54 protein-coding genes and 2 tRNA genes (1 of these 56 cut by a window edge) are annotated in these 56,245 nt (G+C 59.2%); 23 read left to right on the forward strand and 33 right to left on the reverse strand.

Annotated elements, in window-relative coordinates:
* The 7 genes from HNQ50_RS20880 to HNQ50_RS20910 form a co-directional block, all read left to right on the forward strand.
* Window positions 1–279 (forward strand): ExbD/TolR family protein (locus HNQ50_RS20880; RefSeq protein ID WP_184097844.1); only part of this gene is annotated, 279 nt, incomplete at its 5' end.
* A 283-nt stretch (window positions 280–562) separates the two neighbouring features.
* Window positions 563–2,350: an ABC transporter substrate-binding protein gene (locus tag HNQ50_RS20885; RefSeq protein WP_184103221.1), complete on the forward strand. Its 1,788-nt coding sequence runs from the start codon at window positions 563–565 to the stop codon at window positions 2,348–2,350.
* A 12-nt stretch (window positions 2,351–2,362) separates the two neighbouring features.
* Complete coding sequence (locus HNQ50_RS20890; protein WP_184103223.1) at window positions 2,363–3,301, forward strand: ABC transporter permease; 939 nt, start codon at window positions 2,363–2,365, stop codon at window positions 3,299–3,301.
* 13 nt (window positions 3,302–3,314) lie between these two features.
* Window positions 3,315–4,385: an ABC transporter permease gene (locus HNQ50_RS20895; RefSeq protein ID WP_184103225.1), complete on the forward strand. Its 1,071-nt coding sequence runs from the start codon at window positions 3,315–3,317 to the stop codon at window positions 4,383–4,385.
* Between the two features lie 140 nt (window positions 4,386–4,525).
* Window positions 4,526–6,241 carry an ABC transporter ATP-binding protein gene (locus tag HNQ50_RS20900; RefSeq protein WP_184103227.1) on the forward strand — a complete coding sequence of 572 codons (1,716 nt, stop codon included), beginning with the start codon at window positions 4,526–4,528 and terminating at the stop codon, window positions 6,239–6,241.
* 309 nt (window positions 6,242–6,550) lie between these two features.
* A complete protein-coding gene (locus tag HNQ50_RS20905; protein ID WP_184103229.1) occupies window positions 6,551–7,417 on the forward strand; it encodes a GNAT family N-acetyltransferase in 867 nt (288 codons plus the stop codon).
* On the forward strand, window positions 7,411–7,944 hold the full coding sequence (locus HNQ50_RS20910) for a GNAT family N-acetyltransferase (protein ID WP_184103231.1): 534 nt from the start codon (window positions 7,411–7,413) through the stop codon (window positions 7,942–7,944). Before HNQ50_RS20905 ends, HNQ50_RS20910 begins: the two co-directional genes overlap by 7 nt.
* Here HNQ50_RS20910 and HNQ50_RS20915 read toward each other — a convergent pair.
* The 10 genes from HNQ50_RS20915 to HNQ50_RS20960 form a co-directional block, all read right to left on the reverse strand.
* The gene (locus HNQ50_RS20915) at window positions 7,911–8,966 is read right to left on the reverse strand and encodes an acyltransferase family protein (RefSeq protein WP_184103233.1); all 1,056 of its coding nucleotides are present in this window, start codon (window positions 8,964–8,966) and stop codon (window positions 7,911–7,913) included. The genes HNQ50_RS20910 and HNQ50_RS20915 overlap by 34 nt on opposite strands.
* Window positions 8,967–8,993: 27 nt before the next feature.
* On the reverse strand, window positions 8,994–10,706 hold the full coding sequence (locus tag HNQ50_RS20920) for a hypothetical protein (RefSeq protein ID WP_184103235.1): 1,713 nt from the start codon (window positions 10,704–10,706) through the stop codon (window positions 8,994–8,996).
* Window positions 10,707–10,843: 137 nt separating this feature from the next.
* A complete protein-coding gene (locus HNQ50_RS20925) occupies window positions 10,844–11,431 on the reverse strand; it encodes a DUF2889 domain-containing protein (RefSeq protein WP_184103237.1) in 588 nt (195 codons plus the stop codon).
* 106 nt (window positions 11,432–11,537) lie between these two features.
* On the reverse strand, window positions 11,538–13,412 hold the full coding sequence (locus HNQ50_RS20930) for a beta strand repeat-containing protein (RefSeq protein ID WP_184103239.1): 1,875 nt from the start codon (window positions 13,410–13,412) through the stop codon (window positions 11,538–11,540).
* Between the two features lie 8 nt (window positions 13,413–13,420).
* A complete protein-coding gene (locus HNQ50_RS20935; protein ID WP_184103241.1) occupies window positions 13,421–14,179 on the reverse strand; it encodes a PilW family protein in 759 nt (252 codons plus the stop codon).
* Window positions 14,176–14,613 (reverse strand): PulJ/GspJ family protein, encoded by a 438-nt coding sequence (locus tag HNQ50_RS20940; protein ID WP_308419192.1) that lies wholly within the window; start codon window positions 14,611–14,613, stop codon window positions 14,176–14,178. Before HNQ50_RS20940 ends, HNQ50_RS20935 begins: the two co-directional genes overlap by 4 nt.
* Window positions 14,594–15,112 (reverse strand): pilus assembly FimT family protein, encoded by a 519-nt coding sequence (locus tag HNQ50_RS20945; RefSeq protein WP_184103245.1) that lies wholly within the window; start codon window positions 15,110–15,112, stop codon window positions 14,594–14,596. Before HNQ50_RS20945 ends, HNQ50_RS20940 begins: the two co-directional genes overlap by 20 nt.
* A gap of 22 nt (window positions 15,113–15,134) precedes the next feature.
* A complete protein-coding gene (locus HNQ50_RS20950) occupies window positions 15,135–15,596 on the reverse strand; it encodes a type IV pilin protein (RefSeq protein ID WP_184103247.1) in 462 nt (153 codons plus the stop codon).
* 337 nt (window positions 15,597–15,933) lie between these two features.
* Window positions 15,934–16,140 carry a hypothetical protein gene (locus HNQ50_RS20955; protein WP_184103249.1) on the reverse strand — a complete coding sequence of 69 codons (207 nt, stop codon included), beginning with the start codon at window positions 16,138–16,140 and terminating at the stop codon, window positions 15,934–15,936.
* Complete coding sequence (locus HNQ50_RS20960; protein ID WP_184103251.1) at window positions 16,137–16,628, reverse strand: PTS sugar transporter subunit IIA; 492 nt, start codon at window positions 16,626–16,628, stop codon at window positions 16,137–16,139. The genes HNQ50_RS20955 and HNQ50_RS20960 overlap by 4 nt, the downstream gene beginning before the upstream one ends.
* 210 nt (window positions 16,629–16,838) lie before the next feature.
* Between HNQ50_RS20960 and ahr the strand changes: the two genes are divergently transcribed.
* Entirely contained in the window at window positions 16,839–17,855 is a 1,017-nt protein-coding gene (ahr, locus tag HNQ50_RS20965; RefSeq protein WP_184103253.1) for an NADPH-dependent aldehyde reductase Ahr, read from the forward strand.
* Window positions 17,856–18,085: 230 nt separating this feature from the next.
* On the opposite strand, the gene gorA is transcribed toward ahr, so the two are convergent.
* Entirely contained in the window at window positions 18,086–19,438 is a 1,353-nt protein-coding gene (gorA, locus tag HNQ50_RS20970) for a glutathione-disulfide reductase (RefSeq protein WP_184103255.1), read from the reverse strand.
* A gap of 141 nt (window positions 19,439–19,579) precedes the next feature.
* On the opposite strand from gorA, the gene HNQ50_RS20975 reads away from it, so the two are divergent.
* Window positions 19,580–20,167, forward strand: coding sequence for a TMEM175 family protein (locus HNQ50_RS20975; RefSeq protein ID WP_184103257.1), 588 nt, complete (start codon window positions 19,580–19,582; stop codon window positions 20,165–20,167).
* A gap of 69 nt (window positions 20,168–20,236) precedes the next feature.
* Here the strand turns inward: HNQ50_RS20975 and HNQ50_RS20980 are convergent, their stop codons facing one another.
* Together HNQ50_RS20980 and HNQ50_RS20985 are read right to left on the reverse strand one after the other, a co-directional pair.
* A complete protein-coding gene (locus HNQ50_RS20980; RefSeq protein ID WP_184103259.1) occupies window positions 20,237–21,253 on the reverse strand; it encodes an LLM class flavin-dependent oxidoreductase in 1,017 nt (338 codons plus the stop codon).
* A gap of 76 nt (window positions 21,254–21,329) precedes the next feature.
* Complete coding sequence (locus HNQ50_RS20985; protein ID WP_184103261.1) at window positions 21,330–21,935, reverse strand: LysE/ArgO family amino acid transporter; 606 nt, start codon at window positions 21,933–21,935, stop codon at window positions 21,330–21,332.
* 115 nt (window positions 21,936–22,050) lie between these two features.
* Here HNQ50_RS20985 and HNQ50_RS20990 point away from each other — a divergent pair, with 115 nt between their 5' ends.
* Entirely contained in the window at window positions 22,051–22,959 is a 909-nt protein-coding gene (locus tag HNQ50_RS20990) for a LysR family transcriptional regulator ArgP (RefSeq protein ID WP_308419193.1), read from the forward strand.
* Window positions 22,960–24,029: 1,070 nt separating this feature from the next.
* On the opposite strand, the gene metG is transcribed toward HNQ50_RS20990, so the two are convergent.
* On the reverse strand, window positions 24,030–26,084 hold the full coding sequence (gene metG / locus HNQ50_RS20995) for a methionine--tRNA ligase (RefSeq protein WP_184103265.1): 2,055 nt from the start codon (window positions 26,082–26,084) through the stop codon (window positions 24,030–24,032).
* 89 nt (window positions 26,085–26,173) lie between these two features.
* Window positions 26,174–27,292 (reverse strand): acyltransferase family protein, encoded by a 1,119-nt coding sequence (locus HNQ50_RS21000; RefSeq protein WP_184103267.1) that lies wholly within the window; start codon window positions 27,290–27,292, stop codon window positions 26,174–26,176.
* Between the two features lie 195 nt (window positions 27,293–27,487).
* Between HNQ50_RS21000 and HNQ50_RS21005 the strand changes: the two genes are divergently transcribed.
* The 4 genes from HNQ50_RS21005 (at window position 27,488) to HNQ50_RS21020 (ending at window position 31,691) form a co-directional block, all read left to right on the forward strand.
* The gene (locus HNQ50_RS21005) at window positions 27,488–28,108 is read left to right on the forward strand and encodes a trimeric intracellular cation channel family protein (RefSeq protein WP_184103269.1); all 621 of its coding nucleotides are present in this window, start codon (window positions 27,488–27,490) and stop codon (window positions 28,106–28,108) included.
* Entirely contained in the window at window positions 28,105–28,740 is a 636-nt protein-coding gene (locus HNQ50_RS21010; RefSeq protein WP_184103271.1) for a CoA pyrophosphatase, read from the forward strand. Before HNQ50_RS21005 ends, HNQ50_RS21010 begins: the two co-directional genes overlap by 4 nt.
* Before the next feature lie 165 nt (window positions 28,741–28,905).
* Window positions 28,906–30,723, forward strand: coding sequence for a translational GTPase TypA (gene typA / locus HNQ50_RS21015; RefSeq protein WP_184103273.1), 1,818 nt, complete (start codon window positions 28,906–28,908; stop codon window positions 30,721–30,723).
* 209 nt (window positions 30,724–30,932) lie between these two features.
* Complete coding sequence (locus tag HNQ50_RS21020) at window positions 30,933–31,691, forward strand: IclR family transcriptional regulator (RefSeq protein WP_281386232.1); 759 nt, start codon at window positions 30,933–30,935, stop codon at window positions 31,689–31,691.
* 83 nt (window positions 31,692–31,774) lie between these two features.
* On the opposite strand, the gene HNQ50_RS22435 is transcribed toward HNQ50_RS21020, so the two are convergent.
* The 7 genes from HNQ50_RS22435 to yiaK form a co-directional block, all read right to left on the reverse strand.
* Window positions 31,775–31,930: a class II aldolase/adducin head domain-containing protein gene (locus HNQ50_RS22435; protein WP_281386233.1), complete on the reverse strand. Its 156-nt coding sequence runs from the start codon at window positions 31,928–31,930 to the stop codon at window positions 31,775–31,777.
* Window positions 31,931–31,942: 12 nt separating this feature from the next.
* Window positions 31,943–32,467: an L-ribulose-5-phosphate 4-epimerase AraD gene (araD, locus tag HNQ50_RS21025; RefSeq protein ID WP_281386234.1), complete on the reverse strand. Its 525-nt coding sequence runs from the start codon at window positions 32,465–32,467 to the stop codon at window positions 31,943–31,945.
* Window positions 32,460–33,320 (reverse strand): L-ribulose-5-phosphate 3-epimerase, encoded by an 861-nt coding sequence (locus HNQ50_RS21030; RefSeq protein ID WP_184103277.1) that lies wholly within the window; start codon window positions 33,318–33,320, stop codon window positions 32,460–32,462. Before HNQ50_RS21030 ends, araD begins: the two co-directional genes overlap by 8 nt.
* Before the next feature lies 1 nt (window position 33,321).
* The gene (gene ulaD, locus HNQ50_RS21035; RefSeq protein WP_184103279.1) at window positions 33,322–33,975 is read right to left on the reverse strand and encodes a 3-keto-L-gulonate-6-phosphate decarboxylase UlaD; all 654 of its coding nucleotides are present in this window, start codon (window positions 33,973–33,975) and stop codon (window positions 33,322–33,324) included.
* Window positions 33,972–35,501 carry an FGGY-family carbohydrate kinase gene (locus HNQ50_RS21040; protein ID WP_184103281.1) on the reverse strand — a complete coding sequence of 510 codons (1,530 nt, stop codon included), beginning with the start codon at window positions 35,499–35,501 and terminating at the stop codon, window positions 33,972–33,974. Before HNQ50_RS21040 ends, ulaD begins: the two co-directional genes overlap by 4 nt.
* A gap of 65 nt (window positions 35,502–35,566) precedes the next feature.
* Window positions 35,567–36,877, reverse strand: coding sequence for an MFS transporter (locus HNQ50_RS21045; protein WP_221303303.1), 1,311 nt, complete (start codon window positions 36,875–36,877; stop codon window positions 35,567–35,569).
* 146 nt (window positions 36,878–37,023) lie between these two features.
* Entirely contained in the window at window positions 37,024–38,022 is a 999-nt protein-coding gene (gene yiaK, locus HNQ50_RS21050) for a 3-dehydro-L-gulonate 2-dehydrogenase (RefSeq protein WP_184103285.1), read from the reverse strand.
* Window positions 38,023–38,243: 221 nt separating this feature from the next.
* Here yiaK and HNQ50_RS21055 point away from each other — a divergent pair, with 221 nt between their 5' ends.
* On the forward strand, window positions 38,244–38,750 hold the full coding sequence (locus tag HNQ50_RS21055; RefSeq protein ID WP_184103287.1) for a NanQ anomerase/TabA/YiaL family protein: 507 nt from the start codon (window positions 38,244–38,246) through the stop codon (window positions 38,748–38,750).
* A 22-nt stretch (window positions 38,751–38,772) separates the two neighbouring features.
* On the forward strand, window positions 38,773–39,747 hold the full coding sequence (locus tag HNQ50_RS21060) for a DUF4862 family protein (RefSeq protein ID WP_184103289.1): 975 nt from the start codon (window positions 38,773–38,775) through the stop codon (window positions 39,745–39,747).
* Between the two features lie 77 nt (window positions 39,748–39,824).
* On the opposite strand, the gene HNQ50_RS21065 is transcribed toward HNQ50_RS21060, so the two are convergent.
* The 4 genes from HNQ50_RS21065 to HNQ50_RS21080 form a co-directional block, all read right to left on the reverse strand.
* Window positions 39,825–40,076 carry a GlsB/YeaQ/YmgE family stress response membrane protein gene (locus HNQ50_RS21065; RefSeq protein WP_221303304.1) on the reverse strand — a complete coding sequence of 84 codons (252 nt, stop codon included), beginning with the start codon at window positions 40,074–40,076 and terminating at the stop codon, window positions 39,825–39,827.
* Window positions 40,077–40,196: 120 nt separating this feature from the next.
* Window positions 40,197–40,451 carry a GlsB/YeaQ/YmgE family stress response membrane protein gene (locus tag HNQ50_RS21070; RefSeq protein ID WP_221303305.1) on the reverse strand — a complete coding sequence of 85 codons (255 nt, stop codon included), beginning with the start codon at window positions 40,449–40,451 and terminating at the stop codon, window positions 40,197–40,199.
* A 411-nt stretch (window positions 40,452–40,862) separates the two neighbouring features.
* Window positions 40,863–40,949 (reverse strand) — tRNA-Leu (locus HNQ50_RS21075).
* 268 nt (window positions 40,950–41,217) lie between these two features.
* Window positions 41,218–41,304 (reverse strand) — tRNA-Leu (locus HNQ50_RS21080).
* Window positions 41,305–41,369: 65 nt separating this feature from the next.
* On the opposite strand from HNQ50_RS21080, the gene rnr reads away from it, so the two are divergent.
* The 4 genes from rnr to HNQ50_RS21100 all read left to right on the forward strand — a co-directional run bounded on the left by rnr (window position 41,370) and on the right by HNQ50_RS21100 (window position 46,158).
* Entirely contained in the window at window positions 41,370–44,405 is a 3,036-nt protein-coding gene (rnr, locus tag HNQ50_RS21085; RefSeq protein WP_184103291.1) for a ribonuclease R, read from the forward strand.
* A 150-nt stretch (window positions 44,406–44,555) separates the two neighbouring features.
* Window positions 44,556–44,915, forward strand: coding sequence for a hypothetical protein (locus HNQ50_RS21090; RefSeq protein WP_184103293.1), 360 nt, complete (start codon window positions 44,556–44,558; stop codon window positions 44,913–44,915).
* A 36-nt stretch (window positions 44,916–44,951) separates the two neighbouring features.
* The gene (locus HNQ50_RS21095) at window positions 44,952–45,662 is read left to right on the forward strand and encodes an SIMPL domain-containing protein (RefSeq protein WP_184103296.1); all 711 of its coding nucleotides are present in this window, start codon (window positions 44,952–44,954) and stop codon (window positions 45,660–45,662) included.
* 4 nt (window positions 45,663–45,666) lie between these two features.
* Window positions 45,667–46,158 (forward strand): protein YgfX, encoded by a 492-nt coding sequence (locus tag HNQ50_RS21100; protein WP_184103298.1) that lies wholly within the window; start codon window positions 45,667–45,669, stop codon window positions 46,156–46,158.
* Here HNQ50_RS21100 and HNQ50_RS21105 read toward each other — a convergent pair.
* The 3 genes from HNQ50_RS21105 to HNQ50_RS21115 all read right to left on the reverse strand — a co-directional run bounded on the left by HNQ50_RS21105 (window position 46,089) and on the right by HNQ50_RS21115 (window position 48,923).
* Window positions 46,089–46,874, reverse strand: coding sequence for a heme ABC transporter ATP-binding protein (locus tag HNQ50_RS21105; RefSeq protein ID WP_184103300.1), 786 nt, complete (start codon window positions 46,872–46,874; stop codon window positions 46,089–46,091). The genes HNQ50_RS21100 and HNQ50_RS21105 overlap by 70 nt on opposite strands.
* Window positions 46,871–47,902, reverse strand: coding sequence for a FecCD family ABC transporter permease (locus HNQ50_RS21110; protein ID WP_184103302.1), 1,032 nt, complete (start codon window positions 47,900–47,902; stop codon window positions 46,871–46,873). The genes HNQ50_RS21105 and HNQ50_RS21110 overlap by 4 nt, the downstream gene beginning before the upstream one ends.
* Before the next feature lie 136 nt (window positions 47,903–48,038).
* Window positions 48,039–48,923, reverse strand: coding sequence for a transporter substrate-binding domain-containing protein (locus HNQ50_RS21115; protein WP_184103304.1), 885 nt, complete (start codon window positions 48,921–48,923; stop codon window positions 48,039–48,041).
* 279 nt (window positions 48,924–49,202) lie between these two features.
* Between HNQ50_RS21115 and HNQ50_RS21120 the strand changes: the two genes are divergently transcribed.
* On the forward strand, window positions 49,203–49,805 hold the full coding sequence (locus HNQ50_RS21120) for a peroxiredoxin (protein WP_184103306.1): 603 nt from the start codon (window positions 49,203–49,205) through the stop codon (window positions 49,803–49,805).
* A 398-nt stretch (window positions 49,806–50,203) separates the two neighbouring features.
* Here HNQ50_RS21120 and HNQ50_RS21125 read toward each other — a convergent pair whose 3' ends face one another.
* Both HNQ50_RS21125 and HNQ50_RS21130 read right to left on the reverse strand, forming a co-directional pair.
* Window positions 50,204–51,487 carry a cytochrome-c peroxidase gene (locus tag HNQ50_RS21125; protein ID WP_184103308.1) on the reverse strand — a complete coding sequence of 428 codons (1,284 nt, stop codon included), beginning with the start codon at window positions 51,485–51,487 and terminating at the stop codon, window positions 50,204–50,206.
* Between the two features lie 66 nt (window positions 51,488–51,553).
* Window positions 51,554–52,843, reverse strand: coding sequence for an alkaline phosphatase family protein (locus HNQ50_RS21130; RefSeq protein ID WP_184103310.1), 1,290 nt, complete (start codon window positions 52,841–52,843; stop codon window positions 51,554–51,556).
* 251 nt (window positions 52,844–53,094) lie between these two features.
* Between HNQ50_RS21130 and HNQ50_RS21135 the strand changes: the two genes are divergently transcribed.
* Window positions 53,095–53,691 carry a TetR/AcrR family transcriptional regulator gene (locus tag HNQ50_RS21135; RefSeq protein WP_184103312.1) on the forward strand — a complete coding sequence of 199 codons (597 nt, stop codon included), beginning with the start codon at window positions 53,095–53,097 and terminating at the stop codon, window positions 53,689–53,691.
* A gap of 3 nt (window positions 53,692–53,694) precedes the next feature.
* Here HNQ50_RS21135 and HNQ50_RS21140 read toward each other — a convergent pair whose 3' ends face one another.
* Together HNQ50_RS21140 and HNQ50_RS21145 are read right to left on the reverse strand one after the other, a co-directional pair.
* Window positions 53,695–54,417 (reverse strand): DUF3025 domain-containing protein, encoded by a 723-nt coding sequence (locus HNQ50_RS21140; RefSeq protein WP_184103314.1) that lies wholly within the window; start codon window positions 54,415–54,417, stop codon window positions 53,695–53,697.
* Between the two features lie 71 nt (window positions 54,418–54,488).
* Entirely contained in the window at window positions 54,489–54,968 is a 480-nt protein-coding gene (locus tag HNQ50_RS21145; protein ID WP_184103316.1) for a hypothetical protein, read from the reverse strand.
* Between the two features lie 130 nt (window positions 54,969–55,098).
* On the opposite strand from HNQ50_RS21145, the gene zapE reads away from it, so the two are divergent.
* Window positions 55,099–56,245: the 5' portion of a cell division protein ZapE gene (zapE, locus tag HNQ50_RS21150; RefSeq protein ID WP_184103318.1), read on the forward strand. 5 nt of this gene lie beyond the right edge of the window; 1,147 of the gene's 1,152 nt are visible here — the first part of the coding sequence; the start codon lies at window positions 55,099–55,101; the stop codon falls past the right edge of the window.

The raw sequence follows: 56,245 nt of genomic DNA on the forward strand, positions 1-56,245 counted from the left end.
ACCAACAACAACCAGCCGAACAACGCCGAGAAACCGGTGGTGGTTCAGCTGGACATCCTGCCGAACAACGAGATCCACTGGAACGGTGAAGTGGTCAACGGCCGTGCAGACCTGGAAAGCCGTCTGGGCACGGTTGCCAAGGCCAATCCGCAGCCGGAATTCCACATCCGCCCGGACAAGGACGCATCTTACGCGCCCGTGGCCGAGGTGCTGGCTGAATCCCAGCGCATTGGGGTGAAGAAGATCGGCATTGTGGGTGGTGAGCAGTTCTTGCAGTGACGGAGCATGCCGCACGTTGCACAAGCGCTCGCAGAAACAGACAGATCGCGGACAACGTGTGTTGATTGAATGCCTGGGGGGATCACCCCTCAGGCATTTTTCTTGGGCAAGACACTGGTTTTGCAAGTGATAAAAGACTTGCACCGCTGACGTTCGATGTAGCCTCAGCTACATATAACCAAGACCTTCTGATCAGAAAGGGAGCTTCTGACGGGGGGAGGGCGAACGGACAGTTCTGCTTACGGGCGATCCCCGTAACGGCTTGATGAGGGAAGGGGGAAAGATGAGACTGAGAGCGCTGGCCCTGATGGCCATGCTGACTGCTGCCTGCGCCGCTAGCGCGCTGGCTGCGCCCGATCCGGACAAAGTACTGCATAGCTCGTTCAATGCGCCGGAAACCGGGTATGACCCGGCCAAGACGTCGGACGTGTATTCGCACGGTGTGATGGAAAACATCTTTGAGCCGCTGCTGACGTATGACTACGTTGCCCGCCCGGCCAAGCTGATTCCGCTGATTGCGACGAGCATGCCCGAGATCAGCGCTGATCGTCTCACTTATACCTTCCATATCCAGAAGGGCATCTATTTTGCAGATGACCCTGTCTTCAAAGGCAAGAAGCGTGAGTTGACCGCTGCTGACGTGGTCTACGGGCTCAAGCGTCTGGCTGACCCGGCCACTGGTTCACCCTCCAATTACCTGGTTTTGGGCCATTTTGTCGGTGTCGATGAACTGGCCGAGAAAGCCAAAAACGGCAAGTTTGACTACGACGCCCCGTGCGAAGGCATCAAGGCGCTCGATCGCTACACGCTCCAGCTCAAGCTCAAAACGCTATATCCGGCCTTGTTGTATGTGCTGGCCATGCCGCATACCTCTCCCGTGTCCCGCGAAGTCATGGAAGCCTACGGCCAGAACTCGCTGGCCCATCCGGTCGGGACCGGCCCGTACATCCTCAAGGAATGGAAACCTGGCGTGAAAACCACGCTGGTCTACAACCCCAATTTCCGTCATGTCGTGTTTGACTTCCACCCCACACCGGGCGACAAGGCTGGTGAAGAAGTGGCGCGGGAAATGAACGGCAAGACCATGCCGCAGATTGGCCGCATTGAGGTGCAGATTTTTACGGAAGAACAGCCCATGTGGCTGGCCTTCAAGAGCGGGCAACTGGATGAGTTGTACTCGATTCCGCAGCCGCTGCTGCGCGGGGTGCTCAATATGGACCCGAAGAACCCGCGTCGCGCCGCGCTCAAGGCTGAGTACCGCAAAGCGGGTTTGAAGATCAGCCGCGTGCTTGATCCGGAAATGACCTACTGGGACTTCAACATGCAAGACCCGGTGCTGGGCGGCTTTTCCAAAGAAAAGATTGCGCTGCGCCGTGCCATTGCCATGTCGTTTGATACCGACCAGACCATTCGCGATATCCGCCGCAACAACGCCGTCCGTATGCTGTACACCATTCCGGAAGGCGTCGTGGGGCACAACCCGAATTTCCGTTACCAGTACGAGTACAACCGCGCGTTGTCCAATGCACTGCTGGACCAGTTTGGTTACAAGATTGGCCCGGATGGCTATCGCACCACGCCGGATGGCAAGCCCATTTCCATCGATTTTGTGAGCGATGCGTCCGCCGTGGGCCGGCAGTGGAACGAGTACTGGCAAGAAGCACTCGATTCCATCCATCTGCGCGTTACATTCCGCCCGGTGACCTTCAACGATCTGCTCAAGGCCATGCGCTCTTGCACTTATGGCATGGTCGGTGCGGCCTGGATTGCCGACTACCCGGACGGCGAAAACTTTGTGATGCTCAATTACAGCAAGAATATCGGCGCCGAAAACACGGCGTGCTACGACTCGCCGCGCTACGACAAGCTGTATCTGGAATCGCAAAAGCTGCAAGACAGCCCGGAACGCAATCACCTGTATGACGAAATGAACAAGGTGATGATGGAAGACACCCCATGGTTACCCGGTGAAACCCGTTTCCGTAACCGCATGATGCAACCCCGCGTGCTGGGCGATGAGGTTCACCCCATCTTCCAGGTGTCCTGGCGTTTCATGGATATCCAGAAGTAAGGAGCCGGCAACATGTTCGCTTATATCGTCCGTCGCGTATTGCAGATGATCCCGACTTTGTTCGGGGTGATGCTGCTGGTGTTTGTCCTTTTTAACGTGTTTGGCGGTGATCCGTCTCTGGTCCTGGCCGGCAAGCATCTTACGGCCGAATCGCTGGCCAATATCCGCGCCCAGTTGGGGCTGGATAAAAGCCAGTCCGCCCAGTTCCTGATCTTTGTGAAACAGGTGCTGACGCTGGATTTCGGCACGTCCTGGTCTACCCAGCAACCGGTGTCGGACATCATTGGTTCGCGCATTGGCCCCTCATTGTTGTTGACGGGTTCCATGCTGGTGGTTGATCTGTTGATCGCCATCCCGCTGGCCGCTACCGTGGCGTATTTCCGCCGTGGCCTGACCGACCGCATTGTCACCATTTGTTGCACCATCGCCATGTCGGTGTCGGCATTGGTGTACATCATTGCCGGTCAGTACTGGCTGGCCTACAAGTTTGGCTGGTTCCCGGTCTCGGGCTGGAGTGCTTCGGCCTGGCACAATCTGTGGTACTACGTGCCACTGCCCATGTTGATGGGTCTGATGGTGTCACTTGGCCCGGATATCCGCTTCTATCGCTCGTTCTTCATCGAGGAACTGGGTAACGACTATGTGCGTACCGCCCGCGCCAAAGGGTTGTCCGAGCGTGTGGTCATGCTCAAGCACGTGCTGCGCAACGCGCTGATTCCGGTCGTGACGACTGTGATGATGTCGCTGCCGTATCTGTTGATCGGCGCACTGGTGCTGGAAACCTTTTTCAGTATTCCGGGTATGGGTAACGCGGTGGTGCTCGCTGTCAACAACAGTGACTTCCCGATCATCAAGGCTATTACGGTGTACATCGCCCTGGCCACCATGGTCTTTAACCTGCTGGCCGATCTGATCTACAAGCTGATCGACCCACGCGTGCAACTGACGTAACCGGAGAGACAACATGACAAGTACTGTACAGGCTGCTCCGGCCATGACTGGCACGCCGGAAGTGCATCGTGGTTTCTGGGCGCTGGGCTGGCGCCGGCTCAAACGTGACAAAGTGGCGATGATTTCGCTGGTGGTGGTGGGGGCGTTCCTGGCGCTGGCCGTCGCCGGTTGGTTCAATATTATTGGGGATGGCTGGCGCAAAGAAGTGGCCATTCCCTACGCGGCGCCTTCCTGGCTGATGCAAAGCGCAGAAGAAACCCTGCCACCGGCAGAAGAAGACACGACCAGCGCCAAAAGCAGCGCGCCGATTGTGACCATGACACAGGCTGAAGACCCCATTGGCAAGGAAGTGGCGCTGGCCCGTCAGAACATGGGCAAGTATGCCTCGGTAGAAACCCCGCTGCGCGAAACGCTGCCCTTTGGGGCTGACCTGCGCGGCCGGGATGTGATCGTCAAGACCATCAAGGGCACGTCCACCTCGGTGTTTGTCGGTATCTTTGGTGCCTTGTTCACCCTCTTGCTGGGCACCGTGCTGGGGGCGATCTCCGGCTACTTTGGTGGCAAGGTCGATGACTTTTTGAACTGGTTCTACAGCGTGTTCACCAGCGTGCCGGACATGTTGTTGCTGCTGTCGTTTGCGGCGGTGGCCGGTCGCGGGATCAAGACCATTATTATCGTGATGGCACTGACCAGCTGGACGGGCACTTACCGGCTGGTGCGGGCGGAATACCTCAAACTCAAGAACCGGGAGTTCGTACAGGCCGCCAGCGCCATTGGCGCCAGCGATGCCCGCCGGATCTTTGTGCATATCCTGCCCAATATCTCGCACTTGCTGCTGGTGCAGTTCTCGCTGCTGACGGTATCGCTGATCAAGTACGAGGCCATTCTCTCGTTCCTGGGTTTTGGTGTGGGCGTCACGCAAGTGAGTCTGGGTTCCATGCTGGCTGAAGCGCCGGCAGAACTGGTGCAAGGGGTGTGGTGGCAAATGGTGGCGGTGACCATCGCCATGTCTCTGTTGGTGACGGCGTTCAGCTTGCTGATAGATGGACTGCGCGATGCCTTTGATCCCAAAGCCAACAAGTAGTAGCCCTACTGCGAAGCCGTGATCGGGGATCATGTGCTGCTCGCAATCCTCATGGACCCCATGTCCATTCCGGTTGCTGTGCTGCGCTTCACCCCGCTGACGCCTTCTCGCTACGGGCCAAGGGCCCAGAGGAGAACACCATGAACCAACAAGTGCAACAAGATACCCTCCTGTCGATCCGCAACCTCAACGTGCGTTTCAAACAGGAAGACGCCGAGCCGTTTCACGCGCTCAAGAGTATCAATCTGGATATCCCCAAAAACGCCACAGTGGCGCTGGTGGGGGAGTCCGGCTCGGGCAAGTCGGTGACGTCCATGGCGATCATGCAATTGCTGCCGCAAATGCAGACGCTGATCGATCCGGCCAGCCAGATCCTGTTTGAAGGCCGCAATTTGCTGGACGTGCACGGCGCAGAGCTGCGCCGCCTGCGCGGCAAAGACATTGCCATGATTTTCCAGGAGCCGATGAGCTCGCTCAACCCGGTGTTTACCGTGGGTGACCAGATTGTCGAAACCCTGATGCTGCACGCGAAGCTCTCGCGCTCTGCCGCTGCCAAGCGCGCGCTGGAACTGTTGATTGAGGTTGGCCTGCCGGACCCTGAGAAAAAGATCAAAGCCTATCCGCATGAACTCTCGGGCGGACAGCAGCAACGGGTGATGATTGCCATCGCCATTGCGTGCGAACCCAAACTCTTGATTGCGGATGAGCCCACCACAGCGCTGGACGTCACCATCCAGAAACAGATTCTGGAACTGATTGCCAAACTGCAGGCCAAGCGCGGGATGTCGGTCTTGTTCATCACCCATGATCTGGGTCTGGTGGGCGAGTTTGCCGACAAGGTGGTGGTGATGCGTCACGGCGAAATCCGTGAAGCGGGTGACGTGCAGCAGATTTTTGAAAACCCGCAAAATGCGTATACCAAGGCGCTGCTGGCTTGCCGCCCGCAACTGGAGCAACGCCCGCTGCGCCTGCCGGTGATTGATGACTTCATGAAACCGGGCGGTTTTGTCTCGGCCGGTGAGCGCCAGCGCGGTTATCAGGCGGATGACGAGATCGTGCTGGATGTGCAAGGCCTGGCGAAGTCGTTTGATATCCGCCAGGGCTTGTTTGGCAAAAAGCAATTCCACGCCGTGAAAGATGTGTCGTTCAAGCTGGCGCGCGGCAAAACGCTGGGGATTGTCGGTGAGTCTGGCTCTGGCAAAACCACGGTGGGCCTGACGCTGGTGCGGCTGCATCAGGCCACGGGTGGCAAGGCGCTGTTTGAAGGCAAAGACTTGCTGGCCATGTCTCCCAAAGAGTTTCACGCCTACAAGCGCCGTATCCAGATTATTTTCCAGAACCCGTATGCATCGCTCAATCCGCGTTTTACGGTAGAGCAGATTCTGGCCGAACCCATGATGTTGCACGGTATTGGCAACAACGCGGCCGAACGTCAGAAAATGGCGCAGGAACTGCTGGATCGGGTGGGCTTGCCGGCACGCTCGCTGGTCAAGTACCCGCATGAATTCTCCGGCGGTCAGCGTCAGCGTATTGCCATTGCCCGCTGCCTGACTATGAAGCCGGAAGTGTTGATTTGTGATGAATCGGTGTCTGCGCTGGATGTCTCTGTACAAGCTCAGGTGCTCAACTTGCTGCAGGACCTGCAAGATGAATTCAAGCTGTCTTACCTGTTTATCTCCCATGATCTGGCGGTGGTGAAACACATCTCTGACCAGGTGCTGGTGATGAACAAGGGCGAAGTGGTGGAGCAGGGCGATTCGGACGCCATCTACCGGCAACCCAAAGAGAGCTACACCCGGCGGCTGCTGGATTCCATTCCGCAAGGCTGGACGGGCGGCACGCCGGCGCTGGCCTGATCTGTCTTGCTTGTATGAACAAAGCCCGGCTCGTTGCCGGGCTTTGTTTATGGAACCTCCCCGTAGCCCGGATGAAGCGTAGCGAGAATCCGGGGTTGCCATCTCCGCAAGAATAGAACCCAGACCCAACACGCAATACAACCCCGGATTCCCGGCCTGTGGCCTTCATCCGGGCTACGGTGGCTGGCTTGATCTGTCTTGTTTGTATGAACAAAGCCCGGCTTGTTGCCAGGCTTTGTTTTTAACGCCATTGGCATTGCGTTTTGTGCTCTCTCACGCCAGGATAATCTGCCCTGACAGGAGGATCGCATGACGCATATCGAACGCCATTCCGACCCCCAGGTCTTCGCCACACTCACTGGCGCATGGCTGGGCACGCAGTACGCAGACCACAACCAGTTGTACAACGCAATTCTGCGGAATACCCCTCAGGCGATGGCGGCATTTGATCGCCGCATGTATCTCATCAAGCGTGCTGATGCCATCGTGGGCGCCTGCATGATCACCGGCCCGCTGCCGGTACAGTCAATCATGATGACCGATCTGGATGAAGAAGCCTGCGCGGCGCTGGTGGCGGCAATGGCGGAAGATGGCATTACGCCCACCGATATTGTCGGCCCGATGGCGCATGCCTGGCTGCTGGCGCGGTTTTTCCCCGGCTATAGCAGCCATGTACATACTGCGCTGGGTAATTTCCAGCTGGTGACCGGTCCGGTCTGTACCGGTGCCGCCGGCGTATTGCGACAAGCTGGCGTGGCGGATCAAGCCTGGCTGGTGCAGCACTGGTTCGATTTTTGCCAGGAGGCGGGTATTGCGGAGCCGGTAGAGAACGTGGTGCGGCGCATCCAGCTGCATCTGGATGCGCCGGTAAACATCCTGTGGATCTGGGAGGTTGACGGGACTGCCGTCGCCCTCTGTGCTGCCTCACACCAGCCGCCGTTATCGCGGATCGGGCCGGTCTACACGCTGCCGCCATACCGGGGGCGCGGTTATGCCGGGGCAATGGTGGCGGCAGTGTCCCGCATGGTGCGCGCGCGTGGTGTCAACGATATCTTCCTGTTTACCGATCTGGCCAACCCCACCAGCAATGGCGTCTATAAACGCGTGGGTTTTGCGCAGATTGGCGAGCATGTGCATCTGGAATTGACGCCAGAACCCGTGACGGCGACATGCTGAACCGCTGCATGGGCCGTCTGCTGCTCCGGCAACTGGATCGGCACAACCCGGCGGATGCCGCGACGGTGCAGCAGGTGTTTGATGCTGCACCGGATTTCAGCATGCAGACCGAAGGCCGTCTGCCCGCTCCGGGCGACGGTCAGCAAGCGCTGGATGCCCTCCCGCCCGATTTTGATTACGCCAACAAGTTTGTGTTTGCGCTGGAGATGGACGGTAAGACATTGGGCGTGGCGGATCTGTTGCGCGGCTATCCGGCGGAACACTGCGCTTTTCTGGGGTTGCTGCTGTTTGCCCAACCGTATCAAGGTCAGGGTCTGGGCAAACTGGCGCTGGCGCAATTGCTCGATTTGGCCCGGGCCTGGGGCTGCCAGGAAATGCAGTTGGGTGTGATTGCCAGCTACGAACGTGCCATGCGTTTCTGGCAGGCGCGCCAGTTTACCGAGTTGTATCGCAAAGAGGTGCCGGATTTCATCAGCCCGGTGGTGGTGATGCGTTATCCCCTGGAACTTGAGCGGGCCGGGGACTGAACCGATGTGGGCCGGAGCCACGTGCGTACCCGACTCACCACCAGCCGTTCCAGCGCTTTCAACAGGCGGGCGATTTGCACTGCGCAATACAAGTTAAGCGCAAACATTGGCACGAGCAGTGCCAGCCAGTACGGGTGCAAGGGGGTAAGTAGCCCAACCGGAATGTACAGCAGCGTGGTTGAAATACCCTGGGCAAAGAATGCATGGATCGCATTGCGGCCCAGCCACCGGAGTGGTTCACGGGTGAGCAGCCAGGCCAGTGCGGGTAGGCGGGTCAGCAGCAGCAAGACGCAGAGCGAGAGCCAGGAGCAGGAGAAATACAGCGACTGCGCGGGGAACTTATAAGCCTGCAAATTGATAAGCGCGTTGACCAGATCAGGTGTGCATAGCAATTGCCACGCGGCTTGCACGGCAATCAAGGCATACCAGTACCACGCTAGCTGACCCTTGGCGCGGCAGTAGCCCAGCAAGAACAGCGGCAGGTAAAACACGCCAAAGGCGACAATGGGTAACCAGCCGCTGGTCCAGTCTGCCGCCGGCAACAATTGCGAGAAATACATCGCGCCCACCAGCACCAGCGCTACGGGTAATGCAGCGCGGGCGTGAAACCAGATCAGCACGATGGCGGCCACGCTTACGCCCAGATAGACGCGCACAAACCACATGGACCCCATCACGGCGTCATCCCACTGAACCTTGTGATAGTCGTGCAAGAACCACTCCAGCAAACGTATTGCCGGCAGCGGATAATCCGCCAGGCGATACCCCAGCCAGACCAGCGCCACAAAGGTCATATAGCGCCATTGCAAGCGCCACAGATTGCGCCAGGCTTTGCCCGGATCACTTACTTTGGAAAACGACCAACCGGCCAGAAAGAAGAACAGCGGGACATCGATCCACAGGCAGGCGCCATGCATCCAGGCGGGCACATACAGATCGCCGCTCCAGAACACACTGTGAATGAAGATGACCGCAGCCACTGCCAGGCCTTTGAGTCCATCCAGCAAGTGGTCACGAGACATCCGTTTCCTTCGAGCGTGAAAGCGGGGTTAATCCTGCCTGGAGGCCGGTTTGGCTGAAGCGGCGCGCACGGCGGCGTTGCCGACCAGATGTGAGGATGGGCTGGTGCATAAGCCCGGCATGTCGGTGTTACGCCGATAAAGGCGTACTTGCTGGTCTGAAGATTGATAAACGAGCGACGCATTGGTCAGCAGGCGGCGTGCGTCTTGCGGTGAGACCGGGTCGTTACCCAGCGGCCGCCCCCAAACCACCACATAGTCCACCGGAATGCCGGTTTTCTGTTCAAAGCGCGGGACATCCAGCCGCTGCACATTTACGGCAGTTTGCTGTGGCTCCCAGTGGTACACCAGGTCTTGCGGATCATGGCCTGGCCGAAAACGGATCGGGTAGACGCTCAGTCTGGCCAGGAAATTGAACAGTACCACCCGGTCCTGATCCAGTTCCAGCCGGCTGGTGGCCTGGAAAAAGGGCTCATAACCCGTGGGCTTGGGCAGGCCACGCTGGTCGTACTGGGTGGAGGACTCGATCACCGGCAAGACGGTGCAATGCGCGCCAATCTGCTTGTCGATCGCCTGCAGCGCACTCAGTTGCTGATGCACCTGGCCTTGTACCGACCAGGTTTCATGAAACTGCACAGCCAACAGCAACACGGCCAGGCCGGACAAGCCCCAGCGCAGCCATTGCCGGTTAATCAGGAAAGCCGCGCAAGGCAGTGCCCACAACATGGGGAACAACTCGGCGCGCCAGAAATGGGTCCAGCCACCGCCAGAGACATCCGGAACCACAAAACAAAAGGCGTAGAAGGTAACCAGCGTCAGCCCGACACCGGTAAACAGGGTGGCGCCACCCTGAAAGAGGTGATGGCGCTCTTTCCAGATTTTGTAAATGGTCGCCAGCAAGGTCACCAGCATCAGCGTCATCAGCGCATCGGGCAGCACGCGGTTGTCGCGCGATTGCAGGCGGAACAGCTTGCCTCGCGCCATGGATTTGGCCCGATCGATCATGTCGGGCCCGTATTCGGTGGGATAACCATGCTGGCGGATGGCAAACCAGGCCATCAGCGGGATGGGTAGACACAGTGCCAGCGCCACACAAGCGCTGATTTGCCACAGTGCCCGACCGCGCAAGCCCGCTTGCCAGTCACTGATGAGGCGGACGGTTTCCAGCGCCATCAGCGCCAGCGTTGCCATGATGAAGCCGGCGGCGTGGCTCAACAGGGTAATGAGCAGCACCACGCCCAGCGCCAGCGCGCGCCAGATCGCCGGGTGCCGGCGCAGGTCCAGATACCAGCCCAGCGCCAGGAAAAACCCGGTCAGCGAAAACAGGAAGTTGTACAAGCCCAGAAAAAAGAGCTGATTGGCCAGCAGGGGCAGGGCAAACAGGGCCAGCCAGGCGTTATCCGGGTTGATTTTACGCAGCATGTACCACGCGGCCACGGCCGGGCCAATCAGACACAGCGCTTGCAGCACCGCCTCGGCCCGATCTGGCGAGAACACCAGTAACAAGCCGCGCAAGATGGCGTAGATCGCCATATTGGGCTGCAAGGTGTCCGCTGACATATAAATTTGCGACTGCAATGGCCAGTCTGCGCTGCCCATGTGCCCGAGCATGTCGGCAAACGACAGGTGGATGGGCCCGTCGTTGGTGGCCAGCGGGCCCAGTGTGATCAAGATGGCTGCGTAAACAATGACAACGGCCAGAAACAGGCCATGCCGCCGCAGCGACATTTCCGGAAGATTCATGCGCTTTCCCGCGTCAGATGCAAAATGGAGTCAATCTTTGTATCGGAGATGTATCCAGGAAAGCTTCAGTTTCTCATATCTGACTTTTGATGCAAGCACAATTTTGTGCAATGCATCACGAATGTCGTCACTTCCCGTCAGGTATCCGGGGTATCACCGGTATAGAGTTCCGGAAATTGCACGCGTACCGGCTCGCCATCGGCACGCCAGCCGTGACAGGAGTCAATCAATCGTGCCAATAGTCTGGCCTGTTCCGTGGTGCGTGGCCCGACGGCCGGAGTGGGGGCTTCCCGTTTGCGCAGGCCGGATGAGATGGTCTGAAATGCCACCGTGGCCATGGGCCCCAGCAGCTCGGTGATATGGGTGCATCCGGCACGGCCTTTAAACAGTTCCCGCACCTTGCGGTTGAACCCTGGCCCAATGCGCACGCCCACCAGTTGCTGGTAGGAGTCCGTGATCTGCGGGCAAATGGTATAGGGCGAGGCGAGGGTGGCGGCCTCCACGGCGACGATCTCATACCGGTCATTGAGCGTGAGCCGTACCTGCATCAAATGCAGCGGCTCGCCCTGGGCCAGCAAGCGACCGTCGTAAAAGGTGACCGGGTAGCCCTTGGTATCGGTGATGGCGGCTTCGATATCCCACAAGCCATCCTCCCGCAGATAGCCCTGACACTGGATCTGGCGAGTATGGTAATGCTGGCGGGCAACGGGTGGGCTCAGGCTCATGCGGGGCGTTCTCCTGTAACCGGGTAACGATCAAAACCCTGATTTTGCCCGTCCGGCACGGCCGGGGCCATTGCAGTTTGCCCCTGGCCTGGCGTTTGAACCGCGCCTACAGATAGCGGGTCCACAACACTTGTGAGGTCACCGCAGAGGGCGTGCCGGATGAGCCTGTCCCCGGCACGCTCGCGCCTGGTTTATAGGCGGGCGGTAGGGCGCTGAGGTTGATGGTGGTGCTGGAACCCAGGCTGTTGGCGCCCGTGCTGCCGGCTGCGGTGACATAGCCATAAATGGTGGTGCTGCCGCTGCTGGTGAACTGGTTGTTGGCCAGAATGCTGCCATACACCGTGGTGCTGGAGCCCAGCGCGATATTCCCGCCCGAGTACACGCCATTGGTGGCACTGCCTGCCAGGAATGCGTAGTTGGCAACCGCCGTGGCGTTGTAGTTGAACGTGGTGGGGCTGCTGGCCGGGGTACACAGATTGGTGGGCCACAGCGTCGGGAAATTAGCGTTCACACAAATGCCGGTCGGGGCATAGGTAACACCGGAAACCGCGCCATTAAAGCCGGCAAAGGCCGGCGCGTAGACCACATCGCTACCACTGGTAGAGATATTGCCGGTGGCGATAAAGGTGTTGTAATACGTGCCATTGCCTACGGTCAGGCTGCCGTGGAACCACGCCACGCCTTGCGCAATACTTTGGCCGTTGATGGTCCACATGCTGTTGCTGGAGCTGTAACTGAAACACGGGTTGTACGCCGAATAACCCTGGCAGATCGTGACCGACGAGCCCACGGCCGGTGTACCGCAAATGGGCGAACTCGGGGTGGAACCGCTGGCCAGCGCGGTACACAGATAGTCCTGGTGGCCGCTATCGTAATTACCCAGATAGTAGGTGCCAGCGGTAACGCCGTTGACGTTGGCGACCGTCACTTTGCGATACCCGCTACTGTCGATATCAAACACGTAATTGGCGGTGGCTTGCAGCTGGTTGGCGTCAATCTGCTGGGTACCCAGTGACACCGGCGTAACAGTCACGGCGTAGCTGGAGTTGGCGGTGACGTTGACGCCAGTATTCCACGCAGGTTTGCTGACCGTGCCGCCGACGGTGCCGCTGCCGACCGTGCCGCTACTGCTCACCGTCAGGTTTTTCTGGGCATGCAATGTGCCGATGGACGTGCTGTCCATGGTCACGTTGCCCAGTGTGTTCACTGAATCGGCATGGGCGCCGCCGGTAATCGATACATCCCCGATGGCATTGATGCTGACTGCGCTGGCGCTTCCGCTCAGGCTGACGGTGCCGTTCGAATTAATCACCCCCACCTGCGCACTGCTCCCAAGTGAAACATTGCCGGTGGCGTTGATGACCTGCACGCCTGTGAGTGACACGCCGCCGGTGTTGAACGAGCCATTGACGTTGATCACGGCATTGGCGGTGGTCGAGGTGGAGGTGATGAAGTTGATGCTGCCGCCCAGCGTCACGTCATGATTGAAATTGATGGCATTGGCATTGGTATTGCCGGTGCCGCTGCCGGAACTGCCGGCGATCACGCAATACACCGCTTGTACCGTGGCGGTGGCACCGCTGCTGGTGCCGGTGAAATTGGCGGTGACCAGCGTGCCTTGTGTCGAGCCCGTCGCGGCAGACGACACGCAAGAGGTGGAGGTACTGTTGACGCCAATCACCAGACCCGCAATCCCGGTCAGGTTGCTGCCACTCAGTGTGATGGCCTGATTTGCCGTCAACGCCGCTGCAGTGGTCTGGCCGGCCTGATACAAATACTGCCGGAACGCCTCGACCCCCGTCCATGCTTTAAGCTGCGCCTGGGTGGCGGTATGGGCGGTCAGCGTGCTGTCTTGCTCGCTATGCACGTAATACATGGTACCCAGTACCGCTGCGGTCAGCGACAAACCCACCATCAAAACCAGCAAGATGGCAGCGATACCGCGCTGGGCGCGGGGCAGGGTGGGGTGGTGGGCGCGCATGGTCAGGCTCATGACGTAAAGTTGGGCAGGCAGGTGGTCCAGCTATTGCTGCCGGTGCTGGTACTCCAGCCCATTTGCACTTGCACCCCGGCGACGGCGGACTGACTGCTGGCCAGCGCAGTCATGCTGCCCAGGGCCAGCATGCCGGAGCCGACTTCCGCTCCAAACGGCCAGCACGCGCCAGCGCTGGCACTGGCGCTAAAGGTGACAGCAGCCGGCAAGCCGCTGGCCAGCACGCTGCTGCTGGTCCAGATACTGGGTGAGGCATTCCATTTGCTCGATACCGGGTTGCAACTGCCGCTGGCCTGCACCAGCGTGAGCGACCAGGTGGTCAGGCTGGTGGCGACCGGGTCCTGGGCGGACTGACTGATCAGTCCCTTGCAGACCCAACTGGCCGTGCCGGTCGGGTTCAGATTGCTATCCCAATAAATGGCGTTGCCAGCGACTGCGGTGCCGGTATTGGGGATGCTGATCACGGTGCTGCTGCCATTCGCAGCTGTATTGACCAGGATAATGTCGGTATTGCGGGCTGCACCCGCCACGCCGAAGCCGGCACTTTGCAACTGGTTCTGCGCCGCCAGAAAACCGGTGGTGGCCTGGCGGTCTTGCGCGGCGACAGGCTGCATGCCACTGGCTGGATCAAACGTCATGCGTGCAACAATGCGGTAGAGCGAGAGCATGGCAATGATGACCAGCAAGCTGATCACCATACCGACCATCAAACTGGTGAGCGTCCAGCCGCGTTGGGATGAAGGGCGCTGGTTCATGAGCCGTTGCCCAGGGTGAGCGAACCGCCGAGCACGCCGCTGGTATCCGTAGCCGTTGTGGAAAAACGCGGCACGTAGACGGTCTGGCTGGTGCTGCCAACAGCCACCGTGGCAGGCGTGCTCGAACCGCAACTGATGGTCAGCGTGGCGGTAGTTGATGTACTACCCGCCAGCGGAATGGGCGGTTGCGTGACTGTACTGGCGCACAGATTGCGCATACCGCCCGCGCTTTGCATTAACTGGGAGCGCACATTGTTGACCACGATATTCTGCGCATTCACCGTCGTCTGGCTCAGGGCCGAGCGCGATAGCACATAGGTCAGCCCCACGCCCACGATGCCCACCAGCAACATGGCAATCAGCCCCTCAATCAACGTGGATCCGCGCTGCCGGGGAGCGCCGCACGCCAGATGATCAGTTGATGGTTGTTGCACTGCTGGTCACCCCCATACTGGTCATGCTGTAGCTGGTTGTTGTCACGCAGGCGCCGCCGCCAGGCATGCCGCTGAGGGTGACGCTGACCGGCACCCCGGCACTGGTCAACGCAACACACTGATTGGCCGCGCTGTTCAGTGTGCCGGTGGTGCCATTGGGCAAGGTGCCGGTCCATGCCGCGCCGGTACAGCTAAAGGTATTGGCCGGCGTGCGCGGTACGTTGGTGGCCGTCACGGCGACACTGTACGTGGCCTCTTGCGCGCACAGCACATTGCCGCCGCTCAGCAGCAAAAACGCCGCCGGCTCGTTTTGCTGGGCGCCGGCCACATTGCGCAAGGCGCGCGAGCGCGTCATCGCCATGCCTTTGTTGAACAGGGTTTTGGCCGATTGCAGATTGGATGAACCGATCCATTGCATGGTGAGCGGCACGCCCATGAATAACAGCACCATCATTACCGCAATGGCGATGATCATTTCGATGAGCGTAAAACCGCGCATTGCCGAGCCCGTCACCATGCCATTACCAACTGGTTAACCCGCCACAGGCCTTGCTGCCTGAACCCGCCGTAAATGTGCGCTGATTGGTGTTGGTCAATTGCAGCGTACAACCCGAGACCGGTTTGCCGGACTGGCCGACGGCGGTCAGCGTATACGCCTGCGGGGTTGCGCTAGAGACCGACGAGTTATAGGTAAACATGGCACCTTCCGCCGGGCCAAAGGCGGAGAACCCGGTGGTGCTGGAAGTAATGCTGGAGGCGGACGCGTAGTTGAGCGTCAACTGGTGCTGGTTTTCCATGATCAAAGCCAGCGCCACCAGATCCGCACCCGCGCCCTTGACATGACTTTTAATGACATAGCTGCCGTAGATCGGCACGGCAATGGCGGTCAGGATGGCCACAATCGCCATGGTCACAATCAATTCAACCAGCGTGAAACCCGCCAGCGAGATGCGGGAAGGGGCCTTGCAGGAAGGTTGGGGCATGCGTGCAGAACCTCTGGCTGACGTGTAGTGGTGGTTCAGACCAGAGCGGGCGCCGTGGATTCCCGTGACTCAGGAAAATCCGGGCAGAACACCTGTCCGGTAAAACCCTTATATATGCCAGTGACTATACCGTCAGAATCAGACTTTCAACACGCTACTTTTTATGAAAGACAGATAAATCTCGTAGAAAACCAGCCTGGTTTCCGGTTCTGAATATCTGGCGTCAGTCAGGTGTAGGTATTTTGCCGGAATGTAAAAAGAATCGCCGCCCCGGGTTGAGGTTCCCGGCGGGCGGCGATCAAGTCAGGCAGGGGAAATCAGAACGAATCAGAACCAATCAGAACCGCACGACGCGCTGGCGATGAACCAGGAAGTCGCTACCGAAAATCACCGCGCGGTCTTCAAAGTAAGCGGTGGTATAGCGCAGCCAGCGGCGCATGCCGGGTAAGTCGTTCATCTCGCCGGTCGTGCTGGCTGGGGCCGGTTCGTCCGGGACTGCCTGGGGTTGTAAGGCGAACTGGCCCGGATATCGCAGTGGGCTCATGCTGCGTTCTCCAGCAGGCCATGGCGCGACAGATGCACGGGGGCCGTGGCCAGTACCCGATGCACTGCGGTTTGCGTGCGCGCTTCCCGCAGCGCCTGCCGAAAATCTCGCAGGTGCAGCGCAGAGGCCACATCGGCCAGGGCTTGCAGATGCTGTTGGCAGGCTTTGGCCGGCATCAGCAAGAAGATGCATTCACTCAGCCCTTTGCCATCTGGCGTATCGGCATCCAGCGGCAGGGTGGGCCGGATATAAATCATGACCGGATAGTCCAGCCCCTCAATACGGGCATGAGGGATGGCCACGCCACGCCCCAGCGCAGTGGTGCCAAGGCGCTCGCGGTCCAGCAGCTTTTGCAGCACGACGCTGGCAGGCAGGGCGTAATGGTGTTCGGCAAAACACGCTGCGTGTTCAAACAAATCATCGACCGTACGGGCCGGGACATCCAGCAAGATGCTGGAGGGCGGACAGAGATCAGCCAGTGAAGACATGATGTTTTCCTGTGTGATGCGAAATGCCGGAGAGCGATGGCCCACCGGCAGTGCCACTGTATGAAACGGCGTATAAACAACGCGTAAAAAAACAGACCTTGCCGCGTAAAAAGTGCAAAAACAGGGTTTGCTGGCGCTTGTGTAAAACGCCTGGCTAAAGCGTGCGCCTCTGCCTACAGTGCGGGATGACCCTCCACCAGGAAGCAGACCATGGCAACGGACAACACCTTTCACGGCTGGGCCGCACCCGCCGCTGGCGCAGCATTGCAAAAACTGGATTTTGACGCCGGCCCGCTGACCGACGAAGAGGTAGAAGTCGAGATTGAGCACTGCGGCATCTGCCATTCAGATGTATCCATGATCGACAACGATTGGGGTATGACCCGCTACCCGTTTGTGCCAGGCCATGAAGCGGTGGGGCGTGTGGTCAAACTCGGTTCACAGGCCAAAGGGCTGACGATCGGGCAGCGCGTTGGCGTAGGCTGGAACCGCGGTAGCTGCATGCACTGTCATTCCTGCATTGGTGGCAATCAGCATTTGTGCAATGAGGTACAAGCCACCATCGTGGGCCGTCATGGTGCGTTTGCTGACCGTATCCGCGCGCACTGGGCCTGGGCCATCCCGCTGCCGGAAGGCATCGACCCAGGCGCCGCCGGCCCGCTCTTTTGCGGCGGGATCACCGTGTTTGCGCCGCTGGTGGTCCACAACGTCAAACCGACCAGCCGGGTGGGCGTGATCGGCATTGGGGGTCTGGGGCATATGGCGATCCGCTTCATGAGCGCCTGGGGCTGCGAGGTGACGGCGTTTACCTCATCCGCCCGCAAACATGATGAAGCCCGCAAACTGGGGGCGCATAACGTGGTGGTGAGTACCGACCCGGCTGAACTGAAGGCGGCGGCGGGCTCGCTGGATTTTTTGCTGGTCACAGCCAACGTCAACCTGAATTGGGATGCCATCATCGGCACCCTGGCACCGCAAGGGCGGCTGCACTTTGTCGGCGCTGTGCCGGCGCCGGTGCCGTTGACGGTGTTCACGCTGCTGAGCAAGCAGATGGATGTGTCTGGCTCGCCCACCGGCTCGCCCGCCGTGATTGCAGACATGCTGGCCTTCTGCGCCCGCCACGGCATTGCGCCGATGGTGGAGCACTACCCGGTGGCGCAGATTAACGATGCGCTACAGCACCTGCGGGATGGCAAGGCGCGGTATCGGGTGGTGCTGGATATGTGATGAGGAGGGGGGGGTGAGTGATGAGTGGGAGACTGGCATACCCCAGACTCGTCATTCCGGCCTTGAGCCGGAATCCAGTTGTACCGTTGTAAAGATGTGTGCCGCAGGCACTGACAATGGTTTATCAAATGGTGTGCCAGTGTAAGCCCGACTGCGGCGGGCGAGCTGGATTCCGGCTTCCGCCGGAATGACGAGGCAAGGGGAGCCAGCCTTTTCCTCCGCACACCGCATCACCCCTTCAACGTCACAATCTCTTCCGCCACCGTCGGGTGCAGTGCCACCGTCTGCCGGAACTGGCTCCAGGTGGCGTTCGCGGTCAGCGCTACGCCGACCAGTTGTGCCATTTCCGCCACGCCTTCACCCAACAGGTGCATGCCGACGACCTTGTCGGTCGGCGCGTCAATCAGCACCTTGATGAACACCTGATCCTCCAGCCCGCCAAACAACTGGGTCATGGCCCGGAACCTGGTTTTCAGTATCTTGAGTTGCGGGTAGCGCTGGCGGGCCGTGTGCTCGGGCAGGCCGACCGTGCCAATTTCCGGGCTGGAGAACACGGCGGTGGGGACCATTTCATAGTCAAAGTCCGCCACGCTCATGCCGCCATAAAGGCGATCCGCAAAGGCCTGGCCTTCACGGATGGCCACCGGTGTGAGGTTGAGCCGATCGGTGACGTCGCCAATGGCATAGATGGAGGGCACATTGGTGCGGCCGTGGTTATCCACCACAATGGCGCCCCGTTCATTGGTTTTGACGTCCACATTGGCCAGGCCCAGCCCGCGTGTATTGGGCGCGCGGCCGGTGCAGAGCATGACGGTATCGACGTCCAGCGTAAAGCCATCATTGGCCGTCACCCGCAGGCCTTCTGCCGTTTGTACCACCCGTTGCAGACCCTGGCTGCGCAGCAGCTTGATCCCGCGCCGGGCCTGGTGTTCGGCCAGTAGCTCGGCCACTTCTTCATCAAACCCGCGCAGAAGATGATCACCGCGAATGATCTGGGTGACCTCGCTACCCAGCCCGGCAAAGATGCCGGCAAATTCCACGGCAATGTAACCGCCGCCCACAATCAGGACGCGCTCGGGTTGCTCGGGCAGGTGGAACGCTTCGTCCGAGGTAATGGCCAGTTCATTGCCCGGAAAATCCGGCCGGGTAGGGTGGCCGCCAGTGGCAATCAGGATGGTGCCTGCGCTAATACGCTGACCGCTGCGGCCCAGTTCAATGGTGTGCGGGTCAATGATCTCGGCGTGATCGGCATGAATGGTCACGCCGGCCTTTTCCAGATTGGTTTGGTAAATCCCCTCCAGTCGGCTGATTTCCGTGTCTTTGTGGGTGATCAGGCTGGACCAGTCAAATTCCGCCTCACCCGGTGTCCAGCCGTAACCACGGCTGGCGCGAAATTGATCGGGAAAACGACTGGCGTACACCATCAGCTTTTTGGGGACACAACCCCGGTTTACGCAAGTGCCGCCGAAGTTGGCGCTCTCTGCAATGGCGACTTTGGCGCCGTGGTTCGCCGCAATACGCGCGGCACGCACGCCGCCAGAACCGCCGCCAATAACAAACAGATCGACATCGTGTTGTTGCATATACCGTCTCCATACAGGCAATGAGCAGATTGCCTTGAGTGTTGATCCAAAGAATGACCAAACGCAAGCCGCCCACAGACCAATTGCCAGGGGCGCGGGGCTGTTCTACGCTGCGGCTTTTAATGACAGCGAGTAGCGTGGATGGGCAAGAACAGACTGGAAGCTTTCAGTGATGGCGTGTTGGCCATCATCATCACCATCATGGTGCTGGAACTCAAAGTGCCGCACGGGGGCGATTTATCCGCTTTGCTGGGCATGTGGCCAGTGCTGGTGTCTTATATCCTGAGCTTCATCTATGTCGGCATTTACTGGAACAACCACCACAATTTGTTCCACGCGGCGACGTCCGTCAGTGGCGGCGTGCTGTGGGCCAATCTGCATCTGTTGTTCTGGCTGTCGCTGATCCCGGTGACCACGGCCTGGCTGGGCGAACACCCCAATCTGGCCTGGCCGGCTGCCCTGTATGGCTTGGTGTTGCTGGGCTCTGCCTTTGCCTATTACTTGCTGACCTGCGCGCTGATTGCGCGGCATGGCACGCAATCGAAACTGGCGCGTTCTTTGGGGCGCGATTTCAAGGGGCGGTTGTCCATTGTGCTGTATGCCGCAGGCGTGGGGAGCGCCTTTGTGCATTCTGCGTTGGCCTGCGCTTTTTATGCCGGTGTAGCGGCGTTGTGGCTGGTGCCGGATCGGCGTTTTGAGAAGCGACTGGCGGAAAACACGGAAGAGTAAGCGGCGGATACACCGCAAAAAAGCCGGCGGTATGCCGGCTTTTTTGCTGCTGGATGATGATCGCCTGCATTAGCCACGTGGTAATTCACAGACTTCAGAAAGCAGTTCGTAGGAACGCAGCCGCTCGGCATGATCGAACACGGCGGCGTTGGCCATCACTTCATTCACGCCGTACTCCTCGATAAACTCATTGAGTTTGGCCTTCACCGTGACCGGGCTGCCAACAATGGAAGCGCCCAGTTGCGCCATCACTGTCGCGCGTTCATGCGGCTGCCAGTAGTCGTCGATATTGCTCACCGGTTCTTCCAGCGGGCCAGGATTGCCACGGATCATCCCCAGGAAACGGCGCTGGGCAGAGGTCGCCAGAAACGCCGCGCGTTCATCCGTATCGGCAGCAATGACGTTGATCCCGGCCATGGCATACGGCTGTTCCAGCACGCGGGACGGGCGGAAGGTATGGCGATAGAGGTCAAACGCGGCCTTCATGTTGCGCGGCGCAAACTGCCCGGCAAAGGCAAACGGCAGGCCCAGATAACCTGCCAGTTGGGCAGAGAAACCGCTGGAACCCAGCAACCAGATGGGGACATCCAGCCCTTCGCCTGGCACGGCGTGAATGCCATTGCCGCCGCCATGCAGGTCAGGGCGGAAGTAGGCGCGCAGTTCGTCCAGCATTTGCGGGAACTGGTCGCCATCCGCCCCGGAATCACGCCGCAGCGCACGCATGGTGGCCTGGTCAGTTCCCGGCGCACGGCCCAGACCGAGGTCGATACGGCCAGGGTAGAGGGATTCCAGCGTGCCAAATTGCTCGGCAATCACCAGCGGCGAATGGTTGGGCAGCATGATGCCGCCCGAGCCCACCCGAATACGCTGAGTGCCGCCGGCCACATGGCCAATCACCACCGATGTGGCGGCGCTGGCAATGCCGCGCATGCCGTGGTGCTCCGCCAGCCAGTAGCGGTGATAACCCCAGCGGTCTGCATGCTGGGCCAGATCAAGGGTATTGGCCAGGGCCTTGGCCGGATTGGACCCCGCCACAATGGGCGAGAGGTCAAGAATGGAAACCGGGATGTTGGTGCGTGTGCTCATGGTCTTTCCGGCAAGCGGGGGAACCGGATAAATGAGGGCTCGACCCATAATTTCAAGACGATTGGTCTAATGGCGATTACACCACCAGCGAGACGGCCAGCAGCAACATGACCGCGCCAATGAGGCCATCCAGTACCCGCCACGCCCGTGGATTGGCAAACACCGGCGACAACAGGCGTGCACCAAAGCCCAGACCGATAAACCAAAGGGTAGATGCCGTCATTGCCCCCACCGCAAACCACGGCTGCGCGACAGGCGCTTGCTGGCTGGCAATCGAACCCAGTAGCACCACGGTATCCAGATAGACATGCGGGTTGAGCCAGGTCAGGGCCAGGATGGTCAGCGCCGCTTGCTGCCAGGTCAGCACCGGTACACCACCGGATGCGTGCAAAGCACCTGTGGCAAAGGCCGCGCGCCAGGCCCGCAAGCCATACCACACCAGAAAGGCCGCGCCCGCCCAGCGCGCCAAGGTCATCAGTGCCGGGCTGTGATCAATCAACGCACCCATGCCGGCCACACCGGCACCAATCAGCAACACATCACCCACGATGCAGACCAGCACGGTCAGGCCAAGGTGTTGCCGCGACAGCCCCATGCGCAACACATGCGCGTTCTGCCCGCCAATCGCCATGATCAGGCTGCCGCCCAATCCCAAACCTTTAAGCCACGCTGCAAACATCATCGCCATCATTCCTGGAGTCTTGAATCTGGCAGGATTGTGAATGGCTTGCAGCGTGAACAGAAGAGTTATTAATATCTTTCAGATTGGATAAAAATGGCTAATGAAGGAGCATGCTGTGAACCTGGATCATCGGCAGACCGATGCACTGCTGGCCGTCATCGAAACCGGTAGTTTCGATGCTGCGGCAGCGCGACTGCACGTGACGCAATCTGCGGTATCACAACGCATTCGCGCACTGGAAACCGCGCTGGGCCAGCCCCTGATCATCCGCAGTCGTCCGGCGCGCCCCACCTTGCACGGTCAGCGCCTGCTGCAATACCTGCGCCGTACCGCCATGCTGGATCAGGAACTGGCCGCCGAACTGGCCGACAACGCCCGCGCGCCGCTGGTGGTGCGCCTGGCCATCAACGCCGACACACTGGGCACGTGGTTTGTCCCCGCCGTTGCACCCTTGCTGCTCAAAGAGAATGTCTTGCTGGAAGTCATGCTGGACGATCAGGACCACACGTTTGCCTGGCTGGAATCCGGCGAAGCGACGGGCTGCGTGACCAGCGAGGCCGAACCCATGCGCGGTTGTCAGTCTTATGCCTTGGGCACCATGCGTTACCACATGCTCGCCTCACCCGACTATTGCCGGCGCTGGTACCCCGATGGCTTCACCCGCGCGGCCGCCCGCCATGCCCCGGTGATGGTGTTCAACCGTAAAGATGCCCTGCAGGCGGACTTCATGGAAGAACGCTTTGGGCTGACCCGGGACGTTTACCCCAGTCATTACATCCCCTCGCATGATTCTTACTTTGCGGCGGTCAAACTGGGGCTGGGGTGCGGGATGATTCCGGAACAACAGTATGGTGACCTGGTGGCGACGGGCGCACTGGTTGACCTGGCGCCGGATCAGCCGGTGGACGTGGCCTTGTACTGGCATGCATGGAAAGTACAATCGCCACGGCTGGAGTCGTTGACGCAGCGGATTGTGGCGGCAGCGCGGGAGGTATTGGGTGGGGGTGAGGGGGTACCAGGATAGTGATGATGGTTACCGAGGAGTGGCTGCGGCGGGTAGGCTTTGTTGATAGGCCGGCCCGGATGGAGGTGGTCTGAAGATGTTTGCCGTAGGGTGGATTCGGAGCGCCAGCGACAATCCACCGTAGCGATGTGTGTTAGCGCCTGGCGGCGCGGTGTTTTGATACCGGCAGTGGCCGGAGCACGTTACTTTTCTTTGCTTCGCCAAAGAAAAGTAACCAAAAGAAAGGCGACCCTGCGACAGCGCCCCTTCGGGGTTCCCTGCGCTTCTCGCAAAGTCCGGCTGGCTACGGGAACTCGCTTCGCTCAAACACCCCTTCGCCGAAACCCCGGACTTCGCTGCGATGCTCGGCGCTGCCGGAGGGGAGGCAGGTCAAAAACAACGACAACATCAAAAGCAACCCCAACCCCAACCCCAACCCCGCAAACCGTCTGCCCACAAGAATGTTTCGCCTCGCCCGCCACGTCGTCATTCCCGCGGAGGCGGGAATCCAGCCCGCAGCCCAATGGGCTGCTTGCGGTGGGTTGCCACCATTGCTTCGCGATTCCATCTTGAAGAATGTGCAGGCATTGCAGCTGGATTCCAGCTCAAGGCCGGAATGACAAGTTAAGTGGGACGCAGGTTGGATCGGTCGTTGTCGTTGTCGTTGGGGCTGTTTTTGACGTTCTTTCCCCATCAAAGCCCAGCGCCGAAGGAGGGAGGGAGACTTTGGGCTCCCGACCAACCGAGGGCAGCCCGGAGGGCCGCCACCCCGCTGCAACTGTCATCTGCTATGCCGGCATCTTTGTGGGGGTACCCACCAAGGGGCAGGCTGGGGTCGCCTTTCTTTGCCTGCTTTCTTTGGGGCCGCCGAGGTGGCGAAGCAAGTTGCACGATAAATGTGTACTGCAAATCAGGGTGCTCCGGCCACCGCCGGTATCAAACGCCTTTCAAACCCGCGCAGAGGGCGCTAACACAGTTTGTATTGCCGGCCAGGTCACCACACATTCACTCTCCGGCAGCAGGTCAAAAAAAACGCCGCTTCTAAATCAGCGGCGTTTTTTTACAGCCAGGGCGGTAAGCCCCAAAACAACTCACTTCACCCGCATCCCCGGCTTGGCACCCAGGTCCGGCGTCAGGATATACAAGCCACCATCCCCACCCGCAGCCAGCACCATGCCCTCAGACAGACCAAATTTCATCTTGCGCGGGGCCAGGTTGGCGACCATCACGGTGTGGCGGCCGATCAAGTCTTCCGGCTTGTAGGCGCTCTTGATACCGGCAAACACGTTGCGGGTTTCCGGCAGGCCAATGTCCAGCGTCAGTTGCAGCAGTTTCTCCGCGCCTTCCACGTGCTGGGCGTTCACAATCCTGGCGATACGCAGGTCAATCTTGCCGAAATCATCAATGTTGATGACGGGTTCGATTTCCGGAATTTCATAATCCGGCTTGGCTGCGGCAGGTTCGTTGCTGGTCGGGGCCAGGCTTTGTTTGTTTTCTTCGATCAAGGCTTCAATGTTCTTTGGATCTACGCGCTGCATCAGGTGCTGGTACACGTTGATGGTGTGGCCGGTCAGCAGTGTGCTGGCGTCAGCCCAGGTCAGCGGGGCAATATTGAGGAAGCTTTCCACGTCGGCAGCCAGTTTCGGCAGCACCGGCTTCAGGTACACGGTCAGGATGCGGAAGGCGTTGATCAGCACCGAGCACACGCGTTGCAGTTCGGCATCCTGGCCTTCTTGCTTGGCAATTTCCCACGGCTTGTGCGCGTCTACCCATTGGTTGACCTCATCGGTCAGCGCCATGATGTCGCGGATGGCGCGGCTGTATTCGCGGCTTTCCCACAGGCCGGCAATCTGCTCCGACGCAGCCTGCAGTTTGGCCAGCGGGCCGCTGTCGCCCAGGTCGGCGGCCAGTTGGCCGTCAAAACGCTTGGTGATGAAACCGGCAGCGCGGCTGGCAATGTTGATGTACTTGCCGATCAGATCACTGTTCACGCGGGCGACGAAGTCTTCCAGGTTCAGGTCGATATCTTCAATGTTCGCGTTGAGCTTGGCGGCAAAGTAATAGCGCAGCCATTCCGGGTTCAGGTGGCGCAGGTAAGACTCGGCGGTGATGAAGGTGCCGCGGCTCTTGGACATCTTCTGGCCGTCGACCGTCAAAAAGCCGTGCGCATTGATGCCGGTCGGGGTGCGGTAACCGGCGTATTCCAGCATGGCCGGCCAGAACAGGGCGTGGAAGTACAGAATGTCCTTGCCGATGTGGTGATACAACTCGGCACCGGAATCCTTGTTCCAGAAGGCATCAAAGTCGATGCCGGTGCGATCGCACAGTTGCTGGAAGCTGGCCATGTAACCGACCGGCGCATCCAGCCATACATAGAAATACTTGCCCGGCGCATCGGGGATTTCAAAGCCGAAATAGGGCGCGTCGCGGCTGATGTCCCAGTCATTCAGGCCGGCATCAAACCACTCTTGCAATTTATTGGCGGCGCCTTCCTGCAAACGCAGGCGGTCGTTGCCATTGACGTTGACACGACCGGACGTCCAGCTACGCAAGAATTCCTCGCAATCGCCCAGCTTGAAGAAGTAATGCTCGGAGTCACGCAGCTCTGGCGTAGCGCCGGAAATGGCGGAGTACGGGTTGATCAGATCGGTCGGGGCATAGGTAGTGCCACAGACTTCACAGTTGTCACCGTATTGATCCTTGGCATGGCACTTGGGGCATTCGCCTTTGACAAAGCGGTCTGGCAGAAACATGTTTTTCTGCGGATCGTACAACTGGCTGATGGTGCGGTTGGCGATCTTGCCGTTGGCTTTGAGTGCGTTGTAAATGCGGTAGGAATACTGGCGGTTTTCTTCCGAATGCGTGCTGCCGTAGTTGTCGTAGTTCACCAGGAACCCGGCAAAGTCTTGCTCGTGCGCTTTTTTGGCATCGGCAATCAGTTGTTCCGGCGTAATGCCCAGGTTTTGCGCCCGCAGCATGATCGGCGTGCCGTGGGTGTCATCGGCACAGACGGCGTAGCACTCGTGCCCGCGCATCTTCTGAAAACGCGCCCAGGTGTCGGTCTGGATATGTTCCAGCATATGCCCAAGGTGCAGTGGACCGTTGGCATAAGGGAGGGCGGAGGTAATCAGTATCTTGCGCTTCATGGGATCAGGCTGTCCGTGTTGAACAATCGAATTGGCGATTATACCGCAAGAGACAGCCTGATCTGAAAAGCACTCCGTCCGTTTTACCGTCAAGAAGAAGACGCTACGACCTCGCCCATGCCTTGTGTGGAGGCGGCCTGAGCTTCGCGCTGGCGCCGCACCCGTTTGAGCGGCAGCCAAAGCACGGCCAGCCACGGCACGCGGGAAACCACCCGGAAGGCCAGTGCCGGCAGAATCATGGCTGCCAGCCAGGAGGCGATTGCTGCCAGCAGCAAGATATGGCTGTGCTCCATGAAAAAGCGAAAGACCCGGCGTTGCAGATAATCATGAAACAGCAAGATAAACAGACTTGCTGCCGCGGCCTGCGTGAGCAACCGGGTCAACATGGGCCTGTGCCGCGAAATCCAGACCGCTGCCGAGAGCACCAGATAAACACCGCAGACCGTCTGCCCGATGTTGCACACATAATCGTCAAACACCCTGTCGTTCAGGTTCATCTCTCCGGATGAGAGATAGTGCAGCAGGATAAAGGCAACAAGGCCGAGGAATGCCACTACCGGGTGTGGTTCAAAGGTGCGCAAACGTTGACGCAAGGCATGCCCGACCAGAAAGATGGGGACCGTAATCAGCAGCAGATCTGCACTGAACGGAAACCCCAGCTCGCTATAGATGGCCGGTGTTGCCGAATAAGCCACGTTTGTGAGTGGAATTGGCATCTCCTGCAGTTGTTGAAACATCTCCCACGCCAGCGTCACGCTGGTTACCCCGAGCAGCAACGACAGCCATTGCGCAATGCGCAACCGCTCCGCAATGTTCAGATAAACCCGCGCCGTGATAAACACCAGAAACAGATGCGGCAGGAACCACAGTGGTGTCCAGCGCAGCGTGCCACCCGTGCCGTAAAGAGAACCGGCGACGTATTGCACGAACGGGTCGCGTGACAGTAATGGCTGGAGTGGCGCCACCACAATCAGCGTGACAAAGAAGGGTTTGAGCACGCCGTCGAGCTTGGCCAGGGTCAGCTTGCCCAGAGACAGCGTGTCGTTGAAAAACACCCCTGACATCAGGAAGAACATAGGCATGTTGATGGAATGCAGCACCTGATGTGCCATGGGGTTGATGTGCTGAAAGATCAGGTTATGGCCCAGGACGACAAGTGTAATACCCATGCCGCGGGCCACATCCAGATGCTGGATGCGCTGTTGCATTGATCACCTCTTTATGTGTGCGATTGGTTTTGTGGGTGATTCTACGGCGATAACTTAAATAATTACAATAAAAGAAATAATTAAGTAATTAATAATATGGGCAATTCTTAAGTGATGGAAAGCGCTTGCGGACGGTACGCGACGGCAACCGCACCGGCGCGGTAACATGGCAGATTGGCATTTTCAGGCAAGGGCATGGCCTTTCCGCTTTATTTTGAAGTCATCAACCAGATCGGCACGGCTGCTTTTGCCATGGCCGGGTATCTGGTCGGGGTGCGCAAACGGCTGGACTTGCTGGGTGTAGTGATTGTGGCGCTCTTGACCGGCATTGGCGGCGGCATCATCCGTGACGTACTGGTCAATCGCACGCCACGCGCATTTGTGGACGTGTTGCCGCTCTACACCATTTTTGTCACGCTGGCGGTGTCCTGGCTGATCAAGCTGCATCAACGTCATACCGGCATGTTGCGCAAGCTGTTTATCGTGGCCGACTCGATTGGTCTGGTGGCGTTTAGCCTGGCTGGCGCGCACGTTGGCATGGATAGCAACCTGAATCTGTTTGGCGTGTGTTTCCTGGGTTTTGTCACCGCCGTGGGTGGCGGTGTGGTGCGAGACGTAATGGTGAACGACGTCCCCTTTATCCTGCGAGAAGACTTCTACGGCACAGTGGCCATTTTGTTATCGGTGGCGCTGTACGCCTGCCAGCAATATGGCCTTGCCGGCGCAGTGGCCGAATGGACGCTGTTTGGCTTGGGCCTGGTGCTGCGTCTGGTCGCGCACAAGCGCGATTTCAGACTGCCCAAGGTGGAAGGATGAACGCGCAAACGCCCGCCGCAGGGGATTTTTCTGGCTGGGGAGACTGGCTACAACAGCAGCTGGCGGGGGCAGAGCGACAAACCCTGGGTGACCTGAGCCGGCAAAACGCGGGACGCGCTGCGGCGGTGCTGGTGCCGGTGGTGCCCTACCCGCAAGGCACGCGCATCATCCTGACCGAACGCGCCGCACACCTGCGGCATCACGCCGGGCAAATCAGTTTTCCGGGCGGTCGCACTGACCCGCATGATCTCAACCCCGCTGCCACCGCCTTGCGGGAAGCGCGGGAAGAAATCGGCCTCTCGCCGGAGAACGTCACGGTGGTCGGGGAACTGGGTCACTACCACACCATCACCGGCTTTACGGTCACGCCTGTCGTCGGCCTGGTGCAACCGGGCATGACCCTGAAACCAGAGCCCGGCGAGGTCGCCACGATTCTGGAGTTACCCTGGAGTACGCTGCTGGACCCGGCCCGGTATGAATTACGCTGGGTAGAGCGGCGTGGCTTGCGCGGAAAAAGCCTGTTTGTGGAATGTGGCGAGATCACCGTCTGGGGCGCGACGGCAGGCATGCTGCTGATGCTGGCGCGGGCACTGGGTATGCCGGGGCAACCACGGGACGTCACGACCGGTTGATTTCCGTGGGTTTGGACCAGATCCACAACCCCGCACAACCCCAATCAATACAAACGGTTGCAAAGCAGCGCCTGTTTTCCCGATCCGCGTATCTTGCAGAGCAGCGAATTGTCACAGGTTCGTGCTACAATCCTCGGCTTTTCAAACTGTTAGCTTTCCCCACACATGACGCGCGCTCTCCGTAACATCGCCATTATCGCTCACGTCGACCACGGCAAAACCACGCTGGTCGATCAACTTCTGCGCCAGTCCGGCACCTTCCGCGAAAACCAGCAGGTGGACGAGCGGGTCATGGACAGCAACGACCTGGAAAAAGAGCGCGGCATTACCATTCTGGCCAAGAACACGGCTATTGAATACGAAGGTACCCACATCAACATCGTCGACACCCCGGGGCACGCGGACTTCGGCGGTGAAGTGGAACGTGTGCTGGGTATGGTTGACGGCGTGCTGCTGCTGGTTGACGCCGTTGAAGGCCCGATGCCGCAAACGCGCTTCGTGACCAAAAAGGCGCTGGCCCTGGGCCTGCGTCCTATCGTCGTGATCAACAAGATCGACCGTCCGGGTGCACGTCCGGATTGGGTTGTGGATCAGACGTTTGACCTGTTTGACAAGCTGGGCGCTACTGACGAACAGCTCGATTTCGCCATCATCTACGCATCCGGCCTGAATGGCTTTGCCAAGATGGAACTGGACGAAACTTCCGACAATATGCGTCCGCTGTTCGAAACCGTGCTCAAGCACGTTCCGACACCGAAGGGCGATCCGGAAGCGCCGCTGCAACTGCAAATCGCCGCGCTGGATTACTCCACCTACACCGGCCGCCTTGGCGTTGGCCGCGTGCTGAATGGCCGCATCAAGCCGGGTCAGCAAGTGGTGGTGATGAACCACGAAGAACAAGTTTCCTCTGGCCGTATCAACCAGGTGCTGGGCTTCCAGGGTCTGGAACGCGTTGCGGTGGAAAGCGCCGAAGCCGGCGATATCATCGTGATCTCCGGTCTGGACGAGATCGGCATTGGCGTGACCATTTGCGACAAGGACGCCCCGGCTGGCCTGCCAGTGCTGGGTGTGGACGAGCCGACGCTGACCATGGACTTCATGGTGAACACCTCGCCGCTGGCCGGTACCGAAGGCAAGTTTGTGACCAGCCGCCAGATTCGTGACCGCCTGACCAAAGAACTGCTGACCAACGTGGCGCTGCGCGTTGAAGACACGGCCGATGCGGATATCTTCCGCGTGTCCGGTCGTGGCGAACTGCACTTGACCATCTTGCTGGAAAGCATGCGTCGTGAAGGTTTTGAAATGGCCGTGGCCAAGCCGCGCGTGGTGTACAAGGATATCGACGGCCAGAAGTGTGAGCCGTATGAGAACCTGACCATCGACCTGGAAGACGAACACCAGGGCGGCATCATGGAAGAAATCGGTCGTCGCCGTGGCGAACTGACCAATATGGAATCCGATGGTCGCGGTCGTACCCGTCTGGAATACCATATTCCGGCACGTGGCCTGATCGGCTTTCAGTCTGACTTCATGACCATGACCCGTGGTACCGGCCTGATGAGCCACGTGTTTGATGACTACGCACCGGTCAAGGCGGATCTGCCGGGCCGTCACAACGGCGTGCTGATCTCGCAAGATCACGGTGAAGCGGTGGCCTACGCCCTGTGGAAGCTGGAAGATCGCGGTCGCATGTTTGTCTCCCCGGGCGACAAGCTGTACGAAGGCATGATCATTGGTATCCACAGCCGCGACAACGATCTGGTGGTGAACCCGATCAAGGGCAAGCAATTGACCAACGTGCGCGCATCCGGTACCGATGAAGCCGTGCGTCTGACCACCCCGATCAAGCTGTCGCTGGAATCGGCCGTTGAGTTCATCGATGATGACGAACTGGTGGAAATCACCCCGCAGTCGATCCGTATCCGCAAGCGTTTCCTGCAAGAACACGAGCGTCGTCGCGCATTCAAGGCAGACAACAGCTAATCCGGCTTGATCTGTAGTACGTAAAAAAGGCGACCTTGATGGTCGCCTTTTTTATCTGTGTTCGCTGCTGCCATATTCCTGCGCGCCTGGCCCTGTTGTAACCGGTACTTGCTTTGGAACAAGGGGGGATTCGGGTATCCTCGCGTTCTTGCGCATCGTTTATTCAATTCTGATCAAGGTAAAGCATATTGATGGCCCCGGAAAAGCAGATGCCCCACGGCAGCCAAAGCCTGTCTCGTGCTTTTCAGTTAATTGAAGTGTTGAGCGGTTTTCCCAACGGCTGTCCACTGGCCCGATTGTCGGAACTGGTTGAGCTGAACAAAAGCACCACGCACCGCATTCTGCAGGCGCTCAGTGCCATGGGTTATGTGACCCATGCTGGCGCTGCAGGTAGTTATCGACTGACCGCAAAACTGGTGGCGGTGGGGCAAAAGGCACTGTCTTCGCTCAATATCATTCAGGTGGCTGCGCCATTTCTGGAAACGCTGAATCTGGAAACGGGCGAGACGGTGAATCTCTCCCATTGGGAGGCGGATCATACCGTGCTGATTTACAAGCTTGAGCCCACACGGTCGGTCATGCGCACGCATGCCTATATCGGTCAGCAAAGCGCTTTGCATTGCACGGCGATGGGCAAGCTTTACCTGGCCCACGCGGCAGAAGGGTATGTTGAGCGCTATTGGGCCAATGCACGTATAGAGCGGCTGACGGAACACACCATCGTGGCGCTGGATGCGTTGCACGCGGAATTGGCGCAAATCCGGGCCACTGGTATTGCTTTTGATCGTGAAGAAAACGAATTAGGCGTCTCTTGCATTGCCGCGCCGGTTTTTGATGTGAAACAGCGGGTTGAATATGCGATTTCCACTTCACTGCCGACTTCCCGGCTGGCCGCACAGGGGCAAGAGGCCTTGATCGGGCCGATCCGGCTGGCGGCGCGGCAGATCTCTGCGGAGTTGGGTGGCTGACAGGGTGGGGGTTTATCAATAAAAAACGGCAGTGGTCACTGCCGTTTTTTATTGGCTACGGATTGCGGATGAGGAGGCTGTGGTTATTGGCCGTAATAAGCCTTGGCCCCATGCTTGCGCAGATAGTGCCGGTCCAGCAATGGCTGTTGCATCGGACTCAGGCGTGGCGCGAGTTGGGCGGAGAAAATCCCCATATAGGCAATTTCTTCCAGCACCACGGCATTGTGCACGGCGGCCATGGCATCTTTACCCTAGGCAAATGGACCATGTGAATGCACCAGCACGGCCGGAATCTGCCCCGCCGCCAGCCCGCGCTGCGCAAAGGTCTCGATAATCACGTTGCCGGTTTCCAGTTCATAATCGCCGGCTATTTCGTGTTCTGTCATCAAACGGGTGCATGGAATATCGCCGTAGAAATAATCTGCATGGGTTGTGCCCCAGGCGGGTAGATCGATTCCGACCTGTGCCCAGATCGTGGCATGGCGGGAATGCGTATGCACAATGCCGCCCACTTCCGGGAAAGCCCGGTAAAGCGCCAGGTGCGTTGGCGTATCGGATGATGGTTTGAGCTTGCCTTCCCGGATGTTGCCTTGCAGATCCACCACCACCATGTCTTCGGCGCACATGACTTCATAATCCAGCCCGGACGGTTTGATCACCACAAGACCGCTGGCACGATCAATGGCGCTGACGTTACCCCAGGTAAACGTCACCAGTTTGTGCTGGGGCAGGGCCAGGTTGGCGTGCAGTACTTGCTGCTTCAGTTGTTCAAGCATGCCAGCCTCCTTCTTGCATGCGCGCTTCAATCCAGCGGCGGGCAGCAATGATTTCAGCCACCGGTTCTTCCGCTTTTTCAGTCCACATCTCAATCAGGAACGCGCCGCGATAATTGAGTGTCTTGAGCGTGCGAAAGACATTCACAAAATCCACGCAACCCTGACCAAAGGGAACGTCGCGAAACTGGCCGGGCTGCAGTTCGGTCACCGGATAAGTATCTTTGAGGTGAATGGCGGCAATGCGGTCAAGCCCCAGCGCCAGCTCATCGGGCACGTTATTGCCCCAGGCAGAAAGATTGCCCACGTCTGGATACACGCTGAACCACGGAGAACGGATTTGCGCCTCCCAAGCTTTCCATTTGCGGATGGAGTTCATGAACGCGGTGTCCATGATCTCCACCGACAACATCACCTGGGCCTGGGCGGCCAGGTCAGCAGCCCACTGCAGCCCTTGCATGAATTGCGCTTCGGTATGCGGGTCGTGCGGTTCGTAATACACGTCATAGCCGGCGAGCTGGATATTGCGGATTCCCACGTCCTGGGCCAGCCGGATGGCTTTACTCATGATGGTGCGTGCGGCTTCGCGCGTGGCCGGATCACGGCTGCCAAACGGAAACCGTCGATGCCCGGATAAGCACATGGAGGGGATACGCACGCCACTATCAATGATGGCGTTGGCGAGCGTTTTGCGTTCGGTCGCAGACCAGTCCAGCCGGGCCAGTCGCTCTGGTGTTTCATCAATCGAGATTTCAACAAAGTCAAAACCACAGGCCTTGGCCAGTGCAAGGCGCTCACTCCACGCCAGCTGCCCGGGAAGTGCTTTTTCGTAAATACCTAACGGATGAGTACGCATCTCATTGGCCCCAGTATTGCCTGATTTGCTGGCGGAAAGCCTGCGCGGCGGCAGCCGGTTCTGGCGCGCCATAGAGGGCGCGCCCAGCGATAAAGGCGCGCACTGGAATGCCTTTGAACAGCGCAAGATCCTGGGCGTCAAGGCCACCAGTGACGGAGGGCGCAATGCCAATGTCGGCCAGCGCGCGTAGCAGGTCCAGATCGGTCGCGCTCCAGCCCTGACCCTTGGCCTGGGCATCCCGCCCGCGGTGATAAATAGCCTGGCGAATACCGATGCGTTGCCAGTCGCGCGCGTCATTCAACGTCCAGTGACCAAACAGCTCAATCTGGATTTCGCCGCCATATTCCTCTGCGGTTTCATGGGCCTTTTCAATGGTGGCCAACGGCGCGGCACAGATAACCGTGGTCCAGTCCGCGCCCGCATCCATGGCCAGTCGGGTCATGGTTTCCCCTGCATCTGCGGCTTTAAGGTCGGCCACCAGGGTGTGTTGAGGATAGGCCTCGCGCAATGTGCGGACGGCTTGCATGCCGACCGAGCAACACAGCAAGGTGCCCGCTTCGATAATGTCGATATGAGGTGCGAGCAGGGTCAGCGATTGTAATGCCTCGGCTAAGGCGAGTTGGTCGAGCGCGACCTGGAGTTGGGGTTGTGTCATGCGGGGGCTCCGGGAAGGAAAGGAGGAAGGGCTTGAGCGGGGACTTCTTCAAACTGGCGCAGGCACTCAATCAGCCGCTGGTAGCGCTGATACTTGTGCTGATAGGCGTCCCGCGCGGTTGGGTCCGCGTGGATCACTGTCAGTGGGGTGGCTGTCGCGAGCACCGCGCTCTGGAAATCGGCGTGCACGCCCAGGCCGACCGCGGTCGCTAGCGCCGCACCCAGGCAGCCGGTTTCTTCGACCGCCGGGATTTCTACGGGGAGACCACTCATGTCGGATAGCATTTGCATCCAGACCTCGGAGCGGGCGGGCCCACCGGTGACCCGCAACGCTTCGACCGTGCTAAAGCACTCGCGCATTTGCAGCAGATGCGAGTAATGACTGAACACCACGCCTTCATACACGGCTTGCAATAAATGGGCGGGCTCGTGTGCGGCCTGTAGCCCATAGAATCCGCTTTTCATGCCCAGTCCGGCATTGCTGCCAAACAGAAACGGCAAGAACTGCACACTGCTATGGGCTTTGGGTAGGGCGGCAATGGCAGCGTTGATGCTGGCGTGATCTGGCGCGGCGCTAGTGGCGCCCATATTGCGGCTGACCCATTCGAGGTTGGCGGCCGAGGTGGGGCTGGCCGCATGCACAATGTATTGCCCGGGGACGGCATGGCGGCCGTGCACAAAGCGTTGGGTCGGGTGTGTCTTGATCTGGCGGGTGATACCGCTGGTCACAGACCAGGTACCCATCACCGCGTTCAGCCGGGTTTCATCCACAATGCCGGCACAGAGTGCGGTCGATACCACATCAAACAAGCCCCCCACCACAGGCGTGCCAACGGCCAGCCCGGTGAGCGCCGCCGCTTGTGCGGTCACGGTGCCGGCGATATCGGTCGCGCCGATCACTGGCGGCAGGCGATCCATGATCTCTTCGATACCCAAAAGGGCGGCCAGCGCCGGGTCATAGCGCCCGGTTTGCATATTGAAGAGGTTGGATTCCGAGATATTGGTTTCTTCGCAGGCAATCTGCCCGGTCAGACAAAAGCGTAAATAGTCATGCGCCATCAGCACATGGCCAATCTGTGCCCAGGTCCCGGGTTCATTGAGCTTGAGCCAGCGCAGTAACGATACCGGATGGCCTGTCCACAAGGTTTGCAGGGTGTGCGGATAAAGCTGCTCAGGAATCCCGTCTTGTTGCCATGTCCGGACAATGTCCAGTGCACGCTGGTCTGACGACAAAATCCCGTCGCGCAACACCTGACCTTGCCGATCAAGCAGATAAACGCCTTTGCCTTGCGCAGAAATCCCTACGCCACTGATCGCGCAGGCGGGCAGGCCGCTGCTGGCAATGGCCTTGTGTATTACGGCGGCGGCGTGATGCCACAGGTTGGCAAGATTGCGTTCTTGCCAGCCAGGCTGGCGGCTGATGGTGTCCAGCGCGCTGCGCGCTACCGCATATTCATGACCAGTCTCATCGTAGATGCCGGCCTTGATCAGCGTGCCACCGCAATCCAGCCCCAGGTAATAACTCATGGTTTTTCCTTGTTATGCCCATGCCGTCGCCAGCGCCAACGGTGCGCTGACGACGGATGTTCTTGTTATGCGGATTCTTGTTGCGGCAAAGGCGTGACGGGGGCCTGGCGGCGAGCGGTTTGCGCATCACCGGGCAGGCATGCGGCAATCAGTGCGGCAATGGCCAGAGCGCCTGCCAGGGTATAAATCGCAACGTTCTGGTCGTAACGGGTGATCAGCACGCCAACAAAATACGGGCCGCAAAAGCCGCCCAGATTGCCGAGCGCATTGATGACCCCGCGCGCACCGCCTGCGACTTCGGCGCTGAACATGCGAGGCGGGATGGTCCAGAACACGCTGGCGGCAGCTTGTAAAAACACGCCGCATCCCACCAGGAAGGCGTAGGACAGCCAGATGTTGTCGCGGGCGGTGACGGAGAAAAACATGCACAGGGCGAAGCCCAGCAGGGGCAGGACAATGTATTGCTTGCGCTTGCCACTGCGATCAGACGCTCTGGAAATCAGGAACATGCCTGCCATGGTGCCGACGTAGGGCAGGATCGCCAGTAGCCCGACCATGCCCATATTGCTGTGAGTCAGGTTTTTGAGCAGGGTAGGCAGCCACAGGGTGTAGCCGTAAATACCAGTCTGGTAGAAGAAGTTCAGCGCAATCAATTGCCACATGCGCTTGTCTGCCAGAACCCGCGCCAGCGAGGCGTTCTGGACATGTTTGCCACTGACCGCCGCTTGCTCTGCCTTCAGGGCGTTGAGAATGTAGTCTTTCTCACGTTTGGAAATCCAGCTGGCTTCTTGTGGGCGGTCGCTCACCATAAAACACCAGATAAACAACACCAGTGCCGAGATAATCCCTTCGATGATGAACAGATAGCGCCAGTCCAGCGTGGCAATGATGTAACCGGAAAGGGGGGCAGTCAGAATGCCGGCAATCGGCACAAACATGATGACCAGTGCATTGGCGCGGCCACGTTCTTTGTCCGGAAACCAGTTGCTGATCATGGTCAGCACCACCGGCAACATACCGCCCTCAGCGACACCCAGGATAAAGCGCAGTATCAGCAGCTCGATTTCATTGCGAACCAGACCGGTCAGGATGGAAATCACCGCCCACGCCACCAACGACCAGGCGATGAATTTCTTGCCACTGCCATGCACGGCAATCTTGCCGCCTGGCACCTGCAAAAACAGATAACCAATAAAGAAAATGCCGCCCGCCAGCCCCATCATGCTGGCGGCGATACCCAGATCGGACGCCATGCCGCCTGGCATGGCAAAGCCGATATTGACCCGATCCATGTATGAAATGATGCAGGCAATCATGATGGGCGGAATAATGCGTAGCCAGCGCGTACGTGGGACAGCTTGTTCGATTTCTTGCACTTTTGGCTCCTCCATAGAGACCAGGACGAAAACAGGCTCCCGCGCTCTAAGGCGCAGTGAGCTTGTGCTACCGGGTGTCTCCCGGTGGTGATCGCCAGTGGAAACCGTCTTGCGTTGCGAATCCTTGCTGATCCGCAGACTTGAACTTAAAGGGCGCGAATCCGGGCCCAGACCGAGTCATCAACCGGAATGCCATCGCGGATGTTCTCGGCTTTGATCCGGTCAAACTCATGTCCGGGCAGGCGGATGGCCTGGGCCGGGTCGGCGCGGGTGGCCCCAAGTACATAGTCGGAGATGGTCTTGAGCTTCTGATCGCGCGTGCCTCGGTCTATCAGTTTGTCGACCGAGATAGCGATAAAGACCTGTGAAACGGCGTATTCGTCATCCAGCGTTTGAGTGACTTCCGCCACGGACAAACCGCCAGAGAGCAGCGTGGCAATCATGTCCAGCACAATGGATAACCCGGAGCCTTTCCAGAAACCCATCGGCATGATGCGGCGGTTGTTCTCGACCGTGGCCGGGTCCCGGGTCGGGTTGCCGTCATCATCAAAACCGGCATCGACCGGGAGTTGTTTGCCGGCCAGGCGGTTCACTTCCAGCATGCCGTAAGAGAACATCGACATGGACATGTCGACCATGGTGATGGGGTTGCCCGGTACGGCCACGATCAGCGGGTTGGTGCCGATCCGGCAATCTTTTGCGCCCCATGGGGGCATGACGGCAATCGAGTTGGTCCAGCAGATGCCGATATAGCCTTGTTCGGCCGCTTGATAACCGTAGCCGCCGCCGCGCATCCAGTGATTGGCATTACGCAAAGCCACCAGTCCGATGCCGTGTTCTGCCGCCAGCTCAACCGCCCGATCCATCATCGATTGTGCGGTCAGATTGCCAATGCTGCGCCTGGCATCCCACTGTTCCAGCGCGCCCAGTGCCAGCAGTCGTTCTGCTTTTTCGTTGGGCCGCACATGGCCCGCATCCAGTTGCTGGATAAACCGCGGAAAGCGATTCACGCCGTGCGAATACACCCCGGTTTGCGTGGTATCGGCAAACAACCTGGCACAAGCCTCTGCAGTGGGCTCGGCAACCTGCCTTGCCAGCAAAACCCGTTTGAATTCGGCTTTCAGCGTCTCGTAGGTCACTCTCATCGCGTGCTTCTCCTGGCTGCTGCATCGCACTGATGCCAGCAATGGATGGGATGCAGTCATGCATCCATGACCACAATTGGGCGCATCGTATCACCATGTGAAATTCAAAACCAAATAAAATTTTACATAGTGAAATAATATTTCATTTTGTGGTAGGTTTGCCGGAGCACGGAAAAGAGGTATGGCCACGAGTCCGTGCAATTGCCAACAAGGAGGGCGCGATGTTTTCTGGACACGTATCGAACCTGGGCGAGCTGGCGTGGATTTATCCAGCGCCAATTGCCCGGGCGCTAGCGCGATTGCGCGACGAAGACTTTGCGGCGATGAAGCCGGGACGTTATGAGCTGGAAGGTAGCGACATGATTCTGCAAGTGCTGGATTTGCAGACGCGGCCCTATATGGAAAACCGGCCGGAGGTGCATCGCCGCTATGTGGATGTGCAGTTTCTGGTGAGTGGCGCAGAAATCATCCGGGTTGTCACCGATACCGGGCAGAACCGGGTGGTTGAGAACTTGTTGGCCGAACGGGACATCCTGTTTTACGAGGATGCCGCCAATGAAACGCAGTTGTTGATGCAGCCGGGGAGCTTTGCCGTGTTTTTCCCGCATGATGTGCATCGACCCAATTGTGCTGTGGACCAACCAGGCCCCATTCGCAAGGTGGTGATCAAAGTGGCGATGTCATTGAACAATGGATGCGCCTCAAGCGCTGGTGGCTTGCCGCGATAACAGAAAGGAAGGGTTGCGCATCATGCAGAATCTGAAAACCGGTTACACCGTGGGCGCCTATACCTGTGCGCCTTCGTTTCATCAAGGCTCGGCACAAGAGGAGTCCCGATTCTGGAAGCAATTGGCACAGATGCCGCTGGTGGGCGGCGTGGAGCAGCCGTGTCTGGATGAGTTGCATCCGTTAGGCGATGATTTCCTGCTGTCGCATCTGGCGCCGCATTGGCATGTCGTGCTGACGGCAATCATGGGAACGATGCAAAAGCGGCAAGTGCAGCGCGATTTTGGTCTGGCTTCGGAAAACGAAGAAGCGCGGGTGGCGGCTGTACGGTTCATGGCCCACATTTTTGCAAAAACCCGCAAGCTGAATGATCATGCCGGTCGCGCGGTGGTGCGAGCGGTGGAGTTGCATTCCGCGCCAGCCAGCGGCGTTGCGATTTCCGGGCTGGCAGCCAGTGCTTTCCTGCGCTCGTTGGCGGAGATTGCCAGTTGGGATTGGGAGTGCCCGCTGGTGGTGGAACATTGCGACTCACGCACTGGTATTGAACCACGCAAAGGTTTTTTGAGCCTGGAGGAAGAAATCCAGGTGGTACACGCCGTGGCCGCCGATTTTCCGCAACGACAAATTGGCTTGTGTGTGAACTGGGCGCGTTCTGTGCTGGAAACGCATAGCAAAGACACGCCGCTGACGCACATTGCGCAATGCCAGCGGGCAGGTTTGCTCAAAGGGCTGATGTTTTCCGGTACGGCGGCTGTGGGTGAGTACGGGCCGTGGACTGATCTGCATGCGCCGTTCGCTCCCTTTGCGGGTGCGCGCTTTGCCTGCCCGGATTCACTGCTGGGTGTGAGGGATGCTACTGCGTGTTTCCAGCAGGCGCCTGCTAACACACTGGAATTTGCGGGGATCAAATTACTGGCGATCAACCCCCATGCAGAGCTGGCAGAGCGCCTGGGCATTATTGAAGACGGGGTGACCGCGCTGAGTCTTGCCGCGGCTTGATGTACCGCCCGCGTTTTTTTTCGGGCGTGACCCAACAAAAAAGGCGACCTTGAAGGTCGCCTTTTTTGTTTTCCGGATTAACGATGCAGCAATTGCGCTACCCAAAGAATGAGAATTGCACCGAGAATCGACATCAGAATACCGGCCGGGTGGAACGGCTTGTTTTTCGAATCGGTAAAAAGGTTGGCAATGAAGCCACCCACCAGCGAGCCAACAATGCCCAGTACGCCCGTCATGATCAAACCCATGCCATGCGCGCCGGGCATGATCCAGCGTGCAATCAGACCAACAACAATACCTACGACGAATGCCCAAATCAGATTCAGCACGATCTCTGGTTTCCTGCGTTAGAAAAAGGGATCACAGGAAACCAGAAGAATGAGTGCGTGCGATATCGGATATGTCTGGCAATGCGGTCTGGCTGGATAAAGTTACGGAACCGGCGGTAATCAGTGTTGCAGCATCTGCACCACCCACAGCACAACCAGGGCACCGATCACCGACATGATGATCCCGACCGGGTGAACGGGTGAGCCCTCAGGCGGCTTGCTGAACAGCCGGGCGATATAGCCGCCCACCACTGCGCCGACAATGCCCAGAATGCCGGTCATGAATAAGCCCATGCCCTGCGCGCCAGGCATGATCCAGCGTGCGATCAGGCCCACTACAATGCCGACGATAAACATCCAGATTAAATGCAACATGCGCGTGCTCCCTGAAAAGACCGACAGGTAAAAGAAGGACTGGCAGAAAGTCAGATCAAGCCGGCGATAGGTCTGAAAGCAGGAGCCGGGTGCAGCCGGGGCGGGGAGTGGTTTGGCCGGTGCCGCTACTGAAGATAGCATGTGCGGGCGGGTATTGCGGCGTGTTGACGGGTAAAACAAAGAACAAACAAAAAACCCGATCGTTTGATCGGGTTCGCTATTGAGTGGGGTGGGGCGGAGAAGGCTGCACCTGCCTCGCCCTTGAAAGCGCCAGGGACTGAGGCTGGTGTGAATACCCGTTGCGGCGTCTGGGTGCAAACTGCATGTATATATATGTCGATATACATCGGTGAGACATCTGCGCCGCCAAAACAAAAAACCCGATCGTTTGATCGGGTTTTTTGTTGAATTTGGTGCCCAGGAGAAGACTCGAACTTCCACGCCCTTGCGAGCGCTAGGACCTGAACCTAGTGCGTCTACCAATTCCGCCACCTGGGCTTCGTTGCTGTGTTGCAGCAGCGAAGGAGGGCAATTATGTCGGGTCAGCCAGAATGTGTCAACATGGTTACCCCAATAAAATGCATAGGTAATTGAAAAATCGGTAAATGTTCCGTTGTTTGCGGTATTAACTCCGCCGGACAGAAGGTGAAACAAGGTAAATTGAATACAGCGGTGAGATGCGGAGCAAAGAATGGCAGAGGGAATCGCGAGGGTGGGGGCGGAAAAAGAAAAACCCGATCATTGCTGATCGGGTTTTCAAGTGTTTTGGTGCCCAGGAGAAGACTCGAACTTCCACGCCCTTGCGAGCGCTAGGACCTGAACCTAGTGCGTCTACCAATTCCGCCACCTGGGCCATGTGCTACGCTGTTAGAATGCGTGCATCACGAAGAAGCGCGATTATCAGGAAACAATAAAACAATGTCAATAAAAAAGAGTGCTACCACATCCAAATCTGCGAAGACCGCTCCGGCCACCTCGCTGCGTTTGCAAGATCCCCACCTTGAGCGTGAACGCGAGCGCTACGAAAATCCGCTGCCCTCCCGCGAATATGTACTGCAAGTGCTGGAAGAAGCCGGCGCGCCTTTATATGCAGAAGATCTCGCGCGGCTGTTGTCCATTACCGAAGAAGAGCGTGCGTTCTTTGAGCGTCGCCTTGGCGCCATGGCGCGTGATGGCCAGTTGATGGTGAACCGCAAAGGCGCACTGTGTATTGCTGAAAAAATTGATTTGATCCCCGGCCGTGTCCAGGGTCACGCAGAAGGGTTTGGTTTCCTGGTGCCGGATGACGGTTCTGATGATCTATATCTGTCATCGCGCGAGCTTGATAAAGTCATGCATGGCGATCGTGTGCTGGTGCGCCAGGCCGGGTTTGATCGACGTGGCCGTCGCGAAGGCCGGATTGTGGAGGTGCTGGAGCGCCTGACCACCCGGCTCGTGGGCCGTTTTATGGCAGAGCATGGCGTGTACCGCGTGGTCGCGGAAGACAAGCGCATTGCCAAAGATATCCTTGTGCCGCCCAAAGAGAAGGGCAAAGCCAAACCCGGTCAGGTGGTGATGGTTGAAATCACCCAGCAGCCGGATCACAAAGTGCAGCCGCTGGGCCGCGTGGTAGAAATCCTGGGTAATTACGATGACCCGGGCATGGAAATCGAAATTGCGCTGCGCAAGCATAATCTGCCGTATGAGTTTTCTGCCGAAGCCAAAGCCCAGGCCGAGGCCACACCCAAAACTGTGGGCAAGAAAGATCTCAAGCCGGTCATGGGGGTCAAACGCGTTGATCTGCGTGATCTGCCCCTGGTGACGATTGATGGCGAAACCGCCCGTGACTTTGACGACGCCGTCTATGCCGAGAAAAAAGGCAAAGGCTGGCGCCTTGTGGTGGCCATTGCGGACGTAAGCCATTACGTACAGCCGGGCGACGCGCTGGATGTGACCTCGATTGAACGCGGCAACTCGGTGTATTTTCCGCGCCGCGTGATCCCCATGTTGCCGGAAGAACTCTCCAACGGCCTGTGTTCGTTGAACCCCGCAGTAGATCGGCTGTGTATGGTCTGCGACATGCAGGTCAGCGCCAGCGGCAGCATCAAGAAATACAAGTTCTACCCGGCGGTGATGCATTCCAAAGCACGCCTGACCTACACCAAGGTCTGGGACATGCTGGAAGAGCCCAAGGGCAAGACCGCCAAAGAGTACAAAAAAGTACTGCCGCATATTCAGGACCTGTACGCCTTGTATCAGGCCTTTGCGGCGGCGCGCGTGGTGCGCGGTGCGATTGATTTTGAAACCACTGAAACCGAAGTGCGTTTTGATGACAAGGGCAAGATCAGCCAGATCGTGCCGGTGATCCGCAACCCGGCCCACAAACTGATTGAAGAATGCATGCTGGCGGCCAACGTCTGCGCCGCAGATTTCCTGATCACCAACAAGCAAACTTGCCTCTACCGCGTACACGAAGGGCCGAACCCGGAACGTCTGGAAAAGCTGCGCGAATACCTGCGTTCTTGTGGGCTGTCCCTGGGGGGCGGCGAAGAACCAAAGGCGGGCGATTACGCGACCTTGCTCGAAGAGATCAAAACCCGGCCGGATGCATCCTTGCTGCAGACCATGTTGCTGCGTAGCCTGCAGCAGGCCGTATACAGCCCGGACAACAAGGGCCACTTTGGTCTGGGTTATGAGGCCTACACGCACTTCACCTCACCGATCCGGCGTTATCCGGATTTGCTGGTGCATCGCGCCATCAAATCCGTGCTGGCGGGCAAGAAATACAGACCGGCCCAAAAGTGGGAAGCCCTGGGTATTCAGTGTTCCATGACGGAACGCCGCGCGGATGAAGCCAGCCGCGATGTCATGAACTTCCTCAAGTGCTACTTCATGCAGGACAAGGTGGGCGAGGTGTTCGAGGGCAGCGTCTCTGCCGTCACCGGGTTTGGCATGTTTGTGCTGCTGGATAATCTGTATGTTGAGGGCCTGGTGCACGTGTCTGAACTGGGCAACGATTATTTCCACTACGATGATCTGCGCCATGAACTCAAGGGCGAGCGCAGCGGGCGTATCTACAAGCTGACCGATCGGGTAAAGGTGAAGGTCGCGCGGGTTGCACTGGATACCAGCAAGATTGACTTTGTGCTGGTGCCAGAAGAAAAAGCCAAAGTGGTTGCGCCAATTGCCGAGGCGCCCGCCGCTGTCGCATCCGCCCCGGAGAGTGTGTCCGCAGCAGAACCGGCCCGCCGTGCTCCGAAAACCCGCAGTCAGCGCCGTCGCGCTGCGGCCGTCGCACGCAAGGCCGCAGCAGCGGCGACACCAGCCCCGGTCAACGCCGCCAACAGCGGTGCGCAACTGGCGGTTGCGGCCGCGGCGCAGGCCAAAAAGGCATCACGATCGCAACCCAAGGCCAAAGCACCGGTGGCACCGCAGCCTGCGGCCAAACCAACGGATAACACGGCCGCCAAGCCGGCTGCCAACGCCAGAAAACCGGCCGCAGCCAAGCCCGTTGCGCCAACCGCGACACCGGCGAAACGTGCCCGCAAGCCCGTAGCCGCCAACGCAAACCCGGCTGCAACACCCGTACCTCAGCCCGCACCTGCCGGTAAACCGGCGACCAAACCGGCGACCACCAAGCCGACGGCGCCAAAGACGGCCAAGCCGGTCGCACCGACGCCAGCCGTAGCCAAGGCCCCGGCACGCGGCAAAGCGGCACCTGCCACGGTACCAACGACTGCACCTGCGCAAAAACCGGCTGCGCGCAGACGGGGTGGCCCGACCGCCAGTGCGTTGACCAGTGCGCCGGGCGCCCCGGTTGCCGCGCCCGCGCCAGTGGTTGCACCGGCTCCGGCAAGTACTTCGCGGCGCAAGCCTGCGCAGACGGCCGCTTTGCTGCAAGCACCGGCCACCGAGGCCGCGCCGGCCAAACCGGCTGCGCGTAGTCGTCGGAAAAAACCGGATCAACAAGGCTAAGCAGGTTGCGTAAATGCCCGGTGCGTGTCTGTCACGTATCCGGCGCATTCACGTGTTACCCTTGCCGCACATGTGAGCCAGGCCACTTTTTGTCAGTGTTGTCTGACAGGTGGAACATGGCAAAGCGCACTATCAAGGAGTACAGGTTTTATGTTTATTGTCGACCGTTCGGCTGCACTGATTCGCCCAAAACAAGCTTTCCTGGATTGGCTCAATGCCTTGCCCGGCAACGATATCGTATTGTCGCTGGCAGACGTGCGCAGCGATTGCACCGTGATCATGATCCCCGAAGTGACCGAGCCTGAAGACGGCATTTCCTATATTGATGATCTGGCGGAGCGTCTGTTTGAAATGGAACTTGCGTCGTGGGTTGAGGACGAAGCCCTGTGGCCGCAAAGCCGCACGCTCAAACTGTTCTGGGAATGGTTTGATGTGGAGATCCACATGGGGGTGATGGACAGCGTGTCAGAAGACATTCACAACACACCCTCAGATCATAACTATCACTGAAAAGCGCCGGCATGATCGGCGCACAAGGAGAATTCCATGCGCCGATACGCGCTTGCCGCAGCCGTAGCAGGATTGTTTTGTACCGCCCAGGCTTTTGCCGAGCCGCTCAATTACAACGTGGTGAACCTGGAAGCCAGTTCCAGCAAGGACGTCAGCAACGATCTGGCGACTGCCACGCTGTATGTCGAGATCAACAACACAGATCCTGCCCAACTGGCCGACAAGGTGAATCAGACTCTGGCTGCTGCCGTGCGGCTGAGTCGCCAGTATGCCACCGTGCAATCCGCGGGCACCGGCTACACCACGTATCCCGTCTACAACAACAAGACCAATCACCAGGATAGCTGGCGTGGTCGTGGCGAATTGCGCCTGACCAGCCGTGACTTTCCCGCCCTCTCCAGGCTTCTGGGGCAGTTGCAGCAGCCGCTCTCCAACGGCGTTTCCATGCAACTGGCCGGCATCCGTTATGGCGTTTCAGATGAAGCCCGCAAGGCGGCAGAAGATGGCCTGATTGAAGACAGCATCAAGGCCTTTCGGCAGCGTGCGGAGCTGATCCAGCGTGGTATGGCCGGCACTGGCTGGCGGACGGTCAACATGAACGTCAACACCCAGGCGTTTGAACCGCCCGCACCGCGCGTGATGATGATGAAAGCGGCCATGGCTTCGGACAGCGCCGCACCGCCGGCGATTGAGGGTGGCGACAGCAAAGTGTCCGTGACTGTTTCCGGCAGCATCCAGGTTCAGTGAACAGATGGCTGCACCGGGCCTGAATGTTGAGGTCTACTGGCAGGCAGGGCGCACCACGCCCTGCCTGCTTGCGTTTGCGGGGGCGTTGGCGCTGGTTTGCGCGGCGCTGTTACCGTGGCCCTGGTTCATGCCGGGCATGGCCGTCGTGCTCACCGGCCTGGCATGGACCATCTACACGTTGCGGCAGCAGGCAACCCACGGCTTGCTCCGGTTGGGGCCAGAGAACCAGCTTCGGGTGCAGTGGGGTACGGGCCCGCAAGAACGGGCTCAGGTCCAGGCGTCGTCCCTGGTGTGCGCTCATCTGATCGTGCTGCATTTGCGGGTGGGGGAGCGCCGACGCTGGCGCGCTCTGGTGCTATGGCCAGACAGCATGAGTGGAGCGGATTTTCGTCAGCTATGCGCGGCTTTACGCTGGGGTGCGGGCAGTCAGCCGAACAAGACCAGCACACGCGCCGCGTCGTCGGGGTCTGGCAGTACGCGCGCCGGCATGTCGTAAACCGCTTGCAGGATTTCGCACCGGAGCACCGCTTGCGGCGTACCCTCAGCGACCGCCTGGCCGTGCCTGAGCAATAACAGACGATCGCACCAGCGCGCCGCCAGGTTCACATCATGCAGCACCACCAGTACCGCAAGCTGTTGCTGACGGGCCAAGGCCTGCACCGCCGCCAGCACGCCATGCTGATGGCGCGGATCAAGGCTGGCGGTGGGTTCATCCAGCAGCAGTGATGCTTTGCTGTTCAGTTGGCAGGCCGCCAGCGTCTGCACCAGCACGCGGGCAAGCTGCACCCGCTGTTGTTCGCCACCCGACAAGCCCGCGTAGTGGCGTGTCGCCAGGTCAGCCGCATCGGCCTGAATCAGCGCCGCGTCGACCAGCACTTGCACCTGGGCGGCGGTGAGTTCATCAAACGGGTACGCGCCCATGGCGACGACTTCCGGCACCGGCAGATCAAATTCCAGCACAGAGGTCTGGGGCAGCAAGGCCCGCAGACGTGCCAACTGTCGTGGCCGGGTACGACCGACAAGCTGACCATCCAGCGCGATCTTGCCCTGGCTGGTGTGCAGATCACCGGCCACGGCTGCCAGCAGTGATGATTTGCCGGCGCCATTGGCCCCCAGCACGCCAACGACTTCGCCCGCGGCAACCTGTAGCGAGACATCGGCCAACACGGTGCGACCTTCGCGCACGCAAGTCAGATGTTCAATCTGGATCATGCGCGGCTCCAGCGGGCCAATAGCCACAAAAAGAACGGCCCGCCTGCCAGGCTGGTGACGATGCCAACGGGGATTTCCGCCGGTATGGCCAGCCGCCGCGCCACCCAGTCAGCCAGCACCAGGGCAATGGCCCCCACCAGCCAGGAGGCGGGCAAAAGCAACTGGTGCCGCGCCCCCAGGGTCAGCCGCACTATATGCGGTACCACCAGGCCCACAAAAGCAATTGTGCCGCAGGCGGCAACGAGCGGCCCCACCAGCAAGGCCACCAGCACAATCAGCCGTCGTTGCAGCGCGCGGATGGCAAAGCCAAGGTGGCCGGCTTCCCGTTCCCCCAGCAACAGTGCGTTCAGGCCACGCCACTCGCGTAGCAACAGGGCGGAAAGAAGGAGTGTCCATGGCGCAAGGAAGGCCAGCAGTGACCAGTTGCCACCGGCAAGGCTGCCCAGATTCCAGAAAGTGAGCGAGCGCAGTTGGGCGTCCGTGGCTTGCCAGGTGCACAGTGCGGTCAGACTGCCGCAAATAGCGTTAATGGCGACGCCCGCCAGCAACAAGCCTGCCACCGCACGGCTGCGGCGCCCAATTTGCCAGGCGGCGAACAAGGCCAGCAGGCTGCCGGCAAAGGCGGCACCGGCAACGAGGCCAAAGGCGCTGGCACCACCCACGATAGCGGCTACGGCCCCCAGCGCACCACCGGCGGAGATGCCCACCAGACCCGGTTCTGCCAGCGGATTGCGAAACAGGGCTTGCATGGCCGCACCCGCGACGGCGAGGCCAGCGCCACACAATGCGGCAAAGATCACGCGTGGCAAGCGGACATCGCGCAGCACACTTTGCCAGAGCTGTTCGTCTGGCGTTACTGGGGTAGCAAACAGGGCACGGGGCAGGGCGGTCCATGGAATATCGACCGCACCACTGATACTGGCAGCCAGCAGCAGCACGACCAGCACGAGAGCGAGTAGCAGGCACGGCAAGGCAATGGCGGGCTGGCGCAGGGCCAGCATGGGCTTGGTATTGGTCACGCTGCGCATGGTAAACGCAAATCCGCTCTGGCAGTCGGATAGATCGGGCTTGTTGATGTCACCAGTATGCGGTGCCAGAGGCAAAAAACAAAAAACCCGCCGCCAGAGCCGGATTTTTTGCAGTGCGGTGCGAGGCGATCAGACGTCAGTTAATCTTCTTCCAGTCCTGAGTGCGGGTATTGAAGAAGCCTGATTCCCGATAAGCCTGTTCGATAACGCCCTTGGCACGTAGTTTGGCGAGACCTTTTTCCAGCGCATCATAGGTTTCTGCCCCATGCGGCGCATTGCGGCTGACGAACAGATGGCGGCTACCGGCCAGGCCTACTTTCACATCCGGGATCGGCACCAGTGTGTATTCACCCAGTTTGAGCGACATATCTGCGGTGGGCTGGAACGGTGCCAGCAATACGTCGGCACGGCCTTTTTCCACCATGCCCACCATGGAATCCCAACTTTGCGTCTGCAACAGTTGCTTGAGTTTGAGGTTTTCCAGCGTCGCCACATCGGGCTTCCAGCTATCGGCCACCACGGCGGTCAGGGTGCGAACCTCTTCCAGCGAGCGGGCCGCCAGTGCTTTCTTGTTGTCGGGCGAGGTATACAAGCCTGCTTCAAACTCGCCTGAGCGGATCAGTGGCGAGCTGATATAGACCTTGTCATCAATGGATTTCAGATCAACTTGCCAGGCACTGTTGCCGCCCATGGTGGCGTTGCCGGACAAAATCTCTTTCAGATAGCGCGTGTAGGAGTCACTGTTGTTGTCCACCTTCACCAGTTTGATCGGGCGGGTGAGACCGCCTTGTGCCAGCGCTTGCTGTACCAGCACCAGTTCCACCACGTCACGGCGAGAGCCTTCTCCGCCAAAATGGGTGAGGGTGAGCGGGTTACGCTTCCCGACAAAGCGTTGATAGTCGGTATACACATCCTGCTGGGTCAGAATGGTAATGGGCTCAACGGCGCGGGCCAGGCCAGAACCCAGGGTCAGGGCGGTGGCCAGCGCGGCCAGAACAACACTGCGGCGGGATAACGACATGCGGGCAGGCTCCTCTCTGTGATGGCCGCCCGTCCTGGCAGGCTGGCTCAGTGATCGCAGTTATTGCAACTGCAAGCGCTTATCATGGCAAGCCTGTAAGAAAACGACAACAATCCTGCGCGCCCCTGGCGTGGATCAAACAGTCAGTGCGCTCTGACAAAATGCGGTGGTTGATAGGCACGCGCTATCGGCAGCATGAACTTTCCCGATTTGACAGCCAGTTGCCCCTGGCCCCATCCTCAGCGGGTTCACGCAACACTCTAATCTAAGGAGATTCTCATGGCCGTTCTCGTTGGCAAGGCAGCACCCGACTTCACCGCAGCCGCAGTACTGGGCACAGGCGAAATCGTCGATAGCTACAACCTGAAAGAAGCGACCAAGGGCAAGTACACCCTGGTGTTCTTCTACCCGCTGGACTTCACCTTTGTTTGCCCGTCCGAACTGATCGCGTTCGACCATCGCCTGAACGAATTCAAGTCCCGCAATGTGGAAGTGATCGGCGTGTCCATCGACAGCCAGTTCACTCACAACGCATGGCGTAACACCCCGGTCGACAAGGGCGGTATCGGCCCGGTTGGCTACACCCTGGTGGCCGACACCAAGCACGAAATCGCCAAGGCCTACGACGTAGAGTCCGCTGACGGCGTGGCTTTCCGTGGTACGTTCCTGATCGACCGTGAAGGCGTAGTGCGTCACCAGTACGTCAATGACCTGCCGCTGGGCCGCAACGTGGACGAGTACATCCGTCTGGTTGACGCGCTGCAGTTCACTGAAGAACACGGCGAAGTTTGCCCGGCTGGCTGGAACAAGGGCCAGGCAGGTATGAAGGCTGACCCGAAGGGCGTGGCGGATTATCTGGCTTCGCACGCAGCTTCGCTGTAACCGGACCGGTTACGACATGCGACGGTGGCTTTGCTGCCGTCGTCCAGGGCGCCGCATTGCGGCGCCTTTTTATTTTCCACAATGCTGCCATGGCGTATTCCCCATCGTGACCCGGTCAGCCCTTTAGCCGCCAATACAACCCTGCTGGCTGCGTTACGCTCACTTGCCGTACGTACTGTCTGCGTTTCGCGTGCCTTGCCAGCAACGTTGCACTGGGTTGTATCGGTGGCTAATAGTGAGCCGACCAGAACGCAGTCATAGACCTGCGTGAATGCGGATCGCCCCCCGGCAGACCCGCCCCGAATCACCTGAACCGGATACGACAGTTGCATGTGTGAGCATAGTGCCCGTGTCGTGATCCTGCCCGGCATTCTGTCAGGCGGATGCGGCGGGCAGGCTTAGCCGCCGTGCGCCTTCCCGGGATTGGCGGCTTGCTTGATCACCACGGTATCTGCGTCGTTCAGTGTTTTCAGAAACGCAATCACGTCCTCAATCTGCGCGTCGTTCCAGGCCGGTTTGCCGCCGCGTTTGCGGGTGAGGGGCTCGTCATTGGTATCGACGTTGTCACGCAGATGGGCCGGCAGGTCATCAAATTTCGCCACCTTGCCGTTTTTGACGGGATACCAGCGCTGCGGCTGGGTGTCGCGTTGCACATAAAACTGCAGCGTGGTTTTCAGATCGTGATAACGGCCGTTGTGAAAGAACGCGCCACGGGTCGCCACATTGCGCAGTGTGGGCGTGCGGAACATGCCGCAATACTGTTTTTGCGCTGCCTGATCCTGGCGGACAGGGCCACACAAGCCCATATCGAAGAAATGCGGATTCTTGTTGGCCGCCAGTTCCGGGTTGCGCGGTACGCCCAGCACTTCAAACTGGTAATCGGTAAATACCGGGTGCGCACCATTGGCCCCGATCACATCAAAGTGGCACGAGGCGCAGTTGCCGCTTTTGGGATCATCAAACAATTGCTTGCCGCGCAGTTCTTGCGCGGTCAGTTGCGCTTTGCCATCCAGCCACGCATCAAACTTGCTGGAATACGGGTGGAAAGCCGCGTCGTTCAACTGGTATTGAGCCAGGGCGATGCCGGCGTAGTGCAGGGCATCGGTATCGCTGGCCAGAATCTTGTCACCAAACACCTTACGGAACGCCGCCGCATTGGGGCTTTTGCGCAGGCGCGCGGCAAACTCGGCAGGGGAGGCGTTGGCCATCTCATCGGCGTTCAGCAACGGAAAGGCCGCCTGATCTTCCAGCCGGTCAAAGCGGCCGTCCCAGGTCAAACCACCGGTGGGCGGCAGTTCTTGCGCTTCCAGACGCTCCATCAGGTTAGCCGGGCTTTCCACGTGCCAGGCCTGGGCGCGGTTCAATACATAGCGCAATGACGGCGCGGCGCGCAAACCCTGGTGTTTCATGTCCGGACCACCCAACTGCGTTGCCAGATTGTTGGCCGGTGCAAAGGCGTGGCCCGGATCATGGCAGGAGGCGCAAGCCATCTGGCCAGAGCCGGAGAGGCCGCGATCAAAAAACAGTGCGCGGCCCACATCGGCGGCGCCAGGCCACTGTGTGGCTGCGGCGGGTTTAGCCGGGGTTGCAGGGGTGGCGGCATGCACGAACAACGCACTGCTGCCAATCAGACCGGCCAATGCCAGGGTGGCCAGGGTGAAGCGTCGGGAAGTCAGATTCATGATGTTCTTATGTGAAAAAGCAGCGACCGCAGCCAGGGCCACGGTCGCTGCATCTACGCTGATGACTTAGTGCAGATTGTTGAAGATATCGCTGCCAAAGCTGGTCAGACCGTCCTGGCCGGCATAGCCCAGATGGCCCAGGTTGAAGATGTCTTCAATACTGCGCAGCAAGGAGTAATGGTTGTAGGCCGTGCTCGTCACCGTGCCGCCCTTGATGAACGGGGAGAGCATCACCGCCCCGGTCTGGTCGCCGCCAAAGCTGTTGTAGGTCATGGTGATGGCGAAGGTGATGCCATGCGTGGTGTAGTTACCCAGCGGCAGCGTCTGCGGGAAAGACGCCAGGTTCGGGCCCGGCTTCTGGCCGCAGCAGGAGGCGCCGTCGTAAATCACCGTCATGTTGCCAGTGGTGGCGCTGGTCATGGTGGTGGTGTTGCTGGTGGCGGAGCTTTCGTCAAAGTTGATGATCAACAGACCGTCTTGCTGGAACGCCGGCGAGGCAGTGATGATCGGCACCCATTTCTTCAGGAAGGCATCTGCCGAAAGCAGACCACCCGCTTCACCGGTCACGCACGGCGAATCATGGCCGTCATGGCACAAGTTGGGTGTGATGAAGTTGAAGTTGGCGGTCGTGCTGATGGATTTCAGATCGTTCTGCAGTTGGGCCAGCTCAGTCACGTTGTTGTTGCATTCGCTCGAATCGATGATCGAGTGGAAATACATGAACGGGTTGTGACGCGTGGCGTACTGGTCACCCGTGGCGATGGATGGGGTAGACGCTTCCGGCGACTGGGTCATGTCCTGCGTGCCAATGATCGGATGGCCGCAGGTTGCGCTTTCACGCGCCGGATCAAAACCCATGTCTTCCATATAACCGTGCCAGGTCAGACCGGCTGCCTTGAGCTGGTCAGGCAAGGTCTTGATGGTGGCCGGGTAAATACAACCCTGGCCGATGGCCTGGCCGTCGCTGTCCGTTCCGGTCTGGGCGAACTCGCTATAGGTCTGGCAGTCGGTGTTGGTCACCGGATTGCCCGACTGGCCGGAAATCATGGCGATGTAGTTATCCAGGCTGACGTGGCCGGTGCCAAAGTACTGCGGCACCAGCGCACCCTGGCCGACCAGGGTTTGCGACAAATAAGTGGCCGGGCTGCTGGCGGCAAAGGTGGTGCTGTAGTTTTCGTTTTCCAGGGTCAGCACAAACACGTGGCGGATGCTGTGGATGGATGGTGCGGGTGTTGGGGTCGGTGTCGGTGCAGAGACAGTCGTGCTGTCGCTGCTACTGTTACAGCCCACCATCGCTCCCAAGACGATGGCCGAGCCCAGAATTGCGGCCAGCCACTTGTTCCATGTTGTTTTCATTATCTTTCCTGATGGTTTTGGAGTTGGCAATGTCCAGAGGAGGCCTCTGACCACATCCCTTCCGGATCTTGTGGGCCGGGCGATTGGCAGCGGTTTATGCCTTGCAGCTCATCCCGAATCCGACCCCCCTGAATCCCCGAAAGACGTGTTCAGAGGCCCCCACACGAAGGTTTTTGCCGCATGCATGAAAACATACAAGTATGTATTTTTTGTTAAGTGGCAAATCCATGACACCCGGATAGAATGGCGAAATGCAAAATCAGTCGCGCTCTAGCGCCACCCGCCAGTTGTTGCTTGATGCAGCACGCAAGATATTGATTGAACAAGGTTATGCCCGGCTGGGAGAGGCCCGCGTATGCGAGTTCGCCGGGGTCACGCGGGGGGCGCTGCGCTACCACTTTCCGGAAGGATTGCTGGACCTTTTGCCGGTGCTGCTGGCCGATATTGTCGATATCGAAATCGCCAAGATTGACTCCACCGGCATTACCAACCCGCGCGAACGCATCTACCTGGGTTTGTTTGCCTTTGCGGGCGGTCATACCCAGACTGATTCGCTGGCGCTGCTGGAGCTATGGATGGCCGCACGCGGCGACAGCCGTCTGGGTGAACGGCTCACGCCCATCTTGCATACGATGGATCAGCGGATTTTCCGTCTGGAACCCGGTCAGGAACTGGAACCCGATTTGCTGGCTTGCCGCCTGTTGTTGCACGGTGCCAGCCTGCACATCTTCAGCGGTGATTTTGATCGCGCCAAACTGGCCACGGCCATGCAGTGGGTGATGAGCAAATGGCCACTGCCGGACGGTTTGCGCGAGCGTTTTGCCAAAAAGCCAGGCGAACTGGCCTGAGCGTCAGGTCGGGCGCAACGGCCGAAAGTAGGCGGCGTCGTCGTAAAACGCGGTGTCTTGCTGCGGCCACCAGCCGGGCACGCCCAGATAAGGCAGGGGTGGCAACTGGCGCGGGGATTGCAACGCGTTGGCATCCACTGCGGTGGCCAGATACCCATCCAGCCATTGCCAGCGATCTGCCTCCGGCAGGCTGAACCATTCCGGCGTGACTTCGACCGGCCAGCATTTGCCGGTCAGGCCGGGGAAGGGGTCGAGCAACGCTTCCAGGTTGGCATGACCAAAACACACCGCACCGATCCCGCTATTCCACTGGGCTTGTTCGCTGACAAAGAGCGTGGACCAGCGATGCCCGCGCAAATCTGCCAGTAATGCCGGGTTGCACCACGGCAGGATCAAGCCACACTCATCAAACAGCGTGGCCGCATCGCGCACCGGGCCACGCTGGCCATGGGCGGATTGATTCATGTGCCGGATATGCAGCGCGTTGAGCGCGGCCTTGGTCTTGGGAAAACGCAGCCAGATCAGCGCGTTGAACAGATCGTGCCAGTTCTCTGTCCGGGTGGCCACGCGGCCACGCAGATGGATTTCGGTCTCGTAATAGTCGGTCAGTGATTCAGCCGGCACAAAAGAGACACACTGGCCGGAGCGGGTGGCAGGGCGGTCTGGCAATGCCTCCCATGCCGCATGCGTCGGAAAGGTATCGAACCGGGTGAGCCAGTTGCGCACCGGATCAAAGGCCGGATGCGCAAACTGCGGATGCGGCCAGCAGGGCGCCAGCGCACCCGTGGTGGCGCGGGTCAGGGGAGACGTCCCATATCCAGCCGGCCTTCTGCCAGGGTACTGGCACCGTCTGCAGCTACGGCTTTGACCGACAGGTAGTAGCGATTACCCTTCACGCAGGGCGCACTGTAGATCGAGCCGTCTTTGGCCCCCAGCGACTTGAGCCCGGCCGGCAGCGGGCCTTGCGCCGGTACGCCCGGAATCTGCGCGCTGGCCGCGCCCTTGGGCATGGTGTATTGCAAGCGACCCAGACCGCCGTTATCCAGACCGCCACGCTCGGAAAACTCGACCAGCAAAAACGCGGTGCCGGCTGGTACATCAAACACATTGAGCCCCGGTGTGGCGGCAGAGCCCCCCAACCTGGCGCATTGCTGGCCAGCGGGCACGCTGGCACCGTTCCACAACGGACTGGTAAAGCGCACGGTGAGCGCACCTGTATCCGCGTGGGCGACAACGCAACTGAGCGCAAGCAAAAGGGCGGTGGACAGTGTTTTCATGATCCGGGCAAGGCCTGTTCGGGGAGGTTATTCTAGCCCAATGCCACGATGCGGGAAGGGCACGATGTCACATCCGGTGCGCCTCCGTATAATGCGGCTCACACCTTGTAATCTCAGAAAAATACCGCTCATGTCTGCGCATGTGATTGCTCCGCCACAGACGGGCACCAGCCCGCAAACCTGGTATGACTCGGTTCGCCATCAACCCGGGTTTATTGAAGACGCCGCCCAGGCCGCGGCCATTGCCCGGCTGGAGCAGCTATACCAGACGCTGGTGGAGTTCAAGCGCAAGCGGCATCGCCTGTTTGGCAAAACCCTGTTGCCACAACCGCAGGTGCCACACGGCGTCTGGTTCTGGGGCGGCGTAGGGCGTGGCAAAAGTTTTCTGATGGATGCCTTTTTTGCCGGCCTGCCGTATACCCGCAAAAAGCGCATTCATTTTCACCAGTTCATGCAAGACGTCCAGCGCGAACTGGCCACGCTGAAAAGCGAAACCGACCCCCTGGTCAAAGTAGCGGAAAAAATCGCCCGTGGTGTGCGGGTGCTGTGTTTCGATGAATTCCACGTTTCCGATATTGCCGATGCCATGATTCTGGGCCGGTTGCTGGAAAACCTGTTCCAGCGCGGCGTCGTGCTGATTGCCACATCCAACTACCCACCAGATGGCCTGTACCCCAACGGTTTGCAACGCATCAATTTCTTGCCGACCATTGAACTGATCAAGAAAAACCTTGAGGTGTTCAATCTGGATGGCGGGCAGGATCACCGCCTGCGTGCCTTATCTGCCGCGCGCACCTACCTGAGCCCCATCACGCCGGATGTCGACGCTGAACTCGACAAGTTATTCTCCCAGGTGGCCACTGGCGCCGATCAGTCAAAAACCATTACCGTGGCAGGGCGCAATATCAGTTGCCGCCGCCGGGCGCCGGGCGTGATCTGGTTTGATTTCTACAAAATCTGCGGCGACCAGCGCGGCCAGGCGGATTATCTCTATATTGCCCGCACTTACCACACCGTCATTGTGACCGGCATTCCAGCGCTGGAAGCCCGTCAGGCCTCAGAAGCCCGCCGCTTTACCTGGCTGGTGGATGTGTTCTATGACCACCGCGTCAAACTGATCCTCTCTGCCGACGTACCGGCAGAAGCGCTGTATGTGGATGGCGTGCAGTCCAGCGAGTTTTTCCGCACCGTCAGCCGCCTGACTGAAATGCAAACGCTGGAATACCTGGCACTGCCGCACCAACCCATTCTGGAATCGCTGGCCGGTTTGGTAGAGA

It is taken from the genome of Silvimonas terrae (assembly GCF_014202765.1).
Taxonomy (GTDB): Bacteria; Pseudomonadota; Gammaproteobacteria; order Burkholderiales; family Chitinibacteraceae; genus Silvimonas; species Silvimonas terrae.

Coding starts and splice junctions, on each gene's coding strand:
- HNQ50_RS20885 (WP_184103221.1), top strand. CDS start 563: ATGAGACTGAGAGCGCTGGCCCTGATGGCCATGCTGACTGCTGCCTGC.
- HNQ50_RS20890 (WP_184103223.1), top strand. CDS start 2,363: ATGTTCGCTTATATCGTCCGTCGCGTATTGCAGATGATCCCGACTTTG.
- HNQ50_RS20895 (WP_184103225.1), top strand. CDS start 3,315: ATGACAAGTACTGTACAGGCTGCTCCGGCCATGACTGGCACGCCGGAA.
- HNQ50_RS20900 (WP_184103227.1), top strand. CDS start 4,526: ATGAACCAACAAGTGCAACAAGATACCCTCCTGTCGATCCGCAACCTC.
- HNQ50_RS20905 (WP_184103229.1), top strand. CDS start 6,551: ATGACGCATATCGAACGCCATTCCGACCCCCAGGTCTTCGCCACACTC.
- HNQ50_RS20910 (WP_184103231.1), top strand. CDS start 7,411: ATGCTGAACCGCTGCATGGGCCGTCTGCTGCTCCGGCAACTGGATCGG.
- HNQ50_RS20915 (WP_184103233.1), bottom strand. CDS start 8,966: ATGTCTCGTGACCACTTGCTGGATGGACTCAAAGGCCTGGCAGTGGCT.
- HNQ50_RS20920 (WP_184103235.1), bottom strand. CDS start 10,706: ATGAATCTTCCGGAAATGTCGCTGCGGCGGCATGGCCTGTTTCTGGCC.
- HNQ50_RS20925 (WP_184103237.1), bottom strand. CDS start 11,431: ATGAGCCTGAGCCCACCCGTTGCCCGCCAGCATTACCATACTCGCCAG.
- HNQ50_RS20930 (WP_184103239.1), bottom strand. CDS start 13,412: ATGCGCGCCCACCACCCCACCCTGCCCCGCGCCCAGCGCGGTATCGCT.
- HNQ50_RS20935 (WP_184103241.1), bottom strand. CDS start 14,179: ATGAACCAGCGCCCTTCATCCCAACGCGGCTGGACGCTCACCAGTTTG.
- HNQ50_RS20945 (WP_184103245.1), bottom strand. CDS start 15,112: ATGCGCGGTTTTACGCTCATCGAAATGATCATCGCCATTGCGGTAATG.
- HNQ50_RS20950 (WP_184103247.1), bottom strand. CDS start 15,596: ATGCCCCAACCTTCCTGCAAGGCCCCTTCCCGCATCTCGCTGGCGGGT.
- HNQ50_RS20955 (WP_184103249.1), bottom strand. CDS start 16,140: ATGAGCCCACTGCGATATCCGGGCCAGTTCGCCTTACAACCCCAGGCA.
- HNQ50_RS20960 (WP_184103251.1), bottom strand. CDS start 16,628: ATGTCTTCACTGGCTGATCTCTGTCCGCCCTCCAGCATCTTGCTGGAT.
- ahr (WP_184103253.1), top strand. CDS start 16,839: ATGGCAACGGACAACACCTTTCACGGCTGGGCCGCACCCGCCGCTGGC.
- gorA (WP_184103255.1), bottom strand. CDS start 19,438: ATGCAACAACACGATGTCGATCTGTTTGTTATTGGCGGCGGTTCTGGC.
- HNQ50_RS20975 (WP_184103257.1), top strand. CDS start 19,580: ATGGGCAAGAACAGACTGGAAGCTTTCAGTGATGGCGTGTTGGCCATC.
- HNQ50_RS20980 (WP_184103259.1), bottom strand. CDS start 21,253: ATGAGCACACGCACCAACATCCCGGTTTCCATTCTTGACCTCTCGCCC.
- HNQ50_RS20985 (WP_184103261.1), bottom strand. CDS start 21,935: ATGATGTTTGCAGCGTGGCTTAAAGGTTTGGGATTGGGCGGCAGCCTG.
- metG (WP_184103265.1), bottom strand. CDS start 26,084: ATGAAGCGCAAGATACTGATTACCTCCGCCCTCCCTTATGCCAACGGT.
- HNQ50_RS21000 (WP_184103267.1), bottom strand. CDS start 27,292: ATGCAACAGCGCATCCAGCATCTGGATGTGGCCCGCGGCATGGGTATT.
- HNQ50_RS21005 (WP_184103269.1), top strand. CDS start 27,488: ATGGCCTTTCCGCTTTATTTTGAAGTCATCAACCAGATCGGCACGGCT.
- HNQ50_RS21010 (WP_184103271.1), top strand. CDS start 28,105: ATGAACGCGCAAACGCCCGCCGCAGGGGATTTTTCTGGCTGGGGAGAC.
- typA (WP_184103273.1), top strand. CDS start 28,906: ATGACGCGCGCTCTCCGTAACATCGCCATTATCGCTCACGTCGACCAC.
- HNQ50_RS21020 (WP_281386232.1), top strand. CDS start 30,933: ATGCCCCACGGCAGCCAAAGCCTGTCTCGTGCTTTTCAGTTAATTGAA.
- HNQ50_RS22435 (WP_281386233.1), bottom strand. CDS start 31,930: ATGGCCGCCGTGCACAATGCCGTGGTGCTGGAAGAAATTGCCTATATG.
- araD (WP_281386234.1), bottom strand. CDS start 32,467: ATGCTTGAACAACTGAAGCAGCAAGTACTGCACGCCAACCTGGCCCTG.
- HNQ50_RS21030 (WP_184103277.1), bottom strand. CDS start 33,320: ATGCGTACTCATCCGTTAGGTATTTACGAAAAAGCACTTCCCGGGCAG.
- ulaD (WP_184103279.1), bottom strand. CDS start 33,975: ATGACACAACCCCAACTCCAGGTCGCGCTCGACCAACTCGCCTTAGCC.
- HNQ50_RS21040 (WP_184103281.1), bottom strand. CDS start 35,501: ATGAGTTATTACCTGGGGCTGGATTGCGGTGGCACGCTGATCAAGGCC.
- yiaK (WP_184103285.1), bottom strand. CDS start 38,022: ATGAGAGTGACCTACGAGACGCTGAAAGCCGAATTCAAACGGGTTTTG.
- HNQ50_RS21055 (WP_184103287.1), top strand. CDS start 38,244: ATGTTTTCTGGACACGTATCGAACCTGGGCGAGCTGGCGTGGATTTAT.
- HNQ50_RS21060 (WP_184103289.1), top strand. CDS start 38,773: ATGCAGAATCTGAAAACCGGTTACACCGTGGGCGCCTATACCTGTGCG.
- HNQ50_RS21070 (WP_221303305.1), bottom strand. CDS start 40,451: ATGTTGCATTTAATCTGGATGTTTATCGTCGGCATTGTAGTGGGCCTG.
- rnr (WP_184103291.1), top strand. CDS start 41,370: ATGTCAATAAAAAAGAGTGCTACCACATCCAAATCTGCGAAGACCGCT.
- HNQ50_RS21090 (WP_184103293.1), top strand. CDS start 44,556: ATGTTTATTGTCGACCGTTCGGCTGCACTGATTCGCCCAAAACAAGCT.
- HNQ50_RS21095 (WP_184103296.1), top strand. CDS start 44,952: ATGCGCCGATACGCGCTTGCCGCAGCCGTAGCAGGATTGTTTTGTACC.
- HNQ50_RS21100 (WP_184103298.1), top strand. CDS start 45,667: ATGGCTGCACCGGGCCTGAATGTTGAGGTCTACTGGCAGGCAGGGCGC.
- HNQ50_RS21105 (WP_184103300.1), bottom strand. CDS start 46,874: ATGATCCAGATTGAACATCTGACTTGCGTGCGCGAAGGTCGCACCGTG.
- HNQ50_RS21110 (WP_184103302.1), bottom strand. CDS start 47,902: ATGCGCAGCGTGACCAATACCAAGCCCATGCTGGCCCTGCGCCAGCCC.
- HNQ50_RS21115 (WP_184103304.1), bottom strand. CDS start 48,923: ATGTCGTTATCCCGCCGCAGTGTTGTTCTGGCCGCGCTGGCCACCGCC.
- HNQ50_RS21120 (WP_184103306.1), top strand. CDS start 49,203: ATGGCCGTTCTCGTTGGCAAGGCAGCACCCGACTTCACCGCAGCCGCA.
- HNQ50_RS21125 (WP_184103308.1), bottom strand. CDS start 51,487: ATGAATCTGACTTCCCGACGCTTCACCCTGGCCACCCTGGCATTGGCC.
- HNQ50_RS21130 (WP_184103310.1), bottom strand. CDS start 52,843: ATGAAAACAACATGGAACAAGTGGCTGGCCGCAATTCTGGGCTCGGCC.
- HNQ50_RS21135 (WP_184103312.1), top strand. CDS start 53,095: ATGCAAAATCAGTCGCGCTCTAGCGCCACCCGCCAGTTGTTGCTTGAT.
- HNQ50_RS21145 (WP_184103316.1), bottom strand. CDS start 54,968: ATGAAAACACTGTCCACCGCCCTTTTGCTTGCGCTCAGTTGCGTTGTC.